The following is a 56864-nucleotide window of genomic DNA, read 5'->3' as shown; positions in this document are numbered from 1 at the left end:
CGGTGAAGGCGAGGCCGAGCGCGACGGTGGCGGCGGTGGCGGCGGTCATCGTGCGGGGCAGCCGGGTCGTGGTGGTGACGGCCCGTCCGTGCAGGGTGGCGGCGACGACCCGGCCGGCCGGATGGGGCCGGGGCCCGATGCCCTCGTCGCCGGTGCCGGGGATGTTGTCGGGGCCCGGGTCGCTGTCGCTGTCGTCGTTGTCGTCGTCGGACTCCAGGACGGTGCCGTCGGCGGCCTGACCGGGGGGAGCGGCCCGCCAGAACGCCAGGTTCCAGACCTTGGCCATCACGTACAGCGTGAGGAGGCTGGTCACCGTCGAACCGATGACCAGGATCCAGGGCCAGACCCCGCCGTCGGCGACACCGGCCCGCATCAGCCCGAGCTTCCCGATGAACCCGGACAGCGGGGGAATTCCGGCGAGGTTCATCGCGGGGACGAAGAAGAGGAGCGCGAGGACCGGGGCCGCTTTCGCGAGGCCGCCGAGCCGGGTGAGTTCGGTGGTGCCGCCGCGGCGTTCGATGAGCCCGGCGACGAGGAACAGCGTCGTCTGGACGGTGATGTGGTGGGCGACGTAGACGATGGCGCCGCCGTACGCCTGACGGGTGGCGAGGCCGATCCCGAAGACCATGTAGCCGATGTGGCTGATCAGGGTGAAGGAGAGCAGCCGCTTGAGGTCGGTCTGGGCGACCGCGCCGAGGATGCCGATGACCATCGAGGCGAGTGCGGCGGCCATCAGGAGGTCGCCGAGCCGGTTGCCGGGGAAGAGCAGGGTCTCCGTGCGCAGCATGCAGTAGACGCCGACCTTGGTGAGCAGGCCCGCGAAGACGGCGGTGACGGGGGCCGGGGCGGTCGGGTAGGAGTCGGGGAGCCAGGCGGCGAGCGGGAACACGGCGGCCTTGATCGCGAAGACGGTCAGCAGCATCGCCTGGATCAGGGTCTGTACACCGAGCGGGAGTTCGCCCAGGCGCAGTGCCAGCTGCGCGAAGTTGGCGGTGCCGGTCGCCGCGTACGTCATGGCGATGGCGGTGAGGAACAGCATCGAGGAGAACAGCGAGATGATCACGTATGTGGAGCCCGCCCGGATCCGGGGCCCGGTGCCGCCGAGGGTCAGCAGGACGAAGCTGGCGACCAGCATGATCTCGAAGCCGACGTAGAGGTTCACGAGGTCTCCGGCGAGGAAGGTGCAGGAGACCCCGGCGACCAGGATGAGATACGCCGGGTGGAAGACGGCCACCGGTGTCTCCTCGTCCCGGTCGGCCATGCCCTGGCCGAGGGAGTAGACCAGCACGCAGAGCGTGACGGACGAGGAGACGGTGAGCATCAGCCCGGTCAGCCGGTCGGCGACCAGGGTGATGCCGAGCGGCGGGGCGAAGTCGCCGAGGTGCACGGAGAGCGGCCCCTCGGTGTCGGCGGCGATCATCAGGATGACCGAGAGCGCCGTGACGGCGGAGAGCACGGCGACGCTGATGAAGCGCTGGAAGCGTTTGAGGCGGGTGCCGAAGGCGAGGCTGAGGCCGGTGGCGCAGAGCGGCAGCAGCACCGGCAGCGGGACGAGCGCGTTCATCCGGTCACTCCTCGGTGGTCGTGCTCGCTGTCGCCGTGCCCGTCGTGCGCGTAGTCCTCCGGGTCCGCGCCCAGGACGTCGTGCCACAGGTCGCCGGACGCGTCGCGGCCGCGCGCCTGGAGGGCGCGGTCGGCGCGCAGCCGGGAGCGCAGGCGGCGGCGCTCCTCCAGATAGCGGTCGCGTTCCTCGCGGGTGGGCTCGGCCCCCGAGCGGTACTCCTCGCGCAGTTGGGCCCGCTCCCCCATCACCTCGGCGCGCAGCACGATGCGCCGGTCCTCCAGGTCGTCGTGCACCTCGTCGGTGCCGGTGAGCTGGTGGCTCCGGTAGGCCATGGCGAGGAGGAACGCCGTGGTGGCGAGGGTGATGACGATGGCGGTGAGCGCGATGGCCTGCGGCAGCGGGTCGGTGACCCGGCGAAGCGGAACGCCGTAGAGCAGGGGGGCCGCGCCTGCCGAACCGGTGGCGGACAGGACGAGCAGGTTGATGCCGTTGCCCGTGATGACGGCGCCGAGCAGGATGCGGGTCAGTGGCCGGGTGAGCATGAGGATGCCCCCGACCGCGCAGAGCACCACGGCGGTGGCGAGGAGCGAGGCACTGACGGTCATCGGGGGGTGCCTCCCGCTTCGGGGCCGCCGGCCGGGGCCAGTACGCCCGCCGCCCGTTCGATCTGCCGGTCGATCTTGGCGCCGAGGGCCCGCACGATGTCCAGGACGACACCGAGGACCAGCAGGTAGACCCCGAAGTCGAAGAGGACGGGCGTGCCCAGGTGGTAGTCGCCGAACACCGGCAGATGTCCGCGGTACGTCCAGGCGTGCAGCACGGTGCCGTCCATGAGGCCGAGCAGGGCGACTCCGGTGGACACGAAGAGGCCGAGTCCGGTGAAGAGTCCGGGTTGCAGGGGGGCCGCCTGGGCGAGTTCGAAGCGGCCGCCCGCCAGGTAGCGGGTGATGAGGGCGAGTCCGGCGACGAGTCCGGCGACGAAGCCGCCGCCCGGCATGTTCTCGGCGCAGAACAGCAGGTACACGGAGAGCACCAGGATCGGGTGGAACAGCAGCCGGGCCACCACTTCGAAGACGACGGAGCGGTGTTCGGGGGCGAGCGTCTGCCCGGCCGCCAGCCAGCTCCGCTCGGGGGCGGTGTCGAGCCCCCGCGACACTCCGCCCAGCGGGTGCGCGGAGAGCGACCAGGCGGTCCGGCCGCGCAGTTCCTCCGGGGCCATGGAACCTTCGCTGCGGCGGTGCAGGTAGATCAGGCTCGTCACGCCGATCGCGGCGGCGGCGAGCACCGCGGACTCCCCCATCGTGTCCCAGGAGCGCAGGTCGACGAGGATGGTGGCGACGACGTCCTTGAGCCCGTGGTGGGCGGTCTCCTCGACCATCGCGGCTCCGGCCGGGTCGGCGGTACGCGCCGCGGCGGCGGCCCACACCACCACCCCGACGGTCGCCGCGGCCGCCAGCGCCACCGGGATGCGGGCGGCCCGCCGCCATGAGCTGACGGATTCCTGGAAGTGCACCGGCATCCGGCGCAGCACCAGCACGAACACGATCATCGAGACGGTCTCGACGCAGAACTGGGTGAGCGCCAGGTCGGGGGCGCCCTGGACGACGAAGAGCAGCGCCGCCCCGTATCCGGTCAGCCCCGCCAGGACGACGGCCTTCATCCGGCGGCTCACGGTCAGGCAGAACAGGGCCGCGGCGCAGGTCAGCACGGCGACGGCACCCTGGAGCGGGGTGTCCCAGACCCGGGGTGCCACCGCCCCCTTCCAGGGCCGGTCGGTGATGAGCACCGCGAGCTGTCCGGCGAGCATCACCAGGAGCGTGGTGGCGAGGTAGACGGAGAGGGAACCCCGCTGGACGAAGCCCGTGACCTGGAGGGCGAGGCGTTCCAGGCCCAGCAGGAGATGGCCGAAGACACTGTCGGCGGTGGGCCAGGCGATCCGGCGGGAGAGCCGGGTGACGGCCGTACGCCCGGCGAAGAGCACGGCGCCGCCCGCCCAGGCGACCGCCGACAGGAGCAGGGCGAGGCCGAAGCCGTGCCAGAGGGAGAGGTGGTAGGGGTGCGCGGGGGCGGGAAAGGCTGCCGCGTACGCGCCGAACAGCCGGTCGGTCCAGCCGACGCCGGGGCCCAGCACCAGCCCGCACAGGGCGAGGAGGGCGGGCGGGGCGAGGAAGGCCCATCCGACGCGGTGGACGGGGGTGTCCTCGACCCCGGGTTTCCGGAAGAAGGCGCCCCAGACGAAGCGGAGCGTGTACGCGGTGGTCAGCGCCGAGCCCGCGACGACGGCGGCGAGCGCCCACCGGTCGGCCGCGTCCCCGTGCAGCAGCGCCTCGAAGGCGGCTTCCTTGGCGGCGAAGCCGAGCAGGGGTGGCAGCGCGGCCATGGAGGCGGCGGCGAGCACGGCGACGGTGGCGACGTGCGGCAGCGCCCGGCCGACGCCGGAGAGTCTGCGCAGGTCGCGCGTTCCGGCCGCGTGATCGACGATGCCGGTGACGAGGAACAGCGGCGCCTTGAACAGCGCATGGGCGAAGATCATGACGGCGGCGGCGAGCGCGGCGTCCCGGTTGCCCACTCCGGCGAGCAGGGTGAGGAAGCCGAGCTGGCTGACGGTGCCGTAGGCGAGGACGAGTTTCAGGTCGTTCAGGCGCAGCGCGCGCCACCCGCCGAGCAGCATGGTCGCGGCGCCGAGCACCAGGACGACCGGCCGCCAGACCGGGATGTCGGCGAAGGCGGGGGCGAGCCGCGCCACGAGGTAGACACCGGCCTTGACCATGGCCGCGGCGTGCAGATAGGCGCTGACGGGGGTGGGTGCGGCCATGGCGTTCGGCAGCCACATGGAGAACGGCCAGAGCGCGGACTTCGACAGCGCCCCGAGGAGGACCAGGACGACGGCCACCTCGACGGCGAGGGTCGGCTCGGGCGGGTCGGCGACGATGGCGGAGATCCGGTACGTGCCCGCCGCCTGACCGAGGATCAGGAAGCCGATGAGCATCGCGAGCCCGCCGAACGTGGTGACGGTGAGGGCCTGGAGGGCGGACCGGCGGTTCTTCTTGCGTTCGCTGCCGTGGCCGATCAGCAGGTAGGAGAAGACCGTGGTCAGCTCCCAGAACACATAGAGCGAGATCAGGTCGTCGGCGAGGACGAGCGCGAGCATGGCCCCGGCGAAGGCGAGCAGGTTCCCGGCGAAGCGGGCCAGTTGCGGGGTGTCGTCGCCGAAGTAGGAGGCGCAGTACAGCAGCACGAGGGTGCCGACTCCGGCCGCCAGCAGCACCATCAGTTCGGCCAGGGCGTCCAGGCGCAGGGCGAAGGAGACGTCGTACGCCGGGATCCACTGCCAGGACGAGGTGACCGACCGTCCGGAGGCCGCCGTGTCCCACTGGGTGGCCGCCCAGACGGTGGCGGCGGCGGGGGGCAGGGCGAGGACGACGAAGGCGCGGCTGCCGAGCCGGTGCACCAGCGGGCCCGCGCAGGCCGCCAGCAGGAAATGGCAGACGATGAGCGCGGTCACCGTGGAGCATCCGGAATAAAGGGCACTAAATACAGATATATCCCTCGACCCGGTTCACCCGTACGGCGCGCCGCGCGAACCCGGACCACCGTCCCCGGCGAACCCGGCGAACCCGGACCACCGTCCCGCGCGAACCGGGACCACCGTCCCCGGCGAACCCGGCCCACCGTGCCGGGGGCCTGCCCACCACGCCGGGCGCGGTCGTCCGCGCCGTACCGGGCGCACTCCCGCCCGCCGTGCCCGATGGCGTCCTCGGCCCGGTCGCGCTCAGACGTGGCCGGCGCACTTCCCGCTGTGGTCGCAGAAGGGCGCGTTCCCCGTGCGCCCGCAGCCGCACAGCATCACCCGGGTCTCCCGCCGGGTCCCTTCGAGGGTGTCGATCTCCAGGTCCCCGCGCAGATGGAGCACTCCGTCGGCGTGCAGGGAGACATGGGTCGGCGCATCGGGGACCTCGTCCGGCAGGCCGTCGGTGCGGTGGTACTGGAGGGCACCGCTCGGGCAGCGGTGGATGACGTCGGCCACCTCGTCGGCGGAGGCGTTGGCCGGCATGATCCACGGCTTGCGCCCGACCTCGAAGACGGTGGGCAGCCCGTGCACGCATTCGGCGGCGTGCAGGCAGCGGTGGGCGTCGTAGCTGACGGTGATGCCCTCGCCGTCGTACGACCTGGCGGCGGGGTGCGGGGGCGGTTCGCTGGTCACGCCTCCACCCTCACCCCGGGCGCGCCGCCCCGCTACTCGACGGCCACTCGACGGACCTGGTCCCGCCGCGCCCCGAACGGACCCGGTCCCGCCGCGCCCCGAACGGACCGGACCGTACCGCTGCCCGGGCAGGTCGGACGCGGGATTCGTGGGGACGACGTGGGCGCGCCGTGTTGCCCATGTGAGGCCGCTTTCTCTTCTTTTTTGCAGTGTGACTAATATCTATGTGTCGAAGTTCTCAACGGAATTGACCAGTCGTGAGGCTGGCACCCATCGTCAAGGAGCATGCCCTGCGCACGCGCGCGTCTCGGCGGACCGACTCGACCACCATGTCGTTGCGGACAGCCCTGCTCGTACTGGCCATCGTCCCCGGTGTCGCACTGGCAGCCCTCTGGGCCGTCACCAGTGGACAGACACTGCTCGACTTTCAACGCCAGGCAGCCCAGGGACAGTTGGCCGAGAAGGCCGGCCAACCGTCCAACATCGTGTACTACAACCTGCAGGAGGAGCGGCGGCTGAGCGCCGAAGCCCTGGCCGCCTCCGGAGGTTCCACCGAGGCCCTGGACCGTCAGCGGGCGCTCACCGACGACGCGATCGACACCTTCCAGTCGGTCTCCGACGTGTCCACCGACGACGCTCCCGCGGAGGTCCGTGACGCGGTCGGCAAGGCCCGCGAGGCGATCAACCAGCTGCCCGCCCAGCGAACTCTGGTCGACCAGGGCGACAACAAGCAGCAAACCGTGGTGTACGACTACTACACCGACCTGATCGCCGTGGACCTCAAGCTGTTCTCCGCGCTCAGCCATGTGGACAACGGCAAGGTGACCACGCTGTCGCAGCCGCTCGTCGACCTGTTCTGGACCAAGGAGATGATCTCCCGTTCGGACGCGATCCTGGCCCGTGGCTGGCCCAAGGGGAAGCTGAGCGTCGAGGACCTCCAGCAGTTGCGCGGGGAGGTCTCCGCCCAGCCCTTCCAGTACGGCACCAAGGTCCTTCCCTACCTGCCCGACGACGAGCGGTCGATGTGGCAGGAGATCACCGACAGCGAGGCGTGGAAGGCCAAGACGGCGGTCGAGGAGAAGGCCCTGCGGCCCGCCACTCCCGACGACTCCGGGATGGTGGCCCTGGACACGGAGCACAGGACCTGGCGTCAGGCGATGGACGACCTCACGCCCCAGCTGGTGGAACTGCTGGAGCACCGCACCGCGATGGTCGTCGAGCAGGGCAAGGGGACCGTCATGTCCCTGCTGCTCAAGATGGCGCTCACCACCGTGATCGGTCTGGCCGCGGTGATCGCGGTCATCGTGACCACCTGGCGCCTCACCCGTACGCTGCGGCGCCGGATCGGCGGTCTCCAGGAACGGGCCGAGGAGCTGGAGAAGACGCTCCCCGAGGTCGTCGAGCGGCTGGGCCAGGGCGAGAAGATCGATGTCGAGGCCGAGGCCCGCGCGATCGAGCCGGACAGGGGCAGCGGTACGTCCGACGAGCTCACCAAGCTCGGTGACGCCCTGAACCTGGCGCGCACCAGCGCCCTCAACGCCGCGGTCAAACAGGCCGACCAGCACCGCGGCTTCGAGCGGCTCCTCCAGCGCATCGCCCGCCGCACCCAGCAGCTGATCGGCCAGCAGCTCAAGAAGCTGGACGAGCTGGAGCGCAAGCACGAGGACCCCGAGGTACTGGACGGGCTGTTCGACCTGGACCACCTCACCGCGCGCCTGCGACGGTACGAGGAGAACCTCGTCATCCTCGCCGGAGGTGCCCCGCACCGGCGCTGGCGCAAGCCCGTACCCCTGCTGGACGTCATGCGGTCCGCCCAGGGCGAGGTGCAGGACTACCGCCGTGTGGTGCTGGATCTCGACGGCGCCCCCTGGCTGTCCGAGCGGGCCATCGGCCCGGTCTCCCATGTGCTGGCCGAGCTGATCGAGAACGCGCTGAGCTTCTCCCGGCCGCCCAGCCCGGTCGAGGTCCGCGCCGCCAAGGTGAGCCGGGGCCTGGCCATCGAGGTCGAGGACCGCGGTCTCGGGATGGACGAGAAGCAGCTGGCCGAGGCCAACGAGCTGATGAGCCGGCCGCCCCGGATGGACGTCCTCGCGCACGCGGACGACATCCGCCTCGGCCTCTATGTGATCGCCCGCCTCGCGGACCAGCACGGTCTGCGGGTCGAGTTCCGGCCGTCCGCCTTCGGCGGTACGCGGGTCGTCGTCCTCGTCCCCGACGAGCTGACGGTCGCCGATCCGTCCGCCGGTCCCGTCGGTGTGGCGCCGGCCGCCGCGCTCCCCTCCGCCCAGGGCCGGACCACCGCGTCCACCGCGGCTCCGGGCGCCCTGCCCACCCGCGTCCAGGGCAGGGCGATGGCCGGGGTCACCGCCCTGGTCGACCACGCCGCCGCCCGCGCGGAACGCGGCGACCGCGCCGAACGCCCCGGTCGGCCGGAGCAGCCCGGCGAGCGGGATCTGCCGGGCCGGTCCGAGCAGCCCGCGCAGGCCGATCCGTTCGCCGCCCCCGGGCAGCCGTACACCGCCCCGCAGGACCCGTACGCACCTGTCCCACAGCCGTACGCCGGTGCCGAGGGCACGTACGCCGTCCCGGAGCAGCCGTACACGTCCGCCGAGGAGACGTACGCCTCGCCCGACGAGTCGTACCCGCCGTCGGAGCAGCCGTACGGACCGGCCGGGCAGCCGTACGCGGGCGCCGAGTCCGCGTACCCGCCGCCCGGGAACCCGTTCCCGGCGGAGGCGAACCGCTACGCGGGCGGCGAGGACCCGTACGCCGCGCCGGAGCAGCCGTACATGACGGCAGCCGGGCAGTACCCGGTGCCGGGTCACCCGTACGCGTCCGCCGAGGAGCCGTACCCGGTGCCGCCCGAGCCGTCGTACCCGCAGACCTACGCGGAGCCGTCCTACCCGGAGCCGTCCTACGCGGAGCGCGACCCCGTCACGCCCCCGCTGCCGGCGCAGTCCGAACACCCGGCCCTCCCCCCGGCACCGGCGCTCCCGGAGTCCGGTGGGGAGCCCCCGCTCCCGCGCCGGGTCCGCCAGGCCAGCCTGGTGGACGAGCTGCGGATCGATCCGGCAGCCCGGCCCGCCGTGCCCAGGCCCCCGAGCTGGGACGAGAACCCGCTGCTCCGGCCGGCCCCCCGTCGGGCCGGAGCCGCCATCGGCGCGTTCCAGCGGAGGTCGCGCGCGGCACGCGCGACCGAGGAGCCACCGGCACCGCCCGTACCTCCCGCCTCCCCCTTTCCCACGAGAGAAGAACGGTCATGACACGCACAACGGCCACCCTCCAGGATCTCGACTGGCTGCTCGACGGTTTGGTGGACTCGGTGGCCGAGACGCTGAACGCCGTCCTGCTGTCCGACGACGGACTGGTGGTGAGCCATTCGCGCACCATCGAGCGCGCCGACGCCGAGCGGCTGGCCGCCATCTGCACCGGCCAGCAGAGCCTGGCCCGGGGGGCCGGCCAGCTGTTCAACGGTGGTTCCGTCCACCAGGTCATCGTCGAACTGGCCGACCTGTGGCTTTTCATCATCACGGCGGGCCAGGGCACCCATCTGGCCGTGGTCGCCTCCCAGGAGGTGGACGCCGAGGTGATGTCGCTGGCCATGCACAACCTGGTCCAGCAGGTCGGTCAGAAGCTCAGCGCCCCGGTGCGCGGTGACTTCGACGCCTTCGGTACCGGGGACGGGCAGCGGGTGTGACGCCCTACTGGGACGAGGAGCCGGAGGAGGACGGCGCGGGCACCATGGTCCGCCCGTACACCATCACCCGGGGCCGGACCGCTCCCGAGCGGGACGACTTCACCCTCATCACCGTGCTGACGACCGCGAACGATCCGCGGGACGTCCACGGTGTACCCCTGCGAGCGGGCAGGCTCCAGCCGGAGCACCGCATGATCCTGGACCGCTGCCGGCACTCGGCCGCGGTCGCCGAGGTCTCCGCCGACCTCGATCTGCCGGTCTCGGTGACCAAGATCCTGCTGGCGGATCTGGTCTCCCAGGGCCTGCTGCTGGCCCGTGCCCCGCTGTCGGTGGCACGGGCGTCCGGCGGGGCCCGCATGGGCCTGCTGGCCGCTGTACGTGACGGACTCCGGAGACTCTGAACCAAGATGACAACCCCTCAGACAGCGCCCAGCGCCGTCAAGATCCTCATAGCCGGCGGCTTCGGCGTCGGAAAGACCACCCTGGTGGGCGCCGTCAGCGAAGTGGCGCCGCTGCGCACCGAGGAGTACCTGACCAAGGCCAGCATCGGAGTGGACGACCTGGCCGGTGTCGGTCAGAAGGACACGACCACCGTGGCCCTGGACTTCGGACGGATCACGGTCAGTCCCGAGCTGGTGGTCTACCTCTTCGGGACCCCGGGCCAGGAACGCTTCTGGTTCATGTGGAACGACCTGGTCAACGGGGCGCTCGGTGGCGTCGTGATCGCCGACACCCGGCGGCTCGACACCAGTTTCGCCTCGATCGACTTCTTCGAGAGCCGGGACATCCCGTTCGTCGTCGCGATCAACTGCTTCCACGGCCACAACACCCGTACCAAGGACGAGATCCGGTCCGCGCTCGACCTCGATCCGCATGTTCCGCTGCTGATCGGCGATGTCCGGGAGCGGCCGTTCGGGCGCGATGTGCTGCTCGCGCTGGTGGACCACCTGATGAGTCTGCCCTCGGCGGCCGGCTGACCCGCCGCCGCCCCTCCTCCTCTGTACCTCTTCTCTCTCACCTTTCGTATCGGAGATCCGAGATGGCATCACCCCTGCGCGTACTGATCCACGGCGGCGGGATCGGCGGGCTGACCCTCGCCGTCGCGCTGGCCCGTCGCGGTCACACCGTCGAGGTCGTCGAACTGCGTGACGAGCTGGACGCGCTCGGCGTCGGCATCATCCAGCCCTCGAACGCCCTGCACGTCATGCGGGAGATCGGGGTCCTCGACGACTGCGTGAGGGCGGGGTTCGCGTGGGAGGTACTGACCATCTGCGACCCGGCCGGTGCCACGCTCGCCAAGATCCCGCAGCCGCGCATGGGCGACGCCCCCTCCAACAACGGCATACCGCGCCCCGCCCTGGCCAAGGTGCTCGGCGACGCCGCCGCCGCTGCCGGGGTGCCGATCCGCTTCGGTACGACGATCGGTGAACTGGCCGACGACGGCTCCGGCGTGGACGTGACCCTGTCCGACGGCTCGGCCGCCCGCTGGGACCTGGTCGTGGGCTTCGACGGCATCGGTTCGCCGCTGCGCACCCGGCTCTACGGCGACCGCTTCCGCCCCGAGTACACGGGCTTCGCCAACTGGCGGGTCACCGTGCCCCGTCACCCCGAGGTCCAGGGTGTCGTGATGAGCACGGGCAACCAGGCCGCCAAGGCGCTGCTGACCCCCATCACGGACGAACTGATGTATCTGGGTGCGGTGTTCGCCGAGGCCGAAGACTTCCGGCCGGACCCGGAGCGGGCGCACGAGGAGCTCGCGGAGCGGCTCGCCGGATTCACCGGCCCGGTCGCCGAGGCGCTGCGGGACGTCACCGACCCGCGGGCCGTGGTGTACTCGCGGATCTCCCAGGTGACGGTCGAGGAGCCGTGGCACGTGGGCCGGGTCGTGCTGGCCGGTGACGCCGCGCACGCGAGCACCCCGCATCTGGCGCAGGGCGCGGCGATGGCGGTCGAGGACGCGCAGGTGCTGGCCGAGTCGCTGGACGCCGAGGACGGCGTGGCCGCCGCGCTCGCCGCCTGGGAGGCCCGGCGCCGGCCGCGTGCCATGTGGGTGCAGAGCATGTCGCGGGCGATCCTGAAGCAGGAGACCGGCAACGCGACGACGCCGGAGGAGGACGAGCTGCTGAAGGTCGGCATCCCGGGCGCCGCCCACGTCCTGGTCAGGCCGTACTGATCCGCGGTGCGCGCGTGAGGTCGTCCGCCGGTGGGCGGGTCCGGTCCGACCGGGCCCGCCCACGGCGCGTCCGGGGCCTCAGGGCAGCACGGCGATCCCGTCGAGCTCCACCAGGGCCTGTTCGTCCCAGAGCCGGACCGTCCCGATGACCGCCATCGCCGGATAGTCCCGTCCGGCCAGCCGCCGCCAGACGCGGCCCAGTTCGGAGGCGTGGGCGCGGTAGTCGGCGACATCGGTGGCGTACACGGTGACCCGGACCAGGTCCGCCGGGGCGCCGCCCGCCGCGCGCAGGGCGGTGAGCAGATTGGTGAGTGCCGTCGCGAACTGCTCGGGCAGGGTGCTGCCGGTGATCTTGCCGTCCGGGTCGAGGGCGGTCTGTCCGGCGAGGAAGACGAGCTGCCCGCCGGTGGCCGTGACGGCGTGCGAGAAGCCGGTGGGCGGGGCGAGTTCGGCCGGGTTGATCCGTTGGACAGGGCTCATGCGGGCGGCTCCGTGGTCGGGCGGGCGTACAGCTCCTTGGCGATGATCGTGCGCTGCACCTCGCTGGCGCCCTCGTAGATCCGCGGTGCGCGGACCTCCCGGTAGAGGTGTTCGAGGAGGTGGCCGCGGCGCAGGGCGCGGGCGCCGTGCAGCTGGACCGCCGCGTCGACGACGTACTGCGCGGTCTCGGTGGCGTACAGCTTGGCCATGGCCGCGCGCCGGGGTACGCCCGGTTCGCCCGCGTCGTGGGCCGCGGCGGCCGCGTACACCAGGAGCCGGGCGGCCTCGGTGCGGGTGGCCATCTCGGCGACCTGGTGGGAGACCGACTGGAGGTCGCGCAGCGGGCCCCCGAACGCGGTCCGTACGGCGGTGTGGGCCAGGGTCGCGTCCAGGGCGGCCCGTGCCATCCCGACGGCGAAGGCCCCGACGCTCGGCCGGAAGAGGTTGAGGGTGTTCATCGCGACCCGGAAGCCCCGGTCCGGTTCGCCGAGCACGTCGTCGGCGGTGACGGGCACGCCGTCGAAGTCCAGGGCGCCGATGGGGTGCGGGGAGAGCATGTCGAGGGCCGTTCCGGTGAGTCCGGGGCGGTCGGCGGGGACCAGGAACGCGGTGACGCCACGGGCCCCGGCGTCCTTCGTCGTGCGGGCGAAGACGGTGTAGAAGTCGGCCTCGGGGGCGTTGGAGATCCAGCACTTCTCGCCGGTCAGCCGCCAGCCGTCCGCGCTGTGCTCGGCGGCGAGGGACAGGGCCGCCGCGTCGGAGCCCGCGCCCGGCTCGCTCAGGGCGAAGGCGGCGACGGCGCGGCCCGCCCGGACCTCGGGGAGCCAGCGTTCACGGTGGGCCGGGGTGCCCGCCTGGACGATCGGCGCGGTGCCGAGGCCCTGGAGGGCGAGCGCGGTCTCGGCCTCCGTACAGCCGCGGGCCAGGGATTCCCGGAGCAGGCAGAGGTCGAGAGCGCCGGAGCCCAGCATCCTGCCGAGCAGGCCGAGCTCCCCCAGGGCGGCGAGCAGCGGACGGTTGACCTGGCCGGGGTCGCCCTTCTCGGCCAGCGGGCGCAGCTGCTGATCGGCGAGGGTACGCAGCTCTTCACACCAGGCGGTTTGTTCCGGATCGAGGGAGAATGCCGTCATACCGGCGCCTCTCTTGTCACGTCTTATCGCGGACCGTTGACTACCGTCACTCAAACGATACGCTCCAGAAGCGACAAGGGGGCGATCCTCGATGGAGCCGAATTCCTCGCCGAGTACGCATGTGTCCACTTCACACGCCCGCGCCGCGAGCGGGCACACCGACACGTTTTCCCGCGACCATCTCCCGCCGCCGGACCAGTGGCCCGAGTTGGTCTTCGACCGCACCGAACTGAGCTACCCCGACCGGCTCAACTGCGGGTACGAACTGCTCGACGCCACCATCGGCCATCTGGGCCCGGACCGCCCCGCCTTCCGCACCGACGACGGCGCGGTGTGGAGCTACGGCGAACTGCGGGACCGGGTGGACCGGATCGCCCATGTCCTGACAGCTGATCTGGGCGTCCGCCCCGGAAACCGGGTGCTGCTGCGCGGCCCCACCACGCCCTGGCTGGCCGCCTGCTGGCTCGCGGTGATGAAGGCGGGCGCGGTCGCCGTCACCGTACTGGCGCAGGCGCGGTCCCAGGAGCTGGCCACGATCTGCTCACTGGCCGGGGCGAGCCACGCGCTGTGCGATGCCCGGTCGGCCGACGATCTGGTGAGGGCTCAGGTCACGGGGGTGCGGATCACCTTGTTCGGAGGGGACGAGCCGGACGATCTGACCCGGCTCGCCGAGGCCCGCCCCGGCCCGTACCGGCCGGTGGACACCGCCGCCGACGATGTCGCGCTGATCGCGTTCACCTCGGGGACCACCGGGCGGCCCAAGGGCTGTATGCACTTCCACCGCGATGTCCTGGCCGTCGCGGACACCTTTTCCCGCCATGTGCTGCGCCCCGTCGCCGACGACGTGTTCGCCGGGAGCCCGCCGCTCGGCTTCACCTTCGGACTCGGCGGGCTGGTGATCTTTCCGCTGCGGGTGGGGGCCTCGTCGCTGCTTCTGGAGCAGTCCGGTCCCGGACAGCTGCTGCCCGCGCTCGCCCGGCACCGGGTCTCGGTGCTGTTCACCGCGCCGACCGCGTACCGCACGATGCTCGACCGGCTCGACGGCCACGACCTGTCCGCGCTGCGCCGCTGTGTGTCGGCCGGGGAGAACCTGCCCGCCGGCACCTGGCAGTCCTGGTACGAACGGACCGGGCTGCGCATCATCAACGGCATCGGGGCCACCGAACTGCTGCACATCTTCATCTCGGCCGCCGACGAGGCCATCCGCCCCGGCACCACCGGGGTCCCGGTACCGGGCTGGCAGGCGCGGGTGGTCGACGCGGACGGCGAGGAACTGCCCGACGGCGAACCGGGCCTGCTCGCCGTGCGCGGCCCCGTCGGCTGCCGCTATCTCGCGGACCCCCGGCAGACGCAGTACGTGCGCGACGGCTGGAACATGACCGGCGACACCTATGTCCGCGAGCCGGACGGCTACTTCCGCTACGTCGCCCGCGCCGACGACATGATCATCTCCTCCGGCTACAACATCGCGGGCCCCGAGGTGGAGGAGGCCCTGCTGCGCCATCCGGAGGTGACGGAGGCCGCCGTGGTGGGCCGGGACGACGCGCTGCGCGGCCAGATCGTGGTGGCGCATGTGGTCCTGCGGGAGGGTTCCACGCTGTCGGCGGACTCCCTGCGCGCCTATATGAAGGGCACGCTGGCCCCGCACAAGTGCCCGCGCGTCTTCTCGTTCACGGCGGCCCTGCCGCGCACCGCGACCGGCAAGCTCCAGCGGTTCCGGCTGCGCGACGGGTCCGCCCCGCCCGGCTCCCGGGCTCTAGAGTGATCACGTGGCCGAGCTGCACACCCCCCGTTCCCTGATCGTCACCCTCTACGGTGCCTACGGTCGTTCCCCGGGCAATGCCCCGCTGCCGGTGGCCGAGCTGATCCGGCTGCTGGACGCCGTCGGTGTCGACGCCCCGTCCGTACGCTCCTCCGTGTCCCGGCTCAAACGCCGCGAGCTGCTGGTCCCGGCCCGTACGGCCGGCGGCGCGGCCGGATACGCGCTGTCGGCCGACGCCCGCCAGTTGCTGGACGACGGCGACCGGCGGATCTACCGGCATCCGGCGCCCCGGCTCGCCGACGGCTGGGTGCTCGTGGTGTTCTCCGTCCCCGAGGCGGAGCGCCACAAGCGGCACTTGCTGCGCTCGCGGCTGTCCCGGCTGGGCTTCGGCACGGTGGCGCCCGGGGTGTGGATCGCGCCGGCCGCGCTGTACGAGGAGACCCGGCACACCCTGGAGCGGCTGGAACTCGCCCCGTATGTGGAGCTGTTCCGCGGGGAACACCTCGGTTTCGCCGTGACGCGGGAGTCGGTGGCGCGCTGGTGGGACCTGGACGCCGTCGCCCGGCTCCACATGGACTTCCTCCAGCGGCACGAACCGGTGCTGCGGGCCTGGGAGGAGCGGTCGCGGGAGGACGCGGCGCCCGGTCCGCGGGAGGCGTACCGCGACTATCTTCCGGCGCTGGACTCGTGGCGCCGGCTGCCGTACGCGGACCCGGGGCTGCCGGATGAGCTGTTGCCGAAGGACTGGCCGGGGGGCCGCTCGGCGGAGGTCTTCGGGCTGCTGCACGAGCGGCTGCGGGATGCCGGGGAGCGGTTCGTACGGCAGTGACCCGGGCGGGGTGTACGGGCGGTGACCGGTGACCCGGGGGTGTGTGCGGGCGGCCCCCGGTGTCCCGAGGGGCGTACGGGCGGCCCCGGTCGCCCGGTGGGGTGTGCGGGCGGTGGACCGCCACCGCGCGAAATCCGGGTGCCGCGCGGTCCGCGTTCCCGGCAGGATGAGGCATGACCTGGACCTTCACGGATGACGTAGACGCGTTCCTGGACGCGGCCGGTGCCTCGCTGTCCGCCCATCCCGCCGAGAACAACCTGGTGCTGACCGTCACGGCGACGCTGCGGCGCCGGGGCCCGCACGCCTACGGCGAGGGCGACCCGGTGCTCGGCTGGTGGCGCGGGCCGGACGGTGAGGTGGCGGGGACGCTGGTGCGGACGCCGCCGTACCCGCCGATGCTGGGCCGGGTGGCACCGGAGGCGGTCGGTCCGCTGGCCGACGCCCTGGGCCCGACGAGCATCAACGCGGACCGGGCGAGCGCCGAGGCCCTGGCCGCCGGGTGGCCGGGCCACCGGGTGGACATGGAGCAGCGGCTGTACCGGCTGGGCGAGTTGATCCCGCCGTCACCCGCGCCGCCGGGCCGGGCCAGGGCCGCCGCCCCCGCCGACCGGGACCTGCTCGTGGCCTGGCACCTGGCGTTCGCGGAGCAGGTCGGCCAGCCGGGCACCCATGCCGAGCGGCTCGTGGACGAGCGGACGGCGGACGGCGGGCTGACCCTCTGGGAGGACGGCGGCGTCCCGGTGTCGATGGCGGGTGTCTCGCCCATGATCGCGGGCGCGGTGCGGGTGGCGGCGGTGTACACCCCGGCGGAGCACCGGGGGCGCGGTTACGCGGCGGCGGTGACGGCCGAGGTCAGCCGGGCGGCGCGGGCGGCGGGCGCGGCGGAGGTCCTGCTGTTCACGGACCTGGCGAATCCGACGAGCAACGGGGTGTACCGGCGCATCGGGTACGAGCCGGTGTCGGACCGGCTGCTGATCAGTGCGGAGGAGCGGCGTTGAGCGAGGGCCGGGAACCGGCGCCCGAGGCCGTGTGGCTGGTCGCCGCCAATGTGGTGCGGTGGCGCCGGTACGGGGATCTGGGCCAGGAACTGCGTCCGGGCACCAAGGCGTACCGGGGCGGCACCAAGGTGTACGTCATCGACACGTACGCGGGAATGGGGCATCAGCAGCTGACCACGGTGGGACGCGGCAGGCACTCCAGGCGCTTCATCACCATCGATACGGCCACACGTCATCTGCACACCTTCCGGGCCCAGTTGGTGTACAGCCCGGCCGTGATCTCCCGGTCGGCGGGCACCGGAATTCCGCCGGGCGGCCGGGAGCGTACCGAGGAGCTGGCCGCCCTGCTGGAGCGGATCGCCCGGGAGGAACGGCACGCCCATCACGGGGCGCCGCACCCCGTGCCCTGCCGCTGCCACGAGTGTCTGACGGCCGCCGAGGCCGCCGAGGAGGGGGCCGGGGACGGGGACCGGGTCAGTCCAGCGTGAGCCTCGGCTTCGGGGCGTCCGTGCGGCCGGTCGGCGGGGGCCGGCTGCCCGCGCGGTACGGGAGGGGCCAGGGCGCGCCCGTACCGCTGTAGCCCTGGTCGGCGGCGGCGTGCAGCGTCCAGTGCGGGTCGTACAGGTGCGGGCGGGCCAGCGCGCAGAGGTCGGCGCGGCCCGCGAGCAGCAGCGAGTTGACGTCGTCCCAGGAGGAGATGGCGCCGACCGCGATGACGGGCACGTCCACGGTGTTGCGGATGCGGTCGGCGTACGGGGTCTGGTAGGAGCGGCCGTACTCGGGGCGTTCACCGGAGACGACCTGGCCGGTGGAGACGTCGATGGCGTCGGCGCCGTGTGCGGCGAAGGCGCGGGCGACAGTGAGGGCGTCCTCGGTGCTGGTGCCGCCCTCGGCCCAGTCGGTGGCGGAGATCCGGACGGTCATGGGCCGGTCGTCCGGCCAGACGGCGCGGACCGCGTCGAAGACCTCCAGGGGGAAGCGGAGCCGGTTCTCGGTCGGCCCTCCGTAGGCGTCCGTGCGGTGGTTGGTGAGCGGGGAGAGGAAGCCGGAGAGCAGATAGCCGTGCGCGCAGTGGAGTTCGAGGAGGTCGAACCCGCACCGGGCGGCGCGCCGGGCGGCGGCGGTGAACTGTTCACGGACCGCGTCGAGTCCGGCCCGGTCCAGGGCTCGGGGGGTCTGGTTGACGCCCGGTGCGTACGGGATCGGGGAGGCGGCGGAGACCGGCCAGTTGCCCTCGTCGAGCGGCTGGTCGATGCCCTCCCACATCAGCTTGGTGGAGCCCTTGCGGCCGGAGTGGCCGAGCTGGACGCCGATCGCGGCGCCGGGTGCGCAGGCGTGCACGAAGTCGGTGATCCGGGTCCAGGCGGTGGCCTGTTCGTCGGTGTAGAGACCGGCGCAGCCGGGGGTGATCCGGCCCTCGGGGCTGACGCACACCATCTCGGTCATGGTGAGTCCGGCGCCGCCGAGTGCGCGTGCGCCCAGGTGGACGAGGTGGAAGTCACCGGGGACCCCGTCGACGGCGGAGTACATGTCCATGGGCGAGACGACGACCCGGTTGCGCAGTTCGAGGCCGCGCAGCCGCAGCGGGGTGAACATCGGCGGGGTGCCGGGCGGGCAGCCGAACTCCTCCTCGACGGCGGCGGTGAACGAGGCGTCGCGCAGCCGCAGGTTGTCGTGGGTGACGCGGCGGCTGCGGGTGAGCAGGTTGAACGCGAAGCGGCGGGGCGGCTGGTCCACATAGGTGGCCAGCTCCTCGAACCAGCGCAGGCTGGCCGCGGCGGCGCGCTGGGTGGAGGCGACGACGGGGCGGCGCTCGGTCTCGTACGCGGCCAGGGCGGTGGGCAGGTCGGGCTGTTCCTCAAGGGAGGCGGCGAGCGCGAGGGCGTCCTCGACGGCCAGTTTGGTGCCGGAGCCGATGGAGAAGTGCGCGGTGTGGGCGGCGTCCCCGATGAGGACCGTGTTGCCGTGCGACCAGCGGCTGTTGACGACGGTGCGGAAGGTGAGCCAGGAGGAGTTGTTGGTGCGCAGGGGCCTGCCGTCCAGGGCCTCGGCGAAGGTCTTGGCACAGCGTGCGGTGGACTCGGCGGGGTCGGTGGTGTCGAGTCCGGCGGCCCGCCAGACCTCTTCGCGCATCTCGACGATGGCGGTGGAGGCGTCGGCGGAGAAGGGGTAGGCGTGCAGTTGCTGCACTCCGTGCTCGGTCTCGGCGATCTCGAAGCGGAAGGCGTCCAGGGCGAAGTCGGCGGCGAGCCAGATGTAGCGGTTGCGGTGCGTGGTGAGGTGCGGGCCGAAGGCGTCGGCGCCGGCCTCGCGGGTGGCGCTGTGCACCCCGTCGGCGGCGACGACCAGTTCGTAGCGGGTGGCGAGTTCGGCGGCGGGCGGCGCCTGGGTGCGGAAGCGGAGGTGCACGCCGAGGGACGCGCAGCGGGCGTGCAGGATCTCCAGGAGGCGGCGTCGGCCGAGTGCGGCGAAGCCGTGGCCGCCCGAGGTGTGGGTGCGGCCCCGGTGGACGATGTCGATGGTGTCCCAGCGGACGAATTCCTCGCTCAGGTCCCGGTACACCGCGGGGTCGGCGTGCTCGATGCCGCCGAGGGTCTCGTCGGAGAGGACGACGCCGAAGCCGAAGGTGTCGTCGGGGGCGTTGCGTTCCCAGACGGTGATGTCGCGTCGCGGGTCGAGCCGTTTGAGGAGGGCTGCGGCGTAGAGCCCGCCGGGCCCGCCCCCGATGACCGCGATCCGCCGGACGGCGGCCGCCACGGCGCTACCGCCCCTGCCACTTCGGCGGCCGCTTCTCGGTGAAGGCGGCATGGAATTCGGCGTAGTCCTCGCCGTGCATCAGCAGGGCCTGGGTCGCCGCGTCCATTTCGACGGCGGCGGCCAGCGGCATGTCGAGTTCGGCGGTGAGCAGGGCCTTGGTCTGGGCGAGCGCGAGGGCGGGCCCGTCGGCGAGGCGGCGGGCGAGGGCCGCGGCACGGGCGTCGGCCTGCCCCTCCTCGGCCAGTTCGCTGATCAGTCCGATACGTTCCGCTTCGGGTGCGCGGACGGCTTCGCCGAGCATCAGCAGCCGGGTGGCGTGGCCGAGGCCGACGACGCGCGGCAGGAGGTAGGCGGCACCCATGTCGCCACCGGAGAGACCGACGCGGGTGAACAGGAAGGCGAAGCGGGCGGACGGGTCGGCGATCCGGAAGTCGGCGGCCAGCGCCAGGACGGCACCGGCGCCCGCGGCGACCCCGTGCACGGCCGCGACGACCGGGAAGGGGCACTCGCGCAGGGCCCGTACGACCTGTCCGGTCATCCGGTTGAAGTCGAGGAGCTGCGCGGTGTCCATCGCGAGGGTGGCGCCGATGATCTCGTCGACGTCGCCGCCGGAGCAGAACCCGCGCCCCTCACCGGCGAGCACGAGGGCGCGCACGGAGCGTTCCGTGGACAGTTCGGCGAGGAGGTCGCGCAGATCGGCGTAGGCGCCGAAGGTGAGCGCGTTGAGTTTTTCCGGCCGGGCGAGAGTGACGGTGGCCACACCGTCGTGTCTGGTCAGCCGCAGATGGCGCCAGTCCTCCGTGCGCGGGGCGGAGCTGGGAAAAGGGCTCATGGCGGCGGTCCCCTTCAGCCGTCGGGCTGCTGGATGGCACTGCGCGGGTCTCGTTCCGCCTTCGAAACTATCATCCGTACGTGACTACCGTCACGAGCACGCAATACCCCGGTCATGAGACTGTTGGTGCCGAAGGTCCCGTTTGTACCGGTCGGCCGCCCCTATGTCCTCTCCCTTTGGGTTCGTAAGGTTGAAAACAGGAAGTCTCGCTCCGGGACCTCCGGGCCCGGGACATCCGGGCCCGAGAAGTACCGCTCCGAGGAAGTCCCGCTCCCGAAACGGAAACCTGCCGTGCCGCCCGACGTCCCAGTCCCCGCCTCCTGGCGCATCACCCTGCCGCACTCCACGGCCGCCGTACCGATCGCCCGCGCCCTCATCCGCACCGCGCTGTCGGACATCGACGCCCCGGCCGACAGCGACACCGCCGAACTCCTCACCGCCGAGCTGGTCGCCAACGCCGTCGAGCACACCCGCGGCCACGACCCCATCGAGCTGGTGGTGGAGCTCCTGCCGAGCGGCTGCCAGGTCGAGGTCCACGACCGCGATCCGGCCCCGCCGGGCGACCTGTCCCGTCCGCGGCCCGGCTCCGAGCCCGACCCGTGGCAGGAACACGGCCGCGGCCTGCTCCTGATCCGCACCCTCAGCTCCGCCTGCGGTCACCGCACCACGGAGCACGGCAAGGCGGTCTGGTTCACCCTCCCGGGGCTGCCGGCCCAGCCGGGCCCGTCGCCCCTGAGCTGACCGTCGCCCCAGAGCCCGCCAGCCGCGAACGGCTGCGCCCGTAACACGTGTACAGCAGCGAACCGGCCGCCAGGAAGACCGCGAACTGCAGCCAGGTCGTCCAGCCCGTCCCGTACATCAGATACAGGCAGAAGGCGACGCCCAGCACAGGGCTCACGGGGTGCAGCGGCACCCGGAAGCTGCGCTTCAGCTCCGGCTCGCGCCGTCGGAGCACCATGACCGCGACATTCACCGCGACCATGGTGGCCAGCGTGCCGATGGTCGTCAGGTTCACGACGACGTCCAGCGACGAGAAGGCCGCCGGGACCGCGAAGACGGTGGCCACGATCCACGTGTTGGCGACGGGGGTACGGGTCCGGGGCGAGACGCGCTCGAAGACGCGCGGGATCAGCCCGTCGCGGGACATGGACATCAGGACGCGGGTCTGCCCGTACATCACCGCGAGCACCACGGACGCGATCGCGACGACCGCGCCGAAGGCGATGATCCCGCCGCCCACGGTGGAATCGGTGACCTGATTGACGATCAGCGAGAGCGCGGCCGGTTTGTCGGAGACCGCGTCGGCGCCCAGCGCGCCGATGGCCGAGACCGCCACCGCGCAGTAGAGCAGGGTGACGACACCGATGCAGATCATGATGGCGATCGGGATGTTCCGGCGGGGGTTCCTGACCTCCTCGCCCGCGGTGGTGATGGCGTCGAAGCCGATGTACGAGAAGAACGCCAGCGACGCTCCGGCGGTGATCCCGCCCACCCCCTCGCCCGCGAACGGGGTGAGGTTGCCGTCCTCGAACGCGCTGAAGGCGATCGCGCAGAAGGCGGCCAGGATGCCGATCTTGAGGACCGCCATCGCCGCCGTCGCGGTGGCGCTCTCCCGGACACCCCGTACCAGCAGGGTGGCGGCCATCATGATCACCACGATCGCGGGCAGATTGACCACACCGCCGTCGCCGGGTCCCGAGGACAGCACGGCGGGCAGTTCCCACCCGATGAGGCTGTTGAGCAGTTCGTTGACGTACTGGCTCCAGCCGACCGCGACGGCGGAGACCGAGACGCCGTACTCCAGCAACAGGCACCAGCCGACCAGGAACGCGGTGCGCTCGCCCAGAGCGGCGTAGGCGAAGGAGTAGGAGCTGCCGGAGACCGGGATGGCGCCGCCCAGCTCGGCGAAGGAGAAGGCGGTGAAGATGCAGGTGACGGCGGCGAGGACGAAGGACAGCACGACGGCAGGTCCGGCCTCGGAGACGCTGTCGGAGAGCCCGACGAAGATGCCGGTACCGACGATGGCACCGACCCCGAAACAGACCAGCTGGAACAGGCCCATGGTCCGGCTGAGGCCATGCCCCTCAAGGTCGGCGCCGGACTCGGCTACCAGCTGATCGGGGCTCTTGCGGCGCAGACCGGAACTCATGCGGGGGTCTCTTCTCTGGTGGTGCAGGTGACACGTGTGGGGGGGGAGCCCGCACGCGGAGCCGTGGGGACTCCGGGGCGGCACATGGCAAGGGGGTCCGAGCGCGCGAGCTCGGACCCCACCAAGAGGCGACATCGTAGCCACCCCCGCACATATTCACCCAATCGCGCGCATGGCCATGCGGCGCGCGTCTACCGGCCGCCCGCGAGCGTGGCCACCAGGACGGCCTTGATCGTGTGCATCCGGTTCTCCGCCTCGTCGAACACGACCGAGTGCGCGGACTCGAAGACCTCGTCGCTGACCTCCAGCTCGCTCAGCCCGTGGGCGTCGTGGATCTCCCGGCCGACCTTGGTGCCGAGGTCGTGGAAGGCCGGGAGGCAGTGCAGGAACTTCACCTCGGCGTTCCCGGTGGACCGCAGGACGTCCATGGTCACGGCGTACGGCCAGAGGGCCGCGATGCGCTCCGCCCAGACCTCCTTGGGCTCCCCCATGGAGACCCAGACGTCGGTGGCGATGAAGTCGCACCCGCGGACGCCCTCGGTGATGTCCTCGGTGAGGGTGACCGCAGCGCCGCTCTCCACGGCCAGCTCGCGCGCGCGGGCGACGACGTCCTCGCTCGGCCAGTAGGCCTCGGGGGCCACGATCCGTACGTCCATGCCGAGCAGCGCACCGGTGATCAGGTAGGAGTTGCCCATGTTGAAGCGGGCGTCACCGAGGTAGGCGAAGGTGATCCGGTCCAGCGGCTTCTCGCTGTGCTCGGTCATGGTGAGCACATCGGCGAGCATCTGCGTGGGGTGCCAGTCGTCGGTGAGCCCGTTGAAGACGGGGACGCCGCCATGGGCGGCCAGGTCCTCCACGGTCTGCTGGCTGTCGCCCCGGTACTCGATGCCGTCGAACATCCGGCCGAGGACGCGGGCGGTGTCCTTCGTCGACTCCTTGTGCCCCATCTGCGAGCCGGAGGGATCGAGGTAGGTGGTGGACGCACCCTGATCGGCGGCGGCGACCTCGAAGGCGCAGCGGGTGCGGGTGGAGGTCTTCTCGAAGATCAACGCGATGTTCTTGCCCCGCAGCCGCTGGACCTCGTCGCCCGCCTTCTTGGCCGCCTTGAGCTCGGCGGCCAGGGAGATCAGGCCGCGGAACTCCTCGGCCGTGAAGTCCAGCTCCTTGAGGAAGTGGCGGCCTGCGAGGTCTATGGCCATGATGACTGCTCCTGGGTCGGGCGGGGATCGCGTCGTACGGTAATCCTGGAAGTCTATACGACGCATTGCATTGCTATACAGGATCCCGTTCCACGGGACAGCTCATGCAGCGCGGCCCGCCCCTCCCCCGGCCCAGTTCACTGCCGCGGATCTCGATGACCTCGATGCCCTGCTTGCGCAGATGGGTGTTGGTGGTGGCGTTGCGTTCGTACGCGACGACGACGCCCGGCTCGACGGCCAGCACATTGCAGCCGTCGTCCCACTGCTCGCGCTCGGCCGCGTGGACGTCCTGGGTGGCGGTGAGTACCCGGATCGAGTCGAGGCCCAGCGCGGCGGCGATGGCCCGGTGCATGTGCTCGGGCGGATGATCGGTGACCTTCAGCTCACGGGGACCGGCGCCGGGCTCGATCGTGTACGAGCGGAGCATCCCGAGCCCCGCGTACTGGGTGAACGTGTCGCCGTCGATCATCGTCATCACCGTGTCCAGGTGCATGAACGCCCGGCGCTTGGGCATGTCGAGCGCCACGATCGTCCGCGCGGACCCGGCGTCGAAGAGTCCCCGGGCCAGCATCTCCACGGCCTGCGGTGTCGTGCGCTCGCTCATCCCGATCAGTACGGCGCCGCGGCCGATGACCAGCACGTCACCGCCCTCGATCGTGGAGGGGTAGTCGTCCTGCCCCTCCGACCAGTGGTGGAAGGCGCCCGCCTCGGGGCCGGTGAAGAGCGGGTGGTGGCGGTAGATCGCCTCGAAGTGGACGGTCTCGCGCTGCCGGGCCGGCCAGCGCATCGCGTTGATGGACACCCCGTCGTAGATCCAGGCCGAGGTGTCACGGGTGAAGAGATGGTTGGGCAGCGGGCCGAGCAGGAAGTCGTCCAGATCCATGACGTGGAAGCGGACGGAGGTCGGCTCGCTGTGCCGCGCCAGGAACTCCCGCTTGGTCATCCCGCCGACCAGCGCCTCGGCCAGCTCGGCGGAGGACAGGTCCTCGAAGGCGGCCCGCAGATGCTCGGTGGCGAGCGGGCCGTACTCCTTCTCGTCGAAGACCCGGTCGAGGACGAGCCGCCGGGCCGCCGGGATGTCCAGGGACTCCTGGAGCAGATCGCCGAACAGGTGCACCGCCACACCGCGCTCGCGCAGCACATCGGCGAACCCGTCGTGCTCCTGCCGTGCGCGGCGCACCCACAGCACATCGTCGAAGAGCAGTGCCTTCTTGTTGCTGGGGGTGAGCCGCTTCAGCTCCAGATCGGGGCGGTGCAGTATGACCCGGCGCAGCCGCCCGGCCTCGGAGTCGACGTGGAATCCCATGCCTCCATCCTCACCGCGCGGGGCGCCGTTCACCCGGCGAATCGCCAACGCTTTCCTGAAGCCGGGCCGACGACCTGCTCAGGGGCGGTTCCGGAGGCCGGTCTAGAGGCGGGGGTCCACCGGTTCCGACTCCAGGGCGAGCACCGCGAAGACCGCCTCGTGCACCCGCCACAGCGGCTCGCCGCCGGCCAGCCGGTCCAGGGCCTCCAGGCCCAGGGCGTACTCCCGCAGCGCCAGCGACCGCTTGTGGCCGAGGAACCGGGAGCGCAGCCGCTCCAGATTCTCCGGTCGGGTGTACTCGGGGCCGTAGATGATCCGGAGGTACTCCCGGCCCCGCACCTTGATGCCGGGCTGGACGAGACGGTTCTTCCCGTCCCGGACGAGCGCGCCGAGCGGCTTGACGACCATGCCCTCGCCGCCGCGCCCGGTCATCTCCAGCCACCAGTCGATGCCGGAGCGGACCGAGGCGTCGTCACCGGTGTCGACGACGAGCCGGCGGGTGACCTGGAGCAGCCCGGTCGGGTCGTGCTCGACCAGCCGGTCCAGCCAGGCCAGCTGCTCGTCGTGCGGTACGGAGGCGAGCGAGCGGCCCCGCACGGCCAGGATCTGGAACGGCGCGAGGCGCACCCCTTCCAGTCCCTCGGTGCCCCAGCAGTAGCGCCGGTACGCCCGGGTGAACGCCGCCGCGTCCTCGGCGCGTCCGCGCTGCCGCCCGGCGAGGCCCGCGACGTCGATGCCGCGTCCTGCCGCGGCGTCCAGGGCGGCCAGCGCGTCGGGGAGAACAGCACCGGACGCGGCGCCGACGGCGGCGTACTGCGAGCGCAGCAGTCCGGCGGCCTTGAACGACCACGGCATCAGCTCGGCGTCGAGCAGCACCCAGTCTGTCTCCCACTCCGCCCAGAGCCCGGCGGCGGTCACGGCATCGCGCAGCCGGCCGAGAACCGTCTCGGTGAGCGCCTCGTCGTCCAGGAACGGCCGTCCGGTACGGGTGTGCAGCGCACCGGTCGGGCCGTCGACGCCGAACCGTTCCCGTGCCGCTTCGGCGTCGCGGCAGACCAGGGCGACGGCCCGGGAGCCCATGTGCTTCTCCTCGCACACGACCTTGGCGACGCCGTCCGCCCGGTACTGGGCGAACGCCTCGGCCGGGTGCTCCAGATAGCCCTCCTCGTGGGAGGTGGCGGTCGGCGCCATGGTCGGCGGGAGGTAGCCGAGCAGGCGCGGGTCGACGGCGAACCGGCTCATGACCTCCAGCGCCGCCGCCGCGTTCTCCTCGCGCACGGAGACGCGGCCCATCTGCCCGGTCTCCACGGTCCGCCGGCCCTGCACATCGGCGAGGTCCAGTGGGCGGCCCTCCCGGCCACCGGGCGCCTCCGTGGTGAGCGGCTTGACCGGCTCGTACCAGACCTTCTCGGCCGGTACGTCGACCAGTTCGCGCTCCGGCCAGCGCAGCGCGGTCATCCGTCCGCCGAAGACGGCACCGGTGTCCAGGCAGATGGTGTTGTTGATCCAGGAGGTGCTGGGCACGGGGGTGTGGCCGTAGACCACGGTGGCCCGGCCCCGGTAGTCCTCCGCCCACGGGTAGCGCACGGGCAGGCCGAACTCATCGGTCTCGCCGGTGGTCTCCCCGTACAGGGCGTGCGAGCGCACCCGCCCGGAGGTGCGCCCGTGGTACTTCTCGGGCAGCCCTGCGTGGCAGACGACGAGCCTGCCCCCGTCCAGGACGTAGTGGCTGACGAGCCCGTCGATGAACTCCCTGACCTGTTCCCGGAATTCCGGGTGCTCGGCGTCCTCGCGGTCCAGCTGCTCGATGGTCTCGGCGAGACCGTGGGTGTGCTGGACGGCCCGGCCCTTGAGATAACGGCCGAGCTTGTTCTCGTGGTTGCCCGGTACGCACAGGGCCTGGCCGGCGGACACCATCGACATGACGCGGCGCAGCACGCCGGGGCTGTCGGGTCCGCGGTCGACGAGGTCACCGACGAAGACCGCCGTACGTCCTTCGGGGTGCGCACCGTCGACGTAACCGAGCTTGCCGAGCAGGGTGTCCAGCTCGGAGCGGCAGCCGTGGATGTCACCGATGATGTCGAAGGGGCCGGTGAGGTGGCGCAGGTCGTTGTAGCGGCGCTCCAGCACCACTTCGGCGTGCTCGGCCTCCTCCTCGCTGCGCAGGATGTGGACCTTGCGGAAGCCCTCGCGCTCCAGGCCGCGCAGCGAACGCCGCAGCTCGCGCCGGTGGCGCTGGATGACATGCCGGGGCATGTCGGCGCGGTCGGGCCGGGCGGCGTTGCGCGCGACGCAGACCTCTTCGGGGAGGTCGAGCACGATGGCGATGGGCAGGACGTCGTGCTCCCTGGCCAGCCGCACGAGCTGCTTGCGGCTCTCCGGCTGGACGCTGGTGGCGTCGACGACGGTCAGCCTCCCCGCCGCGAGGCGCTTGCCCGCGATGAAGTGCAGCACCTCGAAGGCGTCGCGGCTGGCACTCTGGTCGTTCTCGTCGTCGGCGACGAGGCCGCGGCAGAAGTCCGAGGAGATGATCTCGGTGGGCTTGAAGTGCTTGCGGGCGAACGTGGACTTGCCGGAGCCGCTGGGGCCGATGAGGACGACGAGCGAGAGGTCGGTCACCGGCAGGGTGCGAGAGGTGCTGGTCATGCGGCTTCCGCCTCCTTCGTGTTGTCGTTGCTGATGTGCTCGGTCGTGTCGTTGTCGTTCTCGCTGTGCCCGTTCTCGCTGCCGTCGGCCGCGTTGCCGTCGGCCGTGTTGCCGTCGGCCGCGGTCGTCGTGAAGACGGCCATCTGCGTGGGCGGACCGACCTCGGGGTCGTCGGGCCCGACGGCCTCGAACGCGACCGTGTAGCCGTGGCGCCGGGCGACCTTCTCGGCCCAGTCCCGGAACTCGGCCCTGGTCCACTCGAAACGGTGGTCGCCATGACGTACGTGGCCGGCCGGCAGGGTGTCCCAGCGGACGTTGTACTCGACGTTCGGCGTGGTCACCAGGACGGTCCGGGGGCGGGCCGAACCGAACACCGCGTACTCCAGCGCGGGCAGCCGCGGCAGGTCCAGGTGCTCGATGACCTCACTGAGCACCGCCGCGTCAAAGCCCCGCAGCCGCTTGTCGGTGTAGGTCAGCGAGCCCTGCCGGAGGGTGACCCGGTCGGACTGCCGCTCCCCCATCCTGTCCAGCTTCAGCCGTCGCGAGGCGATGGTGAGGGCGCGCATCGACACATCGACGCCGACGATCTCCGTGAAGCGGGTGTCCTTGAGGAGCGCCTGCACCAACTGGCCCTGACCGCAGCCCAGGTCGAGCACCCGGCTCGCCCCCGCCGTGCGCAGCGCCTCAAGGATCGCCGTACGCCGGTGTTCGGCGAGCGGCACCGGCTTCTCCTCGGTGTCCGTGGTCTCGTCCACCGCGTTGTCGACGTTGTCCACGTCGAGGTCGTCCGACTCGGCCAGCCGCACCAGTTCGAGTGCCTGCGCGGCCTGACGGGTCAGGTTCCAGCGTCGGGCCAGATAGCGGCTGGTGATCAGGTGCCGCTCGGGGTGGTCGGCCAGCCAGCCCGCACCGGCCCGCAGCAGCTTGTCCACCTCGTCCGGGGCGACCCAGTAGTGCTTGGCGTCGTCGAGCACCGGCAGCAGGACGTACAGCTGGCGCAGCGCGTCCGAGAGCCGCAGCTCTCCCTCCAGCACGAGCCGCACGTAGCGCGACTCGCCCCACTGGGGGAACTCCTCGTCCAGCGGCACGGCCACGGCGTCCACCGTCGTCCAGCCGAGCGGACGGAAGAGCTTGCCGACCAGCTCCGCACCGCCGCGCGCGGGCAGGGCGGGAACCTCGACACGCAGCGGCAGGGGCGCCTCGGCCCGCGCGGGCATGGCCCGGCAGGCCCCGCTCAGGGCGGACTTGAAGACCGTGGACATGGCCACGGACAGCAGCGAGGACGCCGCGTAGGGACGGTCGTTGACGTACTGCGCGAGCGCCGCGTCGGGCGCGCCGCCCCGGCCCTTGCCCTTGCCGCGCCGCACCAGCGCCACCGGATCCACCTCCAGCAACAGCGCGGCCGTGCAGCGCTCGGCGGACGCCTCGGGGTAGAAGACGTGCGCGGTGCCGTGCGAGGTGGAGAACGACTGCGCCTTGTCGGGATGCTTGTGCAGCAGGAAGCCGAGGTCGGTGGCGGGTCGTTCCGGGGTGCCGGTCGTACTGATTGTCAGGAACACGTGTCCGAGTATGGTCCTCTCCCCCCTGCCCCACCAGGCAATTTCGCCACCCCGGCAGGGCTGTTCAGCACTGCGGCGCGTACGGTCGTTCCTCCGGTATGCGCCCTCACCGCTCCAACAGGCCGGCCAGCTCGGCGATGCGGCCGGGCCCCACCCGGCAGCAGCCACCGACCAGCCGGGCACCGGCCGTGGTCCAGGACCGCACCCGCTCCGGGTCGAAGGTGCTCTCCCCGGTCCAGCCGCGGCCCCCGGCATCCCATCGCTCCCCGCTGTTGGGATACGCGACCACCGGTTTCCCCGTCTCCGCCGCCGCGATCTCCACCGCCCGTTCCACGTCCCCCGGATCACAGCAGTTGACCCCGACCGCCACCACCTGCTCCCGCCCCGCGGCGAGCGCGAACGCCTCCTGGAGCGGCTGTCCGGCCCGGGTCCGGTCACCCTCGACGGTGTACGAGAGCCACACCGGCAGCCCGTACTCCTCGGTCACCCGCAGCAGCGCCTCGGCCTCGTCCAGGTCCGGCACGGTCTCCAGGGCCAGCACATGGGGTCCCGCGGCGGCCAGTGCGGCCACCCGAGGGCGGTGGAAGTCCGCCAGCTCCCGGACGGTGAGACCGTAGCGCCCCCGGTACTCGCTGCCGTCCGCGAGCATGGCCCCGTACGGGCCGACCGAGGCGGCGACCCAGATCTCCCGCCGCGGACTCTCCCGCCCGGCCGCGTCAGCGGCCGCCTCGGCCAGCTCCACACTGCGGGCCAGCAGCTCCTCGGCTCGGGCCCGCCCGATCCCGTACCGCCCGAACCCTTCGAACGTCGCCTGATAGCTCGCGGTGATGAGCACCTGCGCACCCGCCCGCACATACGCCAGGTGTGCGGCCTCGATCTGCTCGGGCGCGTCGGCCAGCAGCCTGGCCGACCACAGCGCGTCGGACAGATCACAGCCCTGCGCCTCCAGCTGGTTGGAGAGACCGCCGTCGAGGAGGACGGTCCCCTCCGCGAGCGCGGCAGCGAGAGTGCGGGCCGACGACGGGTGGCTCTCACCCGGCCGGGTGGACTGCACAGGTACCGCTCCTTCTTCTCCGGGGCGGGAACGACTCGTGACGGACCGGAACGACTCGGGACGGGCAGGTCAGGACGGGCAGGTCGGGACGGGACGGGCGGGATCGGGGCGGGCGGGATCGGGACGGGGCCGGGGCAGCCGGTTCGGTTCAGCCCAGCTGGGACTGGACCTGCGAGGAGATCAGTTCCAGGTGGTCCAGGTCGTCCAGGTCCAGGACCTGGAGGTAGATGCGGGAGGCGCCGATCGCACCGTACCGACCGATCTTGTCGACCACTTCGGCGGGCGAGCCCGCCAGCCCGTTCGCCTTCAGCTCCTCCACGTCCCGTCCGATGGCCGACGCGCGTCGCGCCACCTCCGCGTCGTCCTTGCCGGTGCAGACCACCAGCGCGTTGGAGTACACCAGGTCGTCCGGTCGGCGGCCCGCCGCCCTGGCCGCCTCCCCGACCCGCGCGAACTGCCTCTCGCTGTCCTCCAGCGAGGCGAAGGGGATGTTGAACTCGTCGGCGTACTGCGCGGCCAGCCGCGGGGTGCGGGTCGCGCCGTGCCCGCCGATCAGGACCGGCACCTTGGCCTGGGCCGGCTTGGGCAGTGCGGGCGAGTCGGTGAGCTGGTAGTACGTGCCGTCGTAGCTGAAGGTCCTGCCGGTCTCCGTCGCCCACAGGCCGGTGACGATCGCCAGCTGCTCCTCCAGCCGGCCGAACTTCTCCTTCGGGAAGGGAATGCCGTACGCCTTGTGCTCCTCCTCGAACCAGCCTGCTCCCAGGCCAAGTTCGACCCGGCCGCCGGACATCTGGTCGACCTGGGCCACCTGGATGGCCAGCACCCCCGGCAGCCGGAACGTGCCCGCGGTCATCAGCGTGCCCAGCCGGATCCGCTTGGTCTCCCGCGCCAGACCGGCCAGGGTGATCCAGGCGTCGGTCGGACCGGGCAGCCCGTCTCCGGAGCCCATGCGGAGATAGTGGTCCGAGCGGTAGAAGGCGTCGAAGCCGAGGTCCTCGGCGGCCTTGGCGACGGTGAGCAGCGTGTCGTAGCTCGCCCCTTGCTGGGGCTCGGTGAAGATTCGAAGATCCATGCATCCATCCTGCCCCGTCGGACGCCGGTCCTCCTCTCACGGCCCGGTGCACCACCGTCCCGGCGCACCACCGGCCCGGCCCCGGCTCACGACCGGCGTACTCCACCCGGCCGGAAGCCCGCTCACAGAGCCGGCCCTCCTCAGGACCCACTGCGCCCAGGACCCGCCCCGCTCAGGGCCGCCCCTCCGCACGGGCACCCTTCTCGGGGTCCGTCCCGCTCAGGGGCCCACCGCCGATGTCGCCGGACCGTGGAGCACTCCGTACGGGCTGTCCCGCTTCCCTTCCCGCTCCCGTTCCTTCTCGCGCTCCCTCGCCGCCATCCGTCTCAGCATTCCGTGCACCCGGTCCATCGACTCGTCCGTGGCGTCTATGGCCTCGATGCACTGCCAGTACAGCCCGTCCTCCCCGGTGTCACAGGCCACCCCGACCAACGCGATCCCGGCCTCGCCGAGCAGCAGCGCCAGTCCCGCCAGGGCCTGTCGCACATCGGTGACTTCGGAGAGCTGCGAGGCCCGGGTGCCTCCGGCGAGCACCATCGGATGGTCGAGCGCCGAGAACCCCTGCCCGCCGATCTCGCTGAGGCCCCGCGCGTCGCCCCGTAACTCCATCGGACCGCCCTGCGCCAGCCTGCCGCCGACCGTCCGCGCCAACGCCTGGGCCTGCCAGGCCTCCGCCATGATGTCCAGCGCGCCCCGGCTCTCCGCCAGAGCACGCCGACCGATCTCAATGAGCCGCTCCGCTTCCATGCCATTCCCCCGTCCGTACGAAAACCCGCTCACCTCATCCATTACCCACAGTGAGGTGTACGGCACCGTAAGGCCAGGGGAATTCGGAAATCTGTGGACACAAAGTCGACTGTTGATAAAACGATCACTCCGAAGAGTGACATTTTGAGGGTTCTGCGGTGTCCCGAACCGGGAAGCGTTTCTCATTCCGGTCCATCTTGGCCGCCAGCGCCGCCAGCGCATCGATGCCCAGCACCTCGCAGAACTGGAGCAGATAGGCGAGAACATCCGCGACCTCGTCCGCCACCCGATGCGCCGAGTCCGGCTCCTCCATCACCCGCGCCGACTGCTCGGGCGTCAGCCACTGGAAGATCTCCAGCAGTTCGGACGCCTCGACGCTCAGCGCGGCCGCCAGGTTCTTCGGGGTGTGGTACTGGCCCCAGTCCCGTGCCGCCGCGAAAGCGGCCAGTCGCCGCTGGAGTTCTGCCACATCGAGTTCCGTCACGGTCCCAGGTCTACCACTGTCACTCCGGCCGCTCCGCGGGCCCCTGCCGCCGCGATGTCCGTGACGGTCCCCAGCAACCGGATGTGCCCGTTCCCACAGATCGACGAGGCCAGAGCCAGCAGCTCCCGCAACTGCCGCCCGCCCAGACTCCGGTCCAGTCCGTCGGCCAGCACCGTGACCGCCCGCATCGCCGACGGCACCTCCGCCGGGGCGTCCGCCTCCAGCACCCGGGAGCCGTTCAGCAGGACCAGGGCATGGGCCAGATACCTGAGTTCACCGTCGCCGAGCCGGCCCATGGGCGTGCGGTGCCCCGCGTCGCGCCCCACCCAGGCCCCTACCGTTCCGTCCCCCCGCTCCTCCGCGTACAGGCCCGTCACCGGACCGGCGCACCCGGCGTCGGCGGCGGCGACCAGCCGGGCGTGCCGGTACCCGCCCAGAGCGCGCGTCCGGGCCAGGACCTCGGCGAGATTGCCGCAGTCCGGCCACAGGCGCCCCGGACCCACGGCTACCGGCGCCCGCATCAGCCGCGGCTGCGGATCGCAGACGAAGGCCGACCGCAGGGCCACCACCACCTGCTCGGCGGCGGCCAGCACCTGCAACTGCCCCTCCGTGGCGCCCGCGACCCGCAGCGGCAGCAGCGCCGTCGCGAGCCGGTCGTCCGGCAGCGGAGCGCGGGTCACCGCAACCAGGCCCGCCGTGTGCCAGGCGGCCTGGACCACCGGGCGACGCGGATCGCGCAGCGCGGTGGCCAGCAGGGTCTCGCCGCCCCCGGTCAGCCGTTCCCCGACGATGCGGAGCGTGGGCTCGGCCTGGACCGCCACCTCCAGCCGGACCGGACCGGCCGGGCCGTCCACGGTGCAGCCGAGCCGGAAGCCGCGCCGCCCCTGGGCGTCGGGGCCCGCCCGCTCGGGCACACAGGCGACCGGATCGGGGAAGACCTCGTCCAGCGGGTCACCGGCCGCGAGCCGCGCCAGCGCCTCGTACGCCCGCAGCGCGGTCGTCCTGCCGGTGCCCGCTCCCCCGGTGACCAGCGTCACCGGCCCCATCGGAAGGACCGCGCGGCGGTGCGAGGCGAAGGCGGCGAGCCGTAACTCGGTGACCGCCGGGCGGACGGGGCGCAGGGGGCCGGCGGTGCGGGCCGTGCCCGCGGGTGCCGGGCGGGCCGTGCCCGCGGTTCTCGGGCGGACCGGGCGGGCCGGGCCTGCGGGGGCCCGGCGCGAAGGGTCCGGGCCGGGCAGCGGGCTGATGGCTGTCATGGGCGGACCGTACGCACGGCTCCACCGGCCGAACCGTTTTGCCCCGTGACCTTCCTACGATTGAGGGAGACCTGCGGGCGTGACCCCTTCGACCTCCATACCGACGGGCGCCAGCAGGAAGACGTTCCGGTCGACGCGGTGCATACCGCTGCCGAGTCCGAAGACGACGCCGCTGCTGAAGTCCAGAATCCGTTTGGCCACATCGGATTCGGCCGCCGTCAGGTCGAGCAGCACCGGAACCTGTGCGACCAGATACTCGGCGACTTCGCGTGCGTCCGCGAAGACCTGCACCCGCAGCACGACGAGCCGTCGCTGTTCGGCGGCGCGCTCGTCCGGGGCCGTGCGGTGGTCGACCCTGGAAGGCCACTCGTTGCGGCCCCGCAGCGGTACGACCTGGGCGAGCCCCTCCCACTGTTCGTCGGTGGCGTCGTACCTGTCGTACCTGTCGTACCTGCTCACAGGGCCACCCCGTCCGTGCGCCGGTTGGGTTTGCGCCGGCCGCGCTCATTGTTCATCCGGCAATCCTCTCGTCCCTCACCCGTTCGGCGTACCACCGACACGGCGAAGACCGGGATCGAGCGGAGTGAAACGGACCGGCAGATGGACCAGGGCGCGGTGGAACGGTCCGGGCCGCCACATCAGCTCGGCGGCCTCGGTGGCCAGTTCCAGGTCGCAGAGCTGGCTGGTCAGCTGCTCGATCGCGGTCATCGCGATCAGGAGGGCGGGCTGCTTCGCCGGACACCGGTGCGGCCCCGTCGACCAGGCCAGATGCGCGCTGGACCCGGAACGCACCCCGGGGTCCGAACGGGTGGGCGGGGACTGGGTGTTGGCGGCGGCGAAGGAGACCAGAAGCAGCTGCCCGGCGCGCAGGGCGACGCCGTGGAACTCGGTGTCGCGACGGGGGTAGTGGGCGCCCAGATTGGCCAGCGGGGGGTCCTGCCAGAGGATCTCGTCGATCGCCTCCTGGGCCGTCATCGCGCCACCGTGCAGCGAACCGGAGTAGCGCGCGTCGGTGAGCATGTGGAGCAGCGCGTTGCCGATCAGATTGGTCGTGGGGTCGTGCCCCGCACTCATGAGGAGTGTGATCTGACGCACTGTCTCGTCGTTGTCGAGACCCGCCGGGTGGGCGAGGAGGTACGAGGTGAGGTCGCGGCCGGGGCGGGCGCGCCGGGCCGCGACGAGGTCGGTGACGACACCGACGAGATCGGCGTACGCGGCGGCGGCGTCCGCGGCGGAGTTCATCATGCCGCCGACGCCGTCGACGATCCGCTCGCCCTCCCCCGGTGGGACGCCGAACCAGGTGGTGAACACGTGCAGGGGCAGCCGCCTGGCGTACTGGGCGACCAGGTCGCCGCTGCCCGTCGCGGAGAACTCGCCGATGAGCTGCTGCGCGACCCGGGTGACCTCGGCCCGCAGGATGTGGGGTTCGATCAGGGCCACGCTGTCGTTGATGGCGTCGCGGTAGCGGGTGTGCACGGCTCCGTCGCTGAAGAGCGCGGTGGGCCGGTGGCCGAGCACGGGCAGGACCGGTGAGTCCGCGGGGACGGTCTCCTGCCAGGCGCGGGGGTCCTTGGTGAAGGTGTCGGTGTCGCGCACCAGGTCGACGGCGGCCTGGTAGTCCGTGACGAGCATCGCGTCGATGCCGGGGGCGATGACGACCCGGGCGAGGGGGCCCTGTGCGCGGAGCCTGCGGTAGTGGCCGTGCGGGTCGGCGGCGAAGTCGGGGCCGTACAGCGCGAGCGGCTGGAGGGGCGAGCGGCGCGGGGCGCCCGGCGGGGAGAGGGTCATGACGGGTCCCGGAGCAGGGGAAGGGACGGGGAGGGAGGCGTGGGTGTCTGCCGAGGCGTGGGCGACGTCTCGGGCAGACGGGTCAGGGCGTGTTCGGCCAGGGCGATCAGCGCGTCGATCGAGCCGCGCCGTTCACGGGCGTCGCACTGCACCAGCGGTGTCTCGGGAGCGAGGTCGAGGTGTTTGCGCAGGACCTCGTCGGTGTGGGTGGGGGCGTCGGGGAAGCGGTTGACCGCGACGGCGTACGCCAGCCCGTGCTCCTCCACCATGTCCATCACCGCGAAGGAGTCTTCGAGCCGACGGGTGTCGACCAGGACGAGGGCGCCGAGAGCACCGCGTGCGATGTCCGCCCAGAGCGGGAAGAAGCGCTCCTGTCCGGGGGTGCCGAACATGTAGAGCACCAGGTCGTCGGGGACGGTCAGCCGGCCGAAGTCGACGGCGACCGTCGTGGTGGTCTTGTCCGGGAGACCCGCGGTGTCGTCGAGCGCGGTGCTGGACTGCGTCATCGTCTCCTCGGTGTGCAGCGTCGGAATCTCCGACAGCGTGCGGATCAGGGTCGTCTTGCCCACGCCGAAGGGACCCGTGACCACGAGTTTCATCAGGGTCTGGGCGGCACTCGGCAGATAGCCGATGCCGGTCCGGTCAGTGGAGGGAGCGGAGTCCAACGAGCAGCCTCTCGACGAGCGACCGGTCGATCTCCCCGGCGCTGGGGATCGGAGGTCGGGTGTGCAGATGTCCGGCGGCCGCGAGGTCCGCGGCCAGGAAGACCGTGGCGCTGACCGGCAGTTCCAGGTGGGCGGCGCACTCGACGACGGTGAGTGCGCCCGGTTCCAGCAGCTCGCACAGCCTGCGGTGTTCGGATCCGGCGTCCGGGGGCAGCGCCGAGTCGGTACGCACGAGCACGGCGAGCCGGTCGAGCGTGGGGCCGGAGGGCGCGGAACGGCCACCGGTGACCAGATAGGCGGGGATCAGACGGCGTCCTGGGCCGGGGGTCATGGCCGGGCGGCAGCGTCCGGTTGGCGGGTGGGGGCGTTCATCGCCCGGGTCAGCGCGGTGACTTGCACCTGCATCTGGTACGCGATGTTGCCGAGGTGCGCGTCGGGTGCCGCGAAGAGGGCGAGGGTGGTGTTCCGGCCCGCGGGGACGACGATGGCGAAGCCCAGTTCGGACTCCACGACGGTCTGCGCCAGCCGGGGTTTCTCCGCCTCGGTGAAGGCGGTGGTGAAGGCACGCGCCGCCGCGTGCACGGTGGCCGTCATCGCGGCCACGCGTTCGGCGGATGCCCGGTCGAGACCCTCGGAGGCGCCTTCGACGAGCCCGTCGCCGGTGGCGACCACCGCGTGCTGGACGCCGGGCAGTTCCAGCAGCGGGGTCAGCACCCAGGCGAGGTCACCGGTGGTGGGAGTAGGGGCGCTCACGTCTCGTCGTCTCCTTGGTCATCCGATGGCGATGCGGGTGCTGGTGCTGGTGCGGGTGATACGGGTACCGCGGGTGCGGGTGCTACGAGTGCTGGGGGCGCGGATGCCCGCGTACCGGTTCCGTCCGGCGCGGCGGCTTCGGCCCGGCGGCCGCTGACGGTGCCCTGCTGGAGAGCCGTCCAGGACGCTCCGGCCTGTTCGGGGGTCCGGGGCGCGGGCTCCTCCGCCACCGGGCGGTGCGCGTCCGCGGCGTCGGGGGCGGCCGGGCGACGGACGCGTCGTCGGCGGGTGGGCAGCTCGGTACGGGGCTCGGTGGCGGGCTCGCTGGCGGGCTCGGTACGGGGCTCCGTGGCGGTCGGGGCTGCGGCGGGCCGGGGTTCGGGAACCGCCGGTCCGGGCTCCCCCGGCTCCCCCGGCGCGTCCGGTGCCTCCGGCGCCCGTGTCGGCCGCGGGTGGGCGTGTACCGGCTTCGGTGCGAGCGCCGACAAGGCGCGGCCCTCCTCCATCACGGTGAGCAGATGGGCCGGGATACGGAGCATGGTGCGCATCCCCCCGTACGGCGAGGACTCGATGTGGCAGCTGAAGCCGTACCGCGCGACGAGCCGGCCGGCCACGGCGAACCCGGTCTGCGGCGGGTCCCCCAACTCGGTGAGCAGCACCTCGGACGGCCCGGCCAGCAACGCGCGGGCCCGCTGGAGCGCGTCGTCGTCCATACCGATCCCGGCGTCGTCGACCAGCACCAGGGCGCCGCGCCCCAGGGTCTGCTGGACGGTGACCGGTACCTCGGTGTCCGGGTGCGAGTACGCCGTCGCGTTGGCCAGCAGCTCCGCGAGGACGATCGCGAGGGGTTCGGCGGCGCGGGCGACGACGGCGAGCCGTTCGTCGCGCAGGTGGTTGGCGATCCGGACGCGCTCGTAACCGGCGACCCGGGACTGGGCGCCGAGCACGACCTCCACGAGCGGGGAGTTCTGCCGGGCGAGTCCCGGCCAGGCGTCGCAGAGCACGGCGGTGGCCTGGGTGCGGCGCAGTGCCAGTTCGTTGCGGAAGTCGAGTTGCAGGATGCGCGGGTCGTCGTACTCGTGCTGCATTTCGTGGAGCAGTTGCTGGGACTGGTTGAGCAGTGACTGGATCTTGGCCGAGGTGCCGCGCATCGCGGCTCTCGCGGCGGCGTCGACGCGCTGCCGTTCCTCGACGACCGCCGTACGGGCCGCCTGCACGGCCTCGGTCAGCAGTCGGGCGGCGGCACCGTCGATGCCGGCGGCCTCACGCAGTCCGGGTACGGACGCGGTGGGGTGGGACAGGGCGGTCGCGGCGGCGGGTATCCGCCTCTCGGCGAGCTGGCGTATCTCGTCGGTGAGCGCGAGGGTCCGGGCCTCGGCGGCCTTCGCCTGCCGGTCCGCCAGCTCGGCGCGGGCCGTGGCCGCATAGGCGTCACGGGCCGACTGCTGTCCCCGTATCACCGCCGTCACGGCCCAGGCGACGGCGATCAGCGTCACGATCCATGCCACACCGGTCACCGCGTCTTTCGTGTCGGGTGGGTCCCGCGCACCGGACGGTGGCGGGTGGTGGTGAGCGTGATGAGGACGGTGACGGCGGCGGTCGTGCGTGCCCGGCCGGCTCCCGGGGCGGTGCTCACTCCGCCCTGCCGACCGGTTCCGGCGCGGACTCCCCGGCCGCGGTACGGCGGAGGCCGTCGTCCGTACGCGCCTCCTCGACCTCCCGCGCCAGCACGGCCACCTCGGTCATCACCTGGAGCACCCCGGGCAGTTCGGAGCCGTCCAGATCCCGGTACTCGCTCCCGATCGTGACCACCAGCCGCTCGGGCAGGCCGAGTTCGGGGTGCCGTCCCTCGCCGATCACCCGGCGGGCCGCCTCCGGCGCGGGCACGCCGGCCGCGTGGAAGGCATGGGCACGCTCGCGTATGTACTCCAGGTAGGCGATGTGCTCCCGCACCCCGGCCGCGTCGAGCACAGGTCCGTGACCCGGGACGATCGTCTCGGCGCCGGTCGCCAGCACCCGCTCGCAGGCCGCGATCACATTGCTCAACGGGCCCGCCCAGTGCACCGGGTGGTCGCCCGGCTGCCGCGGGGTGGCGGAGAAGATCACGTCACCGCTGAACACGGTGCGCTGGACGGGCAGATGCACGATCAGGTCGCCCGTGGTGTGGGCGGGCGGCAGGGCGGACACCTGGACCGGGTAGTCGCCGAGGGTCAGTTCCAGTTCCCCGGTGAAGTACGTGGTCGGCCGCACCGGTTCGGTGGCCGACCAGTCGAACGGGCCGAAGTGGCGCGCGAGGTAGGCGCCGAGCGGGGTGGCCGGATCGCCGCCCGCCACCAGCGCGTGCTGCTGTTGCGGGGTGGGCTCGTAGTGGATGTGTTCCCTGGCCTCGCGCGTGGCGATGATCTCGGCCTCCGGAAGCACCCCCGCGCCCCAGAAGTGGTCCCCGTTGGCATGGGTGACGATCACCCGATCGATGGAGACCCCGTCGGGCAGTCGTTTGACGCTCTCCGTCAGGAACTGTCCGGCCAGCAACCGGTCGTAAGGGGTGTCGACCCAGAGCGCGCCGCGCGGCGACACGAGGAGACCGCAGTTGGCCAGCCCCCAACCGCGTTTCGGCGGCAGCCAGGCATACAGGTCCCGGCCCAGATCAACGACGTCCCCACCCGTGATCGACATAGCCGCGATTATGCCGACAGCGATCCGGCCATGTGTTCGGACTCGGCCAACGAGCGGGCCGACTGGCGTGAAATCACCTCTCCCTCACCCACATTCCGCCCCTTTTACACCATCTGCGGCGGGCGACGGTGACATTCCGGAGTCGAAGCCCTTCGGCCACGCCGGGGACTTTCCGGACCAGCCAGGAGATGTCACCCGATTCCACGAGCCCGCACGACAGTTGCCCAGCCGACGAAGACCGAACCGGATTCAGCCGACTACCCACCGAGCATGGCCGAAAACAGCCGCATCAAACACCCTTCACACACCGGGCGCACCAGCACATACCGCGGCCACGGAGCACGGCCCCGGACCGCTCGAACGAACCGCCGCACGAACCGTGCGTACGAACCGTGGGTACGGGGCACGGCTGCGCACCACGTGTACGGAGCACCGCTCAGACGGCGATGACGTCGACGCCCGCCTCGATGAACCGGCCCCTCGCGTCCGGCGTGATACCGGAGTCGGTGACCAGCACATCGACCAGGCCGAGATCGCAGACGCGCGCGAACGCCCGCTTGCCGATCTTCGAGGAGTCGGCCGCCACCACCACCCGCTGCGCCCGCTCCGCGAGGAGGCGGTTGACGCTGGCCTCGCCCTCGTGATGGACGTAGGCCCCACGCTCGATGTCGATCGCGTTGACGCCCAGCACGGCGGTGTCCAGGGTGATCTCGTTCATCACACCGACGGCCAGCGGGCCGGTCAGCTCGTACGACTGCGGTCTGGCCACCCCCCCGGTCACGACCATCTTGATCTGCGGCCGCATCGCCAGCTCGCCCGCGATGTTGAGCGCGTTCGTCACCACGGTCAGGGTCGGCTGCCCGGCCGCCGCCCCCGTCTCGCCGACGATGTCGGGGCGCACGGCCAGCGCCCTGGCCACCTCGGTCACCGTCGTGCCGCCGGTCAGGCCGACCACCTCGCCGACCGCGACCAGTTCGGAGACGGCGCGGCCGATCGCCTGCTTCTCCGGGGCGCGGCGGCCCGCCTTGTAGCGCAGCGCCAGCTCGTAGGCGACACCGTGCGCGACCGCTCCGCCCCGGGTCCGGGTGAGCAGCTGCTGCTCGGCGAGCTGGTCGAGGTCACGGCGGATCGTCGCGGCCGACACGTCCAGCGTCGCCGCGGCGTCGTCGACCTCCACCCGGCCGTTCTTGCCGACCAGTTCGAGCAAAGCGTCCCAGCGGGCATCCCTGGACAAGAGCATGTCTCCTTCACCGTCCGGCGCGAGCACCGCGCTCCCCGGGAACGCGGTCACCGGGACGCGGTCACCGGTGGCCGGACAGACGCAAGCGTCGCACAGGACCCCGGCGGGACACCGGCCACCGATCCACCCCCCATCTCATGCTTGTTCTTGCTCGATAGGCGCATGTAACGTGCAGAATCAAACATTCAATGCTTCATTCACCACGCCCGAGCGGAGTGCAGACGTGTCGTATGTAGAGACCGAGACAGCCAGCCAGCCCGACTGCTGGCGCCGTGCCGCCAAGCTCGCCGGAGACCACACGGCGGCCCTGCCCGCGGCCGGTGAGCGCATCGCGGTCGTCGGCTGCGGAACCTCGTTCTACATGGCGCAGGCGTACGCCTCGCTGCGCGAGAACTCCGGCCAGGGCGAGTCGGACGCCTTCGCCGCCTCGGAGTTCCCCTTCGGCCGCTCCTACGACCGGGTCGTCGCCCTCACCCGCTCGGGAACCACGACCGAGGTCCTGGAGCTGCTGACCCGGCTGCGCGGCACGACCCGCACGGTGGCCATCACCGCCGATCCCGAGACCCCGGTGATGTCGGCGGCGGACGATGTCGTCGTCCTCGAATTCGCCGACGAGCGGTCCGTCGTCCAGACGCGCTTCGCCACCACCGTCCTCACCCTGCTCCGCGCCCACCTCGGGCTGCACACCGAGGACGCGGTGCGGGACGCGGAGACCGCGCTCGCCGAGCCGCTGCCGGAAGGGCTGGTGGACTGCACCCAGTTCTCGTTCCTGGGCCAGGGCTGGACGGTCGGGCTCGCCAACGAGGCGGCGCTGAAGATGAAGGAGGCGTCGCTGTCCTGGACCGAGTCGTACCCGGCGATGGAGTACCGCCACGGCCCCATCAGCATCGCCACCGCCGGTACGGCGACCTGGATGTTCGGCACCGCGCCGGAGGGCCTGGCGGAGCAGGTGCTCGCCACGGGCGCCCGCTGGGTGCAGAGCGACCTGGACCCGCTGGCCGACCTCGTACGCGTACAGCGGCTGGCGATCGCTCGGGCGGCGGCACGCGGTCTCGACCCGGACCTGCCGCGCCACCTCTCCCGTTCGGTGGTCCTCGACGAGGCGTGAGTCCGGGGGCGGCGCCGGTCCCCGCGACCGGCCGCGACCGGCCCCGGCCACGTGTGACGCCCTGCGGTCCCCCGCGCCCCCTCGGCAGGGGTGCGGGAAACCGCAGGGTGGCTCGACGGATGACCTCATACCGGCACTGATCTGCGGTTCCTAGCGTTGACGGTATGTCGCGGCCGATGTCCCGCGAGCCCTACCGTCACCCTGGAGAGCCCGTACATGGACCTCGTACTGTCAGCTGCCGCGCAGGAACCCGCGGGCGGCATCGCGGGCTGGGCCGCCGGTCTCGTCGACACCCTCGGCGGGCCGGGTGCCGGTCTGGCCATCGCGCTGGAGAACCTGTTCCCGCCGCTGCCCAGCGAGATCATCCTCCCGCTGACCGGTTTCGCCGCGTCGCAGGGAGTGCTGAGCCTGGCGTCCGCGCTGTTCTGGACCACGCTCGGCTCGGTCGTCGGCGCGGTCGTCCTGTACGGGATCGGGCGGGTGTTCGGCCGTGAGCGGATGCGCAGGTTCTGGGCGAAGCTGCCCCTGGTCAAGGTCTCCGACCTGGAGCGTACGGAGCAGTGGTTCGCCCGGCACGGCACCAAGGCGGTCCTCCTCGGGCGCATGGTGCCGGTCTTCCGGAGCCTGATCTCCGTGCCCGCGGGAGTCGAGCGCATGCCGCTGCCCACGTTCGTCGCGCTGACGACGGCGGGCAGCCTGCTGTGGAATACGGTCCTGGTGATGGCGGGCTACTGGCTCGGGGACCAGTGGGACCTGGTGGAGACGTACGTCGGCGTCCTGTCCAAGGTCGTGCTCGCCCTGGTGCTGCTCGCCGTGGTCGGTTACGTGGCCGTACGCGTCCGGGGCCGCAAACGGGACCAGCACCGCCGCACCCCGTGACCCCGGCTCCGGCTCCGGACGACGGTGCGACCGGACGATCTTGCCCGCGCCCCGCAGCGCGGCCGGCCTCGCCTTCCGTGCCGGACAGCGACGAGCGGATCGACAGGGTGGCGCACCGGCCCGGACGGGCACGCCGGGCCGTGGGGGTCCTGCTCGGCTGCGGCACCTCCTTCCTCGGGCTGCTGTACTTCGCCGGTCCAGGCACCCTGCTGGGCCCCTTCCTCCTCCGGCCGCACACCCGCGACAGGGCTCGGGCCGCGCTGGGCGCGGGGGCACGGCGGCTGGTGGGGCCGGAGCGGGCGCGGCGCGTCGTCTTCTTCGGCGACCGGTTCCCTCCCCGCGGCGCCCGTGCGGACGAGGACCTGCGGGCCCTGCGCTATCTCGCCGCCCGGACGTACGCGGGATGCTGTGCACGGTCGTGCTCGGTCTGCCGGCCGTCGGGGCGGTGCTGGCCGCCAGCCGGGCCGCCGTGCTCCGGGCGGTCGACGCCGAGCGCCGGCGCATCGAGCGCGATCTCCACGACGGGGTGCAGCAGCGTCTGGTGGCGCTGGCCATGCTGCTGGGCCGGGCCCGCCGCAACCGGACGCCCGAACAGGCCGGGGCGCTCCTGGAGCAGGCGCACCAGGAGTCCAGGGACGTGCTCACCGAGCTGCGGGACGTGGCCTGGCGGGTCTGTCCGACGGCGCTGGACAGCCTGGGGCTCCAGGAGGCGCTCGGAGGCGTCGCGCAGCGGTGCTCCATTCCGCTGCGCATGGAGTTCGCGCTGCCCCCGACGCTGCCGCGGCCGGTCGAGACCGCCGCGTACTTCGTGGTGTCCGAGGCCGTGACCAACGCGGCCAAGCACTCCGGCGCCGGGTGCGTCCAGGTGCGCCTGACGGGCGAACGGTCCCTGCTGACCGTGCGGATCGAGGACGACGGCCGGGGCGGCGCCGACCCGGCGGGCAGCGGGCTGAGCGGGCTGCGCGACCGGGTCGCCGCGCTCGACGGACGGCTGCGCGTCGACAGCCCCCCAGGGGGTCCCACCACCATCATCGCGGAGCTGCCGTGCGTGTGATGCTCGCCGAGGACTCGACCCTGCTGCGGGAGGGCCTGGTCCGGCTGCTCGCGGAGGAGGGCCATCAGGTCCTGGCCGCCGTGGGCGACGGAACGGCCCTGATCCGCGAGGTCGAGGGCCGGACGCCGGACATCGTCGTGGTGGACATCCGGATGCCGCCGACCCACACGGACGAGGGGCTGCGGGCCGCGCTGGAGGTCCGCGAGCGCCGGCCGGAGGTCGGTGTCCTGGTGCTCTCCCAGCATGTGGAGCGCAGCTACGCGGCCCAGCTGCCGGCCGCGGGCGCCGAGCGGGTCGGCTATCTGCTCAAGGACCGGGTCGCGCAGGTCGAGGAGTTCCTGGACGCGCTGGAGCGGATCCGGGCGGGCGGGGCCGTCCTCGACCCGGAGGTCGTACGGCAGTTGGTGATCCGTACGACGCACAGCGACCCGCCGGCCCGGCTCACGCCCCGTGAGAGGACGGTGCTGGAGGAGCTGGCCCAGGGGCGTACCAACACGGCGATCGCGCAGCAGTTGCACCTCTCGCTGAGCGCGGTCGAGAAGAACCTCCACGCGGTCTTCGACAAGTTCGGGCTGTCGCACACCACGGGGTACAGCCGCCGGGTGCTGGCCGTCCTGCGCTGTCTGGAGTCATGACGGCAGGCGGGCACGGTGGACCGGCACGGCGGCCGGGTGCGGCAGCCGCGCCGGGAAGTGCCCCGCCCGGCTGCCGCACCCGGCCGCTCGCGGTCGGAGCCGGAGCCGTCGCTCAGGACTCCTCGAAGTAGGCGTCCAGAACGGTGTCGAGCTCACCCGGCCATTCCTTGAGCCGGGTCCGGCTCTCCGCCTCGACCTCGGCGTTGAACCAACGGCGCGCCGACAGATGCACGGTGACGGTGAACCGGCGGCCGAAGCGGGCGGTCTTGACCTCGACCGCGCCGATCTCGTCCCACAGGAACTCGGCCTCCTGGTCGTCCAGCCGGAACCGGACGCCCTCGCGGTCCGCCCGGATCGAACCGCGGCGGTCGCTGACTTCGAAGACGGCCCCGTCCTCGGCCCCCTTCTCCGCCTCGGCCTCGGGTTCCTCGTCGGCGGCGTCCGCCTCCGGTGACGTATCCGCGTCCGCTTCTCCGTCCGCATCCGTGTCCGTGTCCACGTCCGCGTCCACGCCTGCGGGATCGTCGTCCGACGTCGGCTTCTTCTCCTCCGTCCGAGCCGCGGAAGGGGCCGTCAGGCCGGGGATGTACGCCGGGTCGGTCCCCGCGGCGAACTCGGGTTTCGTGTTCGAATCTATGCTCTGCTCCACGGCGCGCAGTATGGCCGACGAACCTGTACGAGACCAGTCGCCGCGGTCGGCGGACGCCATTACAGCACTCCCCTGCGCCATTCACGGACCAGCAGATACCCGAGGTACGCGCCCCCGATCGCCATCGTGTAGATGCCGACCGGCAGGTCCTCGAACAGCGGGAGCTGCTGGGCACAGAGATCGGCCGCCACGAGCAGCAGCGAGCCGGTCAGGGCGGACAGCAGCAGGTGGGGGCCGGACACACGGGTGACGCGCTTGGCGATCTGGGGAGCCGTCAGGGCGATGAAGGCGACGGGCCCGGCCACGCTGACGGACGCGGCGGAGAGCACGATCGCGAGGACGACGGCGACCGTCTTCGTCCGCTTCGGCTCGGACCCCAGACCTTCGGCGAGGTCGTCACCCATCTCGCCGATGTCCAGCCGCCGGCCGATCAGGGCGGTCAGCGGGGCCACCACGAGCAGGACCAGCCAGATGGTGGTCGCGTCGCTCCAGGAGCGGGCGGCCAGGCTGCCGTTGACGTAGGCGGTGAGGACGGACGCCTTGTCCCGCTCCATCGCGTACACGACGTACTGGGTGATGGCGGCGCCGATCGCGGCGACCCCGATCCCGGCCACGACGAGCCGCGCCGGATTGCGGAAGCCGGTGCCGGTGGACACGTACACGAGGGCCATCGCGAGGATCGCTCCGACGAGGGCGCCGACGGCCACCGGGACCGTGTCGGGGAACACCAGCGCGGAGATGGCGGCGCCCGCCCCGGCACCGGCCGCCAGGCCGATCACGTCGGGGCTGCCGAGCGGGTTGCGGGTGACGGACTGGAACAGCGCGCCGGACAGCCCGAGCGCGGCGCCGGTGCCGAGGGCTACCGTCAGCCGGGGGCCGCGCAGCCGGTTCAGTACGAAACGGTTCTTGCCCTCGGCGTCACCCGTCAGCGCGGCGGGCAGATCGGCCAGGTCGACGCCCAGCCGCCCCATGGACAGGGTCGCGACGGCGGCCACGACGACGAGGACGAGGAGCACGGCCGCCGCGACGACGGAGACCCGCCGCACGGGGATCGCCACATGGCGGCCGATCGTGAGGAAGCCCTTGGGCGGGGCCGACCGCGGGGCCGACCGCGGGGCGGGCCCCTCGGGACCCGGCGCGGGGCTCGTGGTGGATTCCCGGGTGGTGGTCATGTGGTGCCCCTCATCCGGCGTACGGCGATGAGCAGTGCGGGCGCGCCGATGAACGCGGTCACCACGCCGACCATGAGTTCGGTGGGCCGCATGACGACCCGTCCCACCACGTCGGCGAGGAGCAGCAGGGTGGGCCCCGCGAGCGCGGAGAAGACGATCTGGACCCGGAAGTCGATGCCGGCCAGGGCGCGTACGACATGGGGAACCGCGAGGCCGACGAAGGCGATCGGGCCGACGGCCGCGGTCGCGGCGGCGCTCAGCAGGGTGGCGGCCAGCAGACCGCCGCCGCGGATCCGGGCCGGGTGCGAGCCGAGCGAGACGGCCATCGCGTCACCGAGCGCGAGCGCGTTGAGGCCGGGGCCCAGCGCCAGGGCGAGGAGGAAGCCGACCGCGGCGAACGGGAACACGGACCAGAAGACGTCGAAATCGCGGCCGCCGAGGGCTCCGACGACCCAGTAGCGGTAGCTGTCGAACACCTGCGGCTTGCTGAGGGTCACCGCCTGGATGAACGCCATGAGCACGGCGGAGAGGACCGCACCGGCCAGCACCAGTCGCACCACGCTCGTTCCGGTACCGGCGGAGCCGATGACATGGACGAGCACTCCGGCGATCAGCGCACCGGGGAGCGCCCACCACATGGTGTCGGTGGAGCCGGACGCGCCGAACCAGGCGGTCGCGGCGACGATGCTCGCGGACGCGCCCGCGTTGATGCCGAGCAGGCCCGGTTCCGCCAGCGGGTTGCGGGAGACGCCCTGCATGAGGGTGCCCGCGACGGCGAGGCAGAGTCCGGCCAGGACACCGAGCGCGGTTCGCGGATAGCGGCTCTCGACGATGGTGGTGACGTTGGGGTCGGCGGTGCCGGTGAGCACGTCGATGACATCGCCGAGCGAGGTGCTGCGGCTGCCGAACATGACGCTCGCGCACAGGGCGAGCGCCAGGGCGGCGAGCCCCAGGAGCAGGAGGAACGCCAGCCGAGCGGCGCCGGTACGCGACGTACCGGCGCCGCTCGGCGGTGCGACCGTGGTGGTTGCCATGGGTGTGCGGGGTGCCCCGGTGCCTTACTTGCCGGCGGTGGCGACGGCCTTGTCGATGATCGGCAGGTAGCGCTCGATCGTCCACGGGACGGTCAGCGGGTTGATGATCGAGGAGGCCGTGACGAAGGAGTTGTCGTCGCTCGCGACGACGGCGCCCTTCTTGACCGCGGGGATCGCGCCGTACAGCGGCTGCGCCTCGGTCTCCTTACGGGTCTTGTCGTCCGTGTAGAACGTGAAGACGAGGTCGCTGTCCTTGAGCTTCTCGGCGTTCTCCAGGCCGATGAGCGCCGAGTCGGTGCCCTCGGTCTCCTTGAAGGTGTTCACGACGGGGTCGACGGTCAGGCCGAGCGAGGAGACCATCTTGACGCGCTGCTCCTCGGGCTTGAAGACACCGAGGGTGCCGGGGCCTGAGGTGTAGATGTACGAGAACGTGACGTTCTTGTAGTCCGGCCGGGTGGCCGCGGCGTCGGCGAGCTGCTTCTCGATCGTCGTCTTCAGACCGGAGGCGTCCTCGGTCTGGCCGAGCGCCTTGCCGATGATGTCGATCTGCTGGTCCCAGTCGGTGCTCCACGCCTTGTCGGGGTAGGCGACCGTGGGCGCGATGTCCTTGAGGATGTCGTACTGCTTCTGCGTGATGCCCGACCACGGGGCGAGGATCACGTCGGGCTCCAGCTCGGTGATGGCCTCGAAGTCGATGTCCTCGCCACCGGTGAACTGCTTGGGCAGCTTGTCGCCCGACTTCTTGACGGCCTCGTTGATCCACGGCAGGTAGCCGGACTTGTCGCTGCCCCACTCGTAGCTCTCGATGCCCACCGGGGTGTGGCCGAGCGCGATGGCGGTCTCCGCGGAGCCCTGGCCGAGCGTGACGATGCGCTCGGGCCTGTCCTCGATCTTCGCGGTGCCGAGCGAGCTCTTGATCGAGACGGGGAAGGCTCCGCCGCTCTTCGCCGAGGACTTCGCCGCGTCCTTGTCGCCGTCGCCGTCCGAGGAGCAGCCGCCGAGGGCGAGTGCGAGAGCGGCGGCGGTGGCCGAAGCGGCAAGGGTGTGACGGCGCACGCGGGTGAACCCGAGCATTGGTGTTCCTCATGATTGGCGAACGAGTGAGAGTAAGGCAAGCCTAAGCTAATGCATGGGGCGCGCCTCGACCGCCCCCCTTCCCGGCCCTCGGCCATCCCCTCCCCCGGTCTCCATCACCCCCTCTTCCGGTCCGGCGTCAGTGCCGCCCGGGGTTCGGCGCCGATAGCAGAGTTCAGCGGCGCGTGTCCCGCAGATGTAGAGATACGACACAATCACGCAACATTTAATCTTTCACTAGATGATTGACTGACAGACGAAAATTTCGTACCGTCGAGTCTCATGTTGCACTTCGATTCACCGCCTCGGGGGCGGAGTGCGATCCGCGTACTGGCCCCCGGCCGACCGTCGTTGCTCACCGCCGGCATGACGGCATTACTCCAGGAGGAACCAGGGTTCGAGATCCTCACGGCCCGCCCCGCCACGGCGGACGCCGCACCTCGCACTCCCCTCCCCGACGTGTTCCTGATCGAGGACGTCCCCACCGTCCCGGTCGACGAAGCCGTCGGACCCGCCCTGCGTTCTCCCGGCGAGACGCGCGCCACCCGTGCGCTGATCGTCATGGAGAACGGCCGCACCGACCGCGTCTTCGGCTACCTCCGGCTCGGCGCCCGGTCGTTCGTCACTGTCGACGCCGTACCGGAAGTCCTGCTCGCCGCAGTCCGGGCCACCGCCCGGGGCGACGCCTTTCTCACCCATGACGCGGCCCGCCGCGTCATCGACACCGCGCTCCCCCACGGACCCGAAGACGTGTCCCCACCGGCCGGCCCCACCACGCCGCTGACCGTCCGGGAGAGGGAGATCCATGCCCTGCTCGCGGCCGGGCGCTCCAACGCGGAGATCGCCGAGATCTGCGGTCTGAGCAGCAAGACCGTGAAGTTCCACGTCTCGAACATCCTGCGCAAGCTCGGCATGCGCAATCGCATCCAGGCCGTCGTCCACGCCGCCCATCTGTGCGGCCAGGGCACGGCGGCCTGAGCCCCACCCCACCCCTCACGGACGCCCGGCCCCACACGGACGCGCCCCACCTCCCACGGCCGCCCGGCCCCACCCGGGCGCCCTCGGCCCCGTCCGTCCATCCGCCACGGGGCTCACCGCTCACCCGCACACCCGCCTACCCCCGCGTTTCGCACATGTATGGAGAGGTTCATGCCGACACGACCCGCCGCGGCCGTCGCCGCAACCACGACAGCCCTGCTCCTCTCGCTCACCGCCTGCGGCGGCGGCGAGAGCCAGGGCGCCGGAAAGGGGGGCGACCCCGTCCGCGGGGGCACGTTCACCTACGCCGCCGCCGTCGGCACCTCCTGCCTCGACCCGCACACCAGCCCGGGGGACATCGCCGCCGTCGTCCAGCGCAATGTGTTCGACTCGCTCGTCCAGCTCGACGCCAAGGGCAGGCTCCACCCCTGGCTCGCCACCTCCTGGAAGGTCTCCGCCGACGCCCGCAGCTACACGTTCCAGCTGCGCGACGACGTCACCTTCCACGACGGGACCCCGTTCGACGCGGCCGCCGTCAAGGCCAACCTCGAACACATCAAGGCCCCCGCCACCAAGTCCCTGTACGCCTCCGCCCTGCTCGGCCCGTACAGCGGCAGCGAGGTGCTCGGCGAGCACAGCATCAGGATCACGTTCTCCGAGCCCAACATCCCCTTCCTCCAGGCGGCGAGCACCCCCTACCTGGGCATCGCCTCGCCCACGTCCCTCAAGAAGTTCAAGGACCAGCTCTGCGCGGGCGGGAAGTACTCCGTGGGCACCGGCCCGTACCGCTCCGAGCGGTACGTCAAGAACGACCGGGCCGAGTTCACCCGCAACAAGGACTACACATGGTCCCCGCGGGGCGCCGCCCACCAGGGTCCGCCGCTCGTCGACAAGCTCGTGATCCGGTTCCTGCCCGAGGACTCGGTCCGGGCCGGAGCCCTGACCAGCGGTCAGGTGGACGCCGCGGCGGTGCCCGTGACCTCGGCGAAGGCGGTGCGGCGCAACACCTCGCTGCGCCTGACCAAGCAGCAGTCGCCCGGCGCCTCCTACTCCCTGTACCTCAACACCGACCGCGGGCCGCTGCGCGACGAACGGGTCCGGCGCGCCTTCCAGCAGTCCGTCGACGTGGACGCGCTGATCCGCAGCATCTACCAGGGTGAGTACGAGCGTGCCTGGAGCCCGCTGAGCCCCACCACCCCCGCCGCGTACGACGAGTCCATCAAGGGCGCCGTCCGCCACGACCCGGCCGCCGCGGCCACCCTCCTCGACCAGGCTGGATGGACCGGGCGGGACGCCAAGGGCTATCGGACCAAGAGCGGTGAACGCCTCGCGCTGCACTGGCCGTTCATCGGCGCCCTGGTCCGCGACCAGCGCGACGTGCTGGCCGAGGCGGTACAGGCGGAGCTGAAGAAGAACGGCATCGACCTCGTCCGCGACCCGGTCGAGACCGGCGCCTACTTCGAGCGCTACGGCAAGGGCGACTACGACGTGTGGGACAACGCCTGGGTACGCGCCGACCCGGCGATCCTCGCGGGCTTCTACCTCTCCACCAACCTGCCCTCCGCGGGCGGGCAGAACGTCTCCCACACCGACGACCGGCAGGTCGACAGCTGGCTGCGCGCGGGCGCGGCCGAGGAGGCGCCCGCCACCCGCGAGACGTCGTACGCCAAGGTCGAGCGCTGGGCGGTCGACCACGGCACCGTCCTGCCCCTGTACGTCCCGGTCACCTCGATCGGCACCACCGCCGCCGCCCGGGGCCTGACCTTCGACGCCAACGCGTGGCCGCAGTTCGCCGGTGTCTGGAAGAACACGAAGTGAGCGGCCGCCTCCCCCCGGCCGGCCGCTGGCTGCTCCACCGGGCCGTCGGCGCCGTGCTGGTGCTGTGGGGCGCGGCGAGCCTGACGTTCCTGGTGCTCCACCTCGTCCCCGGCGACCCGGTGACGACCCTGCTCGGCGCCTCCGCAACCGATTCGGCGGCGCTGCGCGAGGAGATCCGGCACGAGTACCACCTGGACGACCCGCTGGCCGTGCAGTACGTGTCGTTCCTCGGGCGACTGGTCACGGGCGATCTGGGCAGCTCCTACCAGCAACAACAGCCCGTCTCCCTCATCATCGGCGAACAGGTCGGCGACACCGCCGAGTTGGCGCTCAGCGCGCTCGCCCTGCTGGTGGTGGCCGCCCTGGTCACGGCCACGGCGACGGCGGGACGGCGCCGCCGGGTGCGCGGCGCCGTCTCCGGGGCGGAACTGATGGCCGTCTCCACCCCGGCGTTCTGGCTCGGCATCGTGCTGCTCACCGTCTTCTCGTTCCGGCTGAACGTGTTTCCGGTGGCCGGAGCGGGCGACTGGCGTTCGCTGGTGCTGCCGGCCGTCACGCTCGCGGTGCCGTTCGGCTCCCTGCTCGCCCAGGTGCTCCGGGAGGGGATGGAGGCCGCGCTGCACCAGCCGTTCGCGCTCACCGCCCGCTCCCGGGGGCTGGGCGGCACCGCACTGCGGCTGCGGCACGCACTGCGGCACGCCGCCGTACCCGCCGTCACCCTCAGCGGCTGGCTGGCCGGCGGGCTGCTCGGCGGAACGGTGCTCGTGGAGACCGTGTTCGCCCGTCCGGGCCTCGGCCGGGTGGCGCTGGACGCGATCTCCGGCCGGGACATCCCGGTGGTCGTGGGGCTCGTCCTGTTGTCCGCCACCGTCTATCTCGTCGTCAACGCGATCGCGGATCTGGTCTGCCTCTGGGCCGATCCGCGCCTCAGGAGCCCCGTATGAGCGCCCAGCCCGCCGGCGGCGTCCTGGTCCGGCCCGCCACCGGCCCCCTGCGGGAGCGGCTGGCCGGGTTCCGGCCCGGCCTGCTGCTCTCCGCGGCCGTCCTGGCGGCCGCCGCCGTCGCCTGCGTCAGCCCCGGACTGCTGACGGGGGCCTCTCCCACGGACGCCGATCCGGTCGCCGCCCTGCTGCCGCCCGGTACCGACCACTGGTTCGGCACGGACCAACTGGGCCGCGACGTGTACGCCCGGGTGATCCACGGGGCGCGTCACTCCCTGCTGCTGGGCGTCGGAGCGACCGCACTCGGGGTGCTGGTGGGCCTGCTGATCGGTCTGCCCGCCGCGCTGCTCGGACGGTTCGCCGACCAGGCGGCGATGCGCGGCATGGACATCATGCTGGCGCTGCCCGAACTGCTGCTCGCCCTCCTGGTGATCGCCGTGGTGGGACCCAGCTCGGTCAACGCGGCGCTGGCCATCGCGGTCGCCTCGGTGCCGGGATACGCACGGCTGATCCGGGGGCAGGCCCAGGTGGTCCGCAGGGCGGAGTACATCCGCTCCGCCATCGGGCTCGGGCTGCGCCGCCGCACCGTGGTGCTGCGGCACGTCCTGCCCAACACCCTCGGCCCGCTGGTCGTCCCCGCGACGCTCGGTGTCGGTACGGCGATCATCTCCGGCTCCGCGCTCAGTTTCCTCGGCCTCGGCCCCAAGGCGCCCACCCCGGAGTGGGGGGCGATGCTCGCCCAGGGGCGGGACGCCTTGCAGAGCGCGTGGTGGATCGCGGTGTTCCCCGGCGCGGCGATCACCGTGTCGGTGATCGCCGTCACCGTCGTCGGGCGGCACCTGCACATCGGACTGGAAGGCAGGCCCGGAGCATGACCGCTCCCCCGAAGAACCCGGCGCTCCCCCCGAAGCACGCAGGGGACCCACCGGCCGGCCCGCCGCGGGAAGGCCCGGACTCACCGGCGCTCCCCCCGCCGGACGGAGCCGAGCCCGCGGCCGTCGCGCTGGCCGTGCGCGGTCTGACCGTCGCCTTCGGCCACGGACGCCGGCGCCGGACGGTGGTCCACGATGTCTCCCTCACCCTGGCTCCCGGTGAATGCCTGGCGCTGGTGGGCGAGTCGGGCTCCGGCAAGAGCGTGACGGCCAGGGCCCTGATCGGCCTCGCCGGACCGGAGTCGGCCGTCCGCAGCGAAGGGCTCCAGGTCGACGGCCGTGACGCCACCGGCTTCCGCGAACGCGAGTGGCGCACGGTACGCGGCCGGGTGGTGGGGCTCGTCTCCCAGGACGCCCTGTCGGCACTCGACCCGCTGCGGCGGGTGGGGGCCGAGGTCGCCGAGCCGCTGCTGGTCCACCGGCTGGCCCGGCGCGGCGAGGTGGCGGAGCGGGTCACCGGACTGCTCCGCGACGCCGGGGTCCCGGAACCGGAGCTGCGGGCCCGGCAGTATCCGCACCAGCTCTCCGGCGGGCTGCGCCAGCGCGCCCTGATCGCCTCGGCCACGGCGGGCGGGCCGCGGGTGCTGATCGCGGACGAGCCCACCACCGCGCTGGATGTCACGGTCCAGGCCCGCGTGCTGGAACTCCTGCGGGAGCTCAAGGAGTCCGGAACCGCCCTGCTGCTCATCAGCCACGATCTCGCGGTGGTCGCCCAGCTCGCCGACCGGATCGCGGTGATGACCCAGGGGCGGGTGGTGGAGACCGGCTCGACCGGTCAGGTGCTCGGAGCCCCTCGGCACCCGTACACGCGCACCCTGATCTCCTCGGTCCCGGCACTCGACGCCGTACCGGCGCAGGGACGGCCGCAGGGGGCGCGGAGCGAGGACGCGCCGCTGACGGGGGCCGAGGACGCGCCACCGCCGCGATCGGACGCCGGGGACGCGGCCCCGCCGCCCGCGCCGGGAGCCGGCGCGGTCCTGCTGTCGGCGCGCGGGCTGGTGAAGCGGTACCGCTCCCCGGACGGCGGGGTCCGCACGGCGGTCCGGAACCTGGACTTCACGCTCGCGCACGGCGAAACGCTGGGCGTCGTGGGCGAGTCGGGTTCCGGGAAGAGCACGCTCGCCGCCATGGTGATGGGGCTGCTGGCGCCCGACGCCGGTGAGGTCCGGCTGGACGGCGGGCCCTGGAGCGCGCTGGACGAACGGCGGCGGCGTCCGCTGCGCCGGGGCGTCCAGCTCGTCCATCAGGACCCGCTCGGCTCGTTCGACCCCCGGTTCACCGTGCGGCGCCTCCTCGACGAGGCGCTGTCCGTGGCCGGTCCGGCGCGCGGCGCGCGGCGCCGGGAGCGGGCGGCCGAGCTCCTGGAACAGGTCGGCCTCGACACGGCCGTGCTGGAGCGACGGCCGGCCCGGCTGTCGGGAGGCCAGCGTCAGCGCGTGGCGATCGCCCGTGCGCTGGCCACCTCACCGCGGCTGCTGGTCTGCGACGAGCCGGTCTCCGCGCTCGACGTGACGGTGCAGGCCCAGGTGCTGGAGCTGCTGGCGTCGCTCCGCGCGGCGTACGGGCTGGCGATGCTGTTCATCTCGCACGACCTGGCGGTGGTGCGGCAGGTCAGCGACCGGGTCCTGGTGATGCGCGACGGCGACATCGTCGAACAGGGCCCCGTCGCCGAGGTGCTGGGCACACCCCGGCACCCGTACACCCGTCAGCTGCTGGCAGCCGTACCGCGTCTCCCGGCCGCCCCTCGACCCTCATGATCCGCGACCATGTCACCCGTACCACGGATGGAGCTCCATGCCCCCGCTCGACCTGACCGCCGACGAAGTACTCACCACCACCCGGGCCGTCCGCAAGCGGCTCGACCTGACCCGGCCCGTGGAACGGAAGCTGATCGAGGAATGCCTCGAACTGGCCACCCAGGCACCCACCGGGCGCAACCGGCAGCGCTGGGACTTCGTCTTCGTGACGGATCCGGCCAAGCGTGCCGCCCTCGCGGACCTCTACCGCCTGGGGCTCGCGCGTCCCCGTCAGCAGGTCGTCCGGGACGGGGTGAACCGCGGTGATCTGGCGCGCGGCCACCGGATCATGGACAGCGCCCAGCACCTCTTCGAGCATCTGCACGAGGTCCCCGTGCTGCTCGTCCCGTGCATCCGGGTCCAGGGGCGTCACGAGATCGACTCGCACGTCGGGCAGGCCAACACCTGGGGGTCGATCCTCCCGGCCGTCTGGCAGTTCATGCTGGCCGCCCGATCGCGCGGGCTCGGCACGGCGTGGACCACACCTCATCTGCACTACGAGCGCGAGGCGGCCGAACTGCTCGGAGTGCCCTACGAGACCGTTCTGCAGACCGCGCTGATCCCGGTGGCCCACACGATCGGCACCGACTTCCGGCCCGGACCGCGGGTCGATGCCGACGAGATCGCGCACTGGGACAGCTGGTAGCGGCGCGGGCGCAGGGGGCGGGTGCGCACCGGGGGGGGCGGGTGCGCACCCGGTGGACGCGGGGCTTCCGCACGCTTGCCGTTATTTCGATGATGTGCAAACCTACGAACGAAGCCTACGAGCCATCGGCAGGCAGGTGCTCCCGGCCCCCCGCGGTCCGGGGCGAGCGAGAGGAGAGGGCCCGTGCGCACCCTCAGCCACCCCGCCCGGTCCGACATCGAACTCACCGCGGTCTTCCACGCGCTGAGCGATCCGACCCGGCTCTCGATCGTCCGGAGCCTGGTCGGCATCGACGAGCAGTCCTGCGGCACCCTGGACATCCCGCTCTCCAAGTCGACGCTCTCCCACCATCTGAAGGTGCTCCGCGACGCGGGCGTCACACACACCCGCATCGAGGGCACCCACCGCTATATGTCGCTGCGCCGCGAGGACCTCGACGCCCGGTTCCCCGGACTCCTGGACGTGGCACTCGCGGGCGACAGCACGCTCGCGCACTGAGTCCGGTGCTCAGGTCCGCGGCGTTCCTCCCTTCCTGGTGAACTCGGCCACCCGGAAGGCCAGATCGAGGGACTGACCGCGGTTCAGCCGCGGGTCGCACGCCGTCTCGTACCGCCGGTGCAGATCGTCCACGAAGATCTCGTGGCCGCCGCCGACGCACTCGGTGACATCGTCACCGGTCAGCTCGACATGGATGCCGCCCGGGTGCGTCCCCAGGCTGTGGTGCACCTCGAAGAAGCCCCTCACCTCGTCCAGGACGTCGTCGAAGCGGCGCGTCTTGTGGCCGGAGGCCGCCTCGAAGGTGTTGCCGTGCATCGGATCCGTCACCCATACCGGGCGGGCTCCGGAGGCCGTGACCTTCTCCACCAGGCCGGGCAGCAGGTCACGGACCTTGGACGCCCCCATCCGGACGATGAAGGTCAGCCGGCCCGGCTCGCGCTCCGGATCGAGGCGGTCGAGATACGCGAGCACCTCGTCGACGTCCGTCGACGGGCCGAGCTTGACGCCCACGGGGTTGCGGATCTTCGAGGCGAACGCGATGTGCGCACCGTCGAGCGCACGGGTGCGCTCACCGATCCAGATCATGTGCCCGGAGGTGTCGTACAGCTCCCCCGTGCGCTCGTCGGTACG

Annotated in this window: 52 protein-coding genes (2 of these 52 running past the window's edge); 21 read left to right on the top strand and 31 right to left on the bottom strand. The window is 72.2% G+C overall.

What is annotated here, in order from left to right; genetic code table 11:
• The 4 genes from OG251_RS31130 to OG251_RS31115 all read right to left on the bottom strand — a co-directional run.
• A protein-coding gene (locus OG251_RS31130; protein ID WP_326680212.1) for a Na+/H+ antiporter subunit D crosses the window boundary here: on the bottom strand, nucleotides 1-1564 show its 5' portion. It extends 92 nt beyond the left edge of the window; only the first 1564 of its 1656 coding nucleotides appear in the window; the start codon lies at nucleotides 1562-1564; its stop codon lies beyond the left edge, outside the window.
• Nucleotides 1561-2169 carry a Na(+)/H(+) antiporter subunit C gene (locus tag OG251_RS31125; protein ID WP_326680210.1) on the bottom strand — a complete coding sequence of 203 codons (609 nt, stop codon included), beginning with the start codon at nucleotides 2167-2169 and terminating at the stop codon, nucleotides 1561-1563. The genes OG251_RS31130 and OG251_RS31125 overlap by 4 nt, the downstream gene beginning before the upstream one ends.
• Nucleotides 2166-5069 (bottom strand): Na+/H+ antiporter subunit A, encoded by a 2904-nt coding sequence (locus OG251_RS31120; RefSeq protein ID WP_326680209.1) that lies wholly within the window; start codon nucleotides 5067-5069, stop codon nucleotides 2166-2168. Before OG251_RS31120 ends, OG251_RS31125 begins: the two co-directional genes overlap by 4 nt.
• 267 nt (nucleotides 5070-5336) lie before the next feature.
• Nucleotides 5337-5768, bottom strand: a complete 432-nt coding sequence (locus OG251_RS31115; RefSeq protein ID WP_326680208.1) for a (4Fe-4S)-binding protein — start codon at nucleotides 5766-5768, stop codon at nucleotides 5337-5339.
• Nucleotides 5769-6025: 257 nt separating this feature from the next.
• On the opposite strand from OG251_RS31115, the gene OG251_RS31110 reads away from it, so the two are divergent.
• From OG251_RS31110 to OG251_RS31090, 5 genes are all read left to right on the top strand, one after another.
• A complete protein-coding gene (locus tag OG251_RS31110; protein WP_326680207.1) occupies nucleotides 6026-9031 on the top strand; it encodes a sensor histidine kinase in 3006 nt (1001 codons plus the stop codon).
• Nucleotides 9028-9465, top strand: a complete 438-nt coding sequence (locus OG251_RS31105) for a roadblock/LC7 domain-containing protein (RefSeq protein ID WP_073720868.1) — start codon at nucleotides 9028-9030, stop codon at nucleotides 9463-9465. The genes OG251_RS31110 and OG251_RS31105 overlap by 4 nt, the downstream gene beginning before the upstream one ends.
• Nucleotides 9462-9866, top strand: a complete 405-nt coding sequence (locus OG251_RS31100; RefSeq protein WP_385732344.1) for a DUF742 domain-containing protein — start codon at nucleotides 9462-9464, stop codon at nucleotides 9864-9866. The genes OG251_RS31105 and OG251_RS31100 overlap by 4 nt, the downstream gene beginning before the upstream one ends.
• 6 nt (nucleotides 9867-9872) lie before the next feature.
• Nucleotides 9873-10442 (top strand): GTP-binding protein, encoded by a 570-nt coding sequence (locus OG251_RS31095; protein ID WP_326680206.1) that lies wholly within the window; start codon nucleotides 9873-9875, stop codon nucleotides 10440-10442.
• A gap of 62 nt (nucleotides 10443-10504) precedes the next feature.
• Nucleotides 10505-11638: an FAD-dependent monooxygenase gene (locus tag OG251_RS31090; protein WP_326680205.1), complete on the top strand. Its 1134-nt coding sequence runs from the start codon at nucleotides 10505-10507 to the stop codon at nucleotides 11636-11638.
• Nucleotides 11639-11716: 78 nt separating this feature from the next.
• On the opposite strand, the gene OG251_RS31085 is transcribed toward OG251_RS31090, so the two are convergent.
• Together OG251_RS31085 and OG251_RS31080 are read right to left on the bottom strand one after the other, a co-directional pair.
• Nucleotides 11717-12118: a RidA family protein gene (locus tag OG251_RS31085; protein ID WP_326680204.1), complete on the bottom strand. Its 402-nt coding sequence runs from the start codon at nucleotides 12116-12118 to the stop codon at nucleotides 11717-11719.
• On the bottom strand, nucleotides 12115-13248 hold the full coding sequence (locus tag OG251_RS31080; protein WP_326680203.1) for an acyl-CoA dehydrogenase family protein: 1134 nt from the start codon (nucleotides 13246-13248) through the stop codon (nucleotides 12115-12117). The genes OG251_RS31085 and OG251_RS31080 overlap by 4 nt, the downstream gene beginning before the upstream one ends.
• Nucleotides 13249-13339: 91 nt before the next feature.
• Here OG251_RS31080 and OG251_RS31075 point away from each other — a divergent pair, with 91 nt between their 5' ends.
• From OG251_RS31075 to OG251_RS31060, 4 genes are all read left to right on the top strand, one after another.
• Nucleotides 13340-15013: an AMP-binding protein gene (locus tag OG251_RS31075; RefSeq protein ID WP_326680202.1), complete on the top strand. Its 1674-nt coding sequence runs from the start codon at nucleotides 13340-13342 to the stop codon at nucleotides 15011-15013.
• A gap of 4 nt (nucleotides 15014-15017) precedes the next feature.
• Entirely contained in the window at nucleotides 15018-15839 is an 822-nt protein-coding gene (locus OG251_RS31070) for a PaaX family transcriptional regulator (RefSeq protein WP_326680201.1), read from the top strand.
• Nucleotides 15840-16012: 173 nt separating this feature from the next.
• On the top strand, nucleotides 16013-16837 hold the full coding sequence (locus OG251_RS31065; RefSeq protein WP_326680200.1) for a GNAT family N-acetyltransferase: 825 nt from the start codon (nucleotides 16013-16015) through the stop codon (nucleotides 16835-16837).
• Nucleotides 16834-17325 carry a hypothetical protein gene (locus OG251_RS31060; RefSeq protein ID WP_326680199.1) on the top strand — a complete coding sequence of 164 codons (492 nt, stop codon included), beginning with the start codon at nucleotides 16834-16836 and terminating at the stop codon, nucleotides 17323-17325. Before OG251_RS31065 ends, OG251_RS31060 begins: the two co-directional genes overlap by 4 nt.
• Here OG251_RS31060 and OG251_RS31055 read toward each other — a convergent pair.
• Both OG251_RS31055 and OG251_RS31050 read right to left on the bottom strand, forming a co-directional pair.
• Nucleotides 17312-19645, bottom strand: a complete 2334-nt coding sequence (locus OG251_RS31055; RefSeq protein WP_326680198.1) for a bifunctional salicylyl-CoA 5-hydroxylase/oxidoreductase — start codon at nucleotides 19643-19645, stop codon at nucleotides 17312-17314. The two genes, OG251_RS31060 and OG251_RS31055, sit on opposite strands and share 14 nt — an antisense overlap.
• Complete coding sequence (locus OG251_RS31050; RefSeq protein WP_073720878.1) at nucleotides 19599-20426, bottom strand: enoyl-CoA hydratase family protein; 828 nt, start codon at nucleotides 20424-20426, stop codon at nucleotides 19599-19601. Before OG251_RS31050 ends, OG251_RS31055 begins: the two co-directional genes overlap by 47 nt.
• Before the next feature lie 291 nt (nucleotides 20427-20717).
• Here OG251_RS31050 and OG251_RS31045 point away from each other — a divergent pair, with 291 nt between their 5' ends.
• The gene (locus OG251_RS31045) at nucleotides 20718-21167 is read left to right on the top strand and encodes an ATP-binding protein (protein ID WP_266812983.1); all 450 of its coding nucleotides are present in this window, start codon (nucleotides 20718-20720) and stop codon (nucleotides 21165-21167) included.
• On the opposite strand, the gene OG251_RS31040 is transcribed toward OG251_RS31045, so the two are convergent.
• From OG251_RS31040 to OG251_RS30955, 18 genes are all read right to left on the bottom strand, one after another.
• Nucleotides 21118-22575, bottom strand: a complete 1458-nt coding sequence (locus OG251_RS31040) for an amino acid permease (RefSeq protein ID WP_326680197.1) — start codon at nucleotides 22573-22575, stop codon at nucleotides 21118-21120. The two genes, OG251_RS31045 and OG251_RS31040, sit on opposite strands and share 50 nt — an antisense overlap.
• Nucleotides 22576-22766: 191 nt before the next feature.
• Nucleotides 22767-23774: an ornithine carbamoyltransferase gene (gene argF / locus OG251_RS31035; RefSeq protein ID WP_326680196.1), complete on the bottom strand. Its 1008-nt coding sequence runs from the start codon at nucleotides 23772-23774 to the stop codon at nucleotides 22767-22769.
• A gap of 73 nt (nucleotides 23775-23847) precedes the next feature.
• Nucleotides 23848-25080 (bottom strand): arginine deiminase, encoded by a 1233-nt coding sequence (locus OG251_RS31030; RefSeq protein ID WP_326680195.1) that lies wholly within the window; start codon nucleotides 25078-25080, stop codon nucleotides 23848-23850.
• A gap of 102 nt (nucleotides 25081-25182) precedes the next feature.
• Nucleotides 25183-27726, bottom strand: a complete 2544-nt coding sequence (locus OG251_RS31025) for a polynucleotide kinase-phosphatase (protein ID WP_326680194.1) — start codon at nucleotides 27724-27726, stop codon at nucleotides 25183-25185.
• Nucleotides 27723-29285, bottom strand: a complete 1563-nt coding sequence (locus OG251_RS31020) for a 3' terminal RNA ribose 2'-O-methyltransferase Hen1 (protein WP_326680193.1) — start codon at nucleotides 29283-29285, stop codon at nucleotides 27723-27725. Before OG251_RS31020 ends, OG251_RS31025 begins: the two co-directional genes overlap by 4 nt.
• 106 nt (nucleotides 29286-29391) lie before the next feature.
• Nucleotides 29392-30339: a homocysteine S-methyltransferase gene (gene mmuM, locus OG251_RS31015; RefSeq protein WP_326680192.1), complete on the bottom strand. Its 948-nt coding sequence runs from the start codon at nucleotides 30337-30339 to the stop codon at nucleotides 29392-29394.
• Nucleotides 30340-30487: 148 nt separating this feature from the next.
• Nucleotides 30488-31411, bottom strand: coding sequence for an LLM class F420-dependent oxidoreductase (locus OG251_RS31010; RefSeq protein ID WP_326680191.1), 924 nt, complete (start codon nucleotides 31409-31411; stop codon nucleotides 30488-30490).
• A gap of 219 nt (nucleotides 31412-31630) precedes the next feature.
• The gene (locus OG251_RS31005; RefSeq protein WP_326680190.1) at nucleotides 31631-32158 is read right to left on the bottom strand and encodes a DUF6099 family protein; all 528 of its coding nucleotides are present in this window, start codon (nucleotides 32156-32158) and stop codon (nucleotides 31631-31633) included.
• Between the two features lie 124 nt (nucleotides 32159-32282).
• Complete coding sequence (locus OG251_RS31000) at nucleotides 32283-32642, bottom strand: nucleotide pyrophosphohydrolase (RefSeq protein WP_326680189.1); 360 nt, start codon at nucleotides 32640-32642, stop codon at nucleotides 32283-32285.
• A complete protein-coding gene (locus OG251_RS30995) occupies nucleotides 32639-33898 on the bottom strand; it encodes an ATP-binding protein (RefSeq protein ID WP_326680188.1) in 1260 nt (419 codons plus the stop codon). Before OG251_RS30995 ends, OG251_RS31000 begins: the two co-directional genes overlap by 4 nt.
• 54 nt (nucleotides 33899-33952) lie before the next feature.
• Nucleotides 33953-34357: a cell division protein SepF gene (locus OG251_RS30990; RefSeq protein WP_073720890.1), complete on the bottom strand. Its 405-nt coding sequence runs from the start codon at nucleotides 34355-34357 to the stop codon at nucleotides 33953-33955.
• A 75-nt stretch (nucleotides 34358-34432) separates the two neighbouring features.
• Entirely contained in the window at nucleotides 34433-35686 is a 1254-nt protein-coding gene (locus tag OG251_RS30985) for a cytochrome P450 (RefSeq protein ID WP_326680187.1), read from the bottom strand.
• Nucleotides 35683-36351, bottom strand: coding sequence for a GTP-binding protein (locus tag OG251_RS30980; protein ID WP_326680186.1), 669 nt, complete (start codon nucleotides 36349-36351; stop codon nucleotides 35683-35685). The genes OG251_RS30985 and OG251_RS30980 overlap by 4 nt, the downstream gene beginning before the upstream one ends.
• Complete coding sequence (locus OG251_RS30975; protein ID WP_326680185.1) at nucleotides 36329-36682, bottom strand: DUF742 domain-containing protein; 354 nt, start codon at nucleotides 36680-36682, stop codon at nucleotides 36329-36331. The genes OG251_RS30980 and OG251_RS30975 overlap by 23 nt, the downstream gene beginning before the upstream one ends.
• Nucleotides 36679-37104, bottom strand: a complete 426-nt coding sequence (locus tag OG251_RS30970; RefSeq protein WP_266813010.1) for a roadblock/LC7 domain-containing protein — start codon at nucleotides 37102-37104, stop codon at nucleotides 36679-36681. The genes OG251_RS30975 and OG251_RS30970 overlap by 4 nt, the downstream gene beginning before the upstream one ends.
• Entirely contained in the window at nucleotides 37101-38621 is a 1521-nt protein-coding gene (locus OG251_RS30965) for an ATP-binding protein (RefSeq protein ID WP_326680184.1), read from the bottom strand. Before OG251_RS30965 ends, OG251_RS30970 begins: the two co-directional genes overlap by 4 nt.
• Nucleotides 38622-38736: 115 nt before the next feature.
• Nucleotides 38737-39780 carry an MBL fold metallo-hydrolase gene (locus tag OG251_RS30960; RefSeq protein WP_326680183.1) on the bottom strand — a complete coding sequence of 348 codons (1044 nt, stop codon included), beginning with the start codon at nucleotides 39778-39780 and terminating at the stop codon, nucleotides 38737-38739.
• Nucleotides 39781-40216: 436 nt separating this feature from the next.
• Nucleotides 40217-41014 carry a DeoR/GlpR family DNA-binding transcription regulator gene (locus OG251_RS30955; protein ID WP_326681474.1) on the bottom strand — a complete coding sequence of 266 codons (798 nt, stop codon included), beginning with the start codon at nucleotides 41012-41014 and terminating at the stop codon, nucleotides 40217-40219.
• Between the two features lie 229 nt (nucleotides 41015-41243).
• On the opposite strand from OG251_RS30955, the gene OG251_RS30950 reads away from it, so the two are divergent.
• From OG251_RS30950 to OG251_RS30935, 4 genes are all read left to right on the top strand, one after another.
• The gene (locus OG251_RS30950) at nucleotides 41244-42128 is read left to right on the top strand and encodes an SIS domain-containing protein (RefSeq protein ID WP_326680182.1); all 885 of its coding nucleotides are present in this window, start codon (nucleotides 41244-41246) and stop codon (nucleotides 42126-42128) included.
• Nucleotides 42129-42344: 216 nt separating this feature from the next.
• On the top strand, nucleotides 42345-43007 hold the full coding sequence (locus tag OG251_RS30945; protein ID WP_326680181.1) for a DedA family protein: 663 nt from the start codon (nucleotides 42345-42347) through the stop codon (nucleotides 43005-43007).
• 403 nt (nucleotides 43008-43410) lie between these two features.
• Complete coding sequence (locus OG251_RS30940; RefSeq protein ID WP_326680180.1) at nucleotides 43411-44061, top strand: sensor histidine kinase; 651 nt, start codon at nucleotides 43411-43413, stop codon at nucleotides 44059-44061.
• Nucleotides 44061-44696, top strand: a complete 636-nt coding sequence (locus OG251_RS30935; RefSeq protein ID WP_326681473.1) for a response regulator transcription factor — start codon at nucleotides 44061-44063, stop codon at nucleotides 44694-44696. The genes OG251_RS30940 and OG251_RS30935 overlap by 1 nt, the downstream gene beginning before the upstream one ends.
• A 112-nt stretch (nucleotides 44697-44808) precedes the next feature.
• On the opposite strand, the gene OG251_RS30930 is transcribed toward OG251_RS30935, so the two are convergent.
• From OG251_RS30930 to OG251_RS30915, 4 genes are read right to left on the bottom strand one after another with little or no spacing between them, the layout of a single operon-like run.
• Entirely contained in the window at nucleotides 44809-45345 is a 537-nt protein-coding gene (locus OG251_RS30930; RefSeq protein WP_326680179.1) for a hypothetical protein, read from the bottom strand.
• Nucleotides 45346-45404: 59 nt separating this feature from the next.
• Entirely contained in the window at nucleotides 45405-46517 is a 1113-nt protein-coding gene (locus OG251_RS30925) for a FecCD family ABC transporter permease (RefSeq protein WP_326680178.1), read from the bottom strand.
• Nucleotides 46514-47551, bottom strand: a complete 1038-nt coding sequence (locus OG251_RS30920) for a FecCD family ABC transporter permease (RefSeq protein ID WP_326680177.1) — start codon at nucleotides 47549-47551, stop codon at nucleotides 46514-46516. The genes OG251_RS30925 and OG251_RS30920 overlap by 4 nt, the downstream gene beginning before the upstream one ends.
• A gap of 24 nt (nucleotides 47552-47575) precedes the next feature.
• Nucleotides 47576-48625 carry an iron-siderophore ABC transporter substrate-binding protein gene (locus OG251_RS30915; protein WP_326680176.1) on the bottom strand — a complete coding sequence of 350 codons (1050 nt, stop codon included), beginning with the start codon at nucleotides 48623-48625 and terminating at the stop codon, nucleotides 47576-47578.
• 366 nt (nucleotides 48626-48991) lie between these two features.
• Here OG251_RS30915 and OG251_RS30910 point away from each other — a divergent pair, with 366 nt between their 5' ends.
• The 7 genes from OG251_RS30910 (at nucleotide 48992) to OG251_RS30880 (ending at nucleotide 56234) form a co-directional block, all read left to right on the top strand.
• Complete coding sequence (locus tag OG251_RS30910) at nucleotides 48992-49603, top strand: response regulator transcription factor (protein ID WP_326680175.1); 612 nt, start codon at nucleotides 48992-48994, stop codon at nucleotides 49601-49603.
• A gap of 171 nt (nucleotides 49604-49774) precedes the next feature.
• Nucleotides 49775-51421 carry an ABC transporter substrate-binding protein gene (locus OG251_RS30905; RefSeq protein WP_326680174.1) on the top strand — a complete coding sequence of 549 codons (1647 nt, stop codon included), beginning with the start codon at nucleotides 49775-49777 and terminating at the stop codon, nucleotides 51419-51421.
• Nucleotides 51418-52365 carry an ABC transporter permease gene (locus OG251_RS30900; RefSeq protein ID WP_326680173.1) on the top strand — a complete coding sequence of 316 codons (948 nt, stop codon included), beginning with the start codon at nucleotides 51418-51420 and terminating at the stop codon, nucleotides 52363-52365. Before OG251_RS30905 ends, OG251_RS30900 begins: the two co-directional genes overlap by 4 nt.
• Nucleotides 52362-53237: an ABC transporter permease gene (locus OG251_RS30895; RefSeq protein ID WP_326680172.1), complete on the top strand. Its 876-nt coding sequence runs from the start codon at nucleotides 52362-52364 to the stop codon at nucleotides 53235-53237. Before OG251_RS30900 ends, OG251_RS30895 begins: the two co-directional genes overlap by 4 nt.
• Nucleotides 53234-55051: an ABC transporter ATP-binding protein gene (locus tag OG251_RS30890; protein WP_326680171.1), complete on the top strand. Its 1818-nt coding sequence runs from the start codon at nucleotides 53234-53236 to the stop codon at nucleotides 55049-55051. Before OG251_RS30895 ends, OG251_RS30890 begins: the two co-directional genes overlap by 4 nt.
• A gap of 37 nt (nucleotides 55052-55088) precedes the next feature.
• Nucleotides 55089-55736, top strand: a complete 648-nt coding sequence (locus tag OG251_RS30885; protein ID WP_326680170.1) for a nitroreductase family protein — start codon at nucleotides 55089-55091, stop codon at nucleotides 55734-55736.
• A 183-nt stretch (nucleotides 55737-55919) separates the two neighbouring features.
• Nucleotides 55920-56234, top strand: a complete 315-nt coding sequence (locus tag OG251_RS30880) for an ArsR/SmtB family transcription factor (RefSeq protein ID WP_073720903.1) — start codon at nucleotides 55920-55922, stop codon at nucleotides 56232-56234.
• Between the two features lie 9 nt (nucleotides 56235-56243).
• Here the strand turns inward: OG251_RS30880 and OG251_RS30875 are convergent, their stop codons facing one another.
• On the bottom strand, nucleotides 56244-56864 hold the final stretch of the coding sequence (locus OG251_RS30875; RefSeq protein ID WP_326680169.1) for a class II 3-deoxy-7-phosphoheptulonate synthase. 720 nt of this gene lie beyond the right edge of the window; the window shows 621 of its 1341 coding nt (coding positions 721-1341); its start codon lies off the right edge, out of view; it ends in the stop codon at nucleotides 56244-56246.

The sequence above is a fragment of the Streptomyces sp. NBC_01237 genome (assembly GCF_035917275.1).
Taxonomy (GTDB): Bacteria; Actinomycetota; Actinomycetes; order Streptomycetales; family Streptomycetaceae; genus Streptomyces.
The sequence above is the reverse complement of the archived record's forward strand: the minus strand, read 5'-3'. Positions and strand labels throughout refer to the sequence as shown.

What these genes read in the sequence shown, in the direction of transcription:
- OG251_RS31125 (WP_326680210.1), bottom strand. Translation starts at nt 2,169, where the DNA reads ATGACCGTCAGTGCCTCGCTCCTCGCCACCGCCGTGGTGCTCTGCGCG.
- OG251_RS31105 (WP_073720868.1), top strand. Translation starts at nt 9,028, where the DNA reads ATGACACGCACAACGGCCACCCTCCAGGATCTCGACTGGCTGCTCGAC.
- OG251_RS31095 (WP_326680206.1), top strand. Translation starts at nt 9,873, where the DNA reads ATGACAACCCCTCAGACAGCGCCCAGCGCCGTCAAGATCCTCATAGCC.
- OG251_RS31090 (WP_326680205.1), top strand. Translation starts at nt 10,505, where the DNA reads ATGGCATCACCCCTGCGCGTACTGATCCACGGCGGCGGGATCGGCGGG.
- OG251_RS31085 (WP_326680204.1), bottom strand. Translation starts at nt 12,118, where the DNA reads ATGAGCCCTGTCCAACGGATCAACCCGGCCGAACTCGCCCCGCCCACC.
- OG251_RS31080 (WP_326680203.1), bottom strand. Translation starts at nt 13,248, where the DNA reads ATGACGGCATTCTCCCTCGATCCGGAACAAACCGCCTGGTGTGAAGAG.
- OG251_RS31075 (WP_326680202.1), top strand. Translation starts at nt 13,340, where the DNA reads ATGGAGCCGAATTCCTCGCCGAGTACGCATGTGTCCACTTCACACGCC.
- OG251_RS31065 (WP_326680200.1), top strand. Translation starts at nt 16,013, where the DNA reads ATGACCTGGACCTTCACGGATGACGTAGACGCGTTCCTGGACGCGGCC.
- OG251_RS31055 (WP_326680198.1), bottom strand. Translation starts at nt 19,645, where the DNA reads ATGCCGCCTTCACCGAGAAGCGGCCGCCGAAGTGGCAGGGGCGGTAGC.
- OG251_RS31050 (WP_073720878.1), bottom strand. Translation starts at nt 20,426, where the DNA reads ATGAGCCCTTTTCCCAGCTCCGCCCCGCGCACGGAGGACTGGCGCCAT.
- OG251_RS31040 (WP_326680197.1), bottom strand. Translation starts at nt 22,575, where the DNA reads ATGAGTTCCGGTCTGCGCCGCAAGAGCCCCGATCAGCTGGTAGCCGAG.
- argF (WP_326680196.1), bottom strand. Translation starts at nt 23,774, where the DNA reads ATGGCCATAGACCTCGCAGGCCGCCACTTCCTCAAGGAGCTGGACTTC.
- OG251_RS31030 (WP_326680195.1), bottom strand. Translation starts at nt 25,080, where the DNA reads ATGGGATTCCACGTCGACTCCGAGGCCGGGCGGCTGCGCCGGGTCATA.
- OG251_RS31025 (WP_326680194.1), bottom strand. Translation starts at nt 27,726, where the DNA reads ATGACCAGCACCTCTCGCACCCTGCCGGTGACCGACCTCTCGCTCGTC.
- OG251_RS31010 (WP_326680191.1), bottom strand. Translation starts at nt 31,411, where the DNA reads ATGGATCTTCGAATCTTCACCGAGCCCCAGCAAGGGGCGAGCTACGAC.
- OG251_RS31005 (WP_326680190.1), bottom strand. Translation starts at nt 32,158, where the DNA reads ATGGAAGCGGAGCGGCTCATTGAGATCGGTCGGCGTGCTCTGGCGGAG.
- OG251_RS30995 (WP_326680188.1), bottom strand. Translation starts at nt 33,898, where the DNA reads ATGACAGCCATCAGCCCGCTGCCCGGCCCGGACCCTTCGCGCCGGGCC.
- OG251_RS30985 (WP_326680187.1), bottom strand. Translation starts at nt 35,686, where the DNA reads ATGACCCTCTCCCCGCCGGGCGCCCCGCGCCGCTCGCCCCTCCAGCCG.
- OG251_RS30975 (WP_326680185.1), bottom strand. Translation starts at nt 36,682, where the DNA reads ATGACCCCCGGCCCAGGACGCCGTCTGATCCCCGCCTATCTGGTCACC.
- OG251_RS30960 (WP_326680183.1), bottom strand. Translation starts at nt 39,780, where the DNA reads ATGTCGATCACGGGTGGGGACGTCGTTGATCTGGGCCGGGACCTGTAT.
- OG251_RS30945 (WP_326680181.1), top strand. Translation starts at nt 42,345, where the DNA reads ATGGACCTCGTACTGTCAGCTGCCGCGCAGGAACCCGCGGGCGGCATC.
- OG251_RS30940 (WP_326680180.1), top strand. Translation starts at nt 43,411, where the DNA reads ATGCTGTGCACGGTCGTGCTCGGTCTGCCGGCCGTCGGGGCGGTGCTG.
- OG251_RS30935 (WP_326681473.1), top strand. Translation starts at nt 44,061, where the DNA reads ATGCTCGCCGAGGACTCGACCCTGCTGCGGGAGGGCCTGGTCCGGCTG.
- OG251_RS30925 (WP_326680178.1), bottom strand. Translation starts at nt 46,517, where the DNA reads ATGACCACCACCCGGGAATCCACCACGAGCCCCGCGCCGGGTCCCGAG.
- OG251_RS30920 (WP_326680177.1), bottom strand. Translation starts at nt 47,551, where the DNA reads ATGGCAACCACCACGGTCGCACCGCCGAGCGGCGCCGGTACGTCGCGT.
- OG251_RS30915 (WP_326680176.1), bottom strand. Translation starts at nt 48,625, where the DNA reads ATGCTCGGGTTCACCCGCGTGCGCCGTCACACCCTTGCCGCTTCGGCC.
- OG251_RS30910 (WP_326680175.1), top strand. Translation starts at nt 48,992, where the DNA reads ATGACGGCATTACTCCAGGAGGAACCAGGGTTCGAGATCCTCACGGCC.
- OG251_RS30905 (WP_326680174.1), top strand. Translation starts at nt 49,775, where the DNA reads ATGCCGACACGACCCGCCGCGGCCGTCGCCGCAACCACGACAGCCCTG.
- OG251_RS30895 (WP_326680172.1), top strand. Translation starts at nt 52,362, where the DNA reads ATGAGCGCCCAGCCCGCCGGCGGCGTCCTGGTCCGGCCCGCCACCGGC.
- OG251_RS30890 (WP_326680171.1), top strand. Translation starts at nt 53,234, where the DNA reads ATGACCGCTCCCCCGAAGAACCCGGCGCTCCCCCCGAAGCACGCAGGG.
- OG251_RS30885 (WP_326680170.1), top strand. Translation starts at nt 55,089, where the DNA reads ATGCCCCCGCTCGACCTGACCGCCGACGAAGTACTCACCACCACCCGG.